Source organism: uncultured Microbulbifer sp. (assembly GCF_947504145.1).
GTDB lineage: Bacteria > Pseudomonadota > Gammaproteobacteria > Pseudomonadales > Cellvibrionaceae > Microbulbifer.
This window is the reverse complement of the sequence record NZ_CANNGQ010000007.1, coordinates 1-57671: the sequence shown is the minus strand read 5'-3', so window position 1 is coordinate 57671 and position 57671 is coordinate 1. Positions and strand designations below refer to the sequence as shown.

General features: G+C 55.6%; 48 protein-coding genes, 1 pseudogene and 1 riboswitch (1 of these 50 running past the window's edge). Of the genes and pseudogenes, 34 read left to right on the top strand and 15 right to left on the bottom strand.

Translation table 11 applies throughout. From position 1 onward, the window contains the following. The 19 genes from Q1A74_RS17900 to Q1A74_RS17810 all read left to right on the top strand — a co-directional run. Positions 1-2382: the 3' portion of an efflux RND transporter permease subunit gene (locus Q1A74_RS17900; RefSeq protein WP_299599550.1), read on the top strand. Its footprint begins 798 nt before the window's first position; 2382 of the gene's 3180 nt are visible here — the last part of the coding sequence; the start codon falls outside the window, past its left edge; its stop codon occupies positions 2380-2382. A 98-nt stretch (positions 2383-2480) separates the two neighbouring features. Next, the gene (locus Q1A74_RS17895) at positions 2481-3092 is read left to right on the top strand and encodes a CoA pyrophosphatase (RefSeq protein ID WP_299599548.1); all 612 of its coding nucleotides are present in this window, start codon (positions 2481-2483) and stop codon (positions 3090-3092) included. 97 nt (positions 3093-3189) lie between these two features. Then, positions 3190-5040 (top strand): ABC transporter ATP-binding protein/permease, encoded by a 1851-nt coding sequence (locus Q1A74_RS17890; RefSeq protein ID WP_299599546.1) that lies wholly within the window; start codon positions 3190-3192, stop codon positions 5038-5040. A gap of 192 nt (positions 5041-5232) precedes the next feature. Continuing rightward, positions 5233-6975 (top strand): Zn-dependent hydrolase, encoded by a 1743-nt coding sequence (locus tag Q1A74_RS17885; protein ID WP_299599545.1) that lies wholly within the window; start codon positions 5233-5235, stop codon positions 6973-6975. A gap of 150 nt (positions 6976-7125) precedes the next feature. After that, complete coding sequence (locus Q1A74_RS17880; RefSeq protein WP_299599543.1) at positions 7126-8652, top strand: DNA-3-methyladenine glycosylase 2; 1527 nt, start codon at positions 7126-7128, stop codon at positions 8650-8652. Beyond that, complete coding sequence (locus Q1A74_RS17875; RefSeq protein WP_299599541.1) at positions 8649-9131, top strand: methylated-DNA--[protein]-cysteine S-methyltransferase; 483 nt, start codon at positions 8649-8651, stop codon at positions 9129-9131. Before Q1A74_RS17880 ends, Q1A74_RS17875 begins: the two co-directional genes overlap by 4 nt. Positions 9132-9245: 114 nt before the next feature. Further along, on the top strand, positions 9246-9800 hold the full coding sequence (locus tag Q1A74_RS17870) for a gamma carbonic anhydrase family protein (RefSeq protein ID WP_299599539.1): 555 nt from the start codon (positions 9246-9248) through the stop codon (positions 9798-9800). Then, positions 9787-10029: a DUF1289 domain-containing protein gene (locus Q1A74_RS17865; RefSeq protein WP_299599536.1), complete on the top strand. Its 243-nt coding sequence runs from the start codon at positions 9787-9789 to the stop codon at positions 10027-10029. Before Q1A74_RS17870 ends, Q1A74_RS17865 begins: the two co-directional genes overlap by 14 nt. A gap of 141 nt (positions 10030-10170) precedes the next feature. Further along, positions 10171-13689 carry a DNA polymerase III subunit alpha gene (gene dnaE, locus Q1A74_RS17860; protein WP_299599534.1) on the top strand — a complete coding sequence of 1173 codons (3519 nt, stop codon included), beginning with the start codon at positions 10171-10173 and terminating at the stop codon, positions 13687-13689. 307 nt (positions 13690-13996) lie between these two features. Further along, positions 13997-14953: an acetyl-CoA carboxylase carboxyltransferase subunit alpha gene (locus tag Q1A74_RS17855; protein ID WP_299599533.1), complete on the top strand. Its 957-nt coding sequence runs from the start codon at positions 13997-13999 to the stop codon at positions 14951-14953. Positions 14954-15184: 231 nt separating this feature from the next. Then, positions 15185-15916 (top strand): sulfite exporter TauE/SafE family protein, encoded by a 732-nt coding sequence (locus Q1A74_RS17850; RefSeq protein WP_299599531.1) that lies wholly within the window; start codon positions 15185-15187, stop codon positions 15914-15916. Positions 15917-15953: 37 nt separating this feature from the next. Then, entirely contained in the window at positions 15954-17321 is a 1368-nt protein-coding gene (locus Q1A74_RS17845) for an aldehyde dehydrogenase family protein (RefSeq protein WP_299599529.1), read from the top strand. A gap of 275 nt (positions 17322-17596) precedes the next feature. Continuing rightward, positions 17597-17695, top strand: a riboswitch (TPP riboswitch). 114 nt (positions 17696-17809) lie between these two features. Continuing rightward, the gene (gene thiC / locus Q1A74_RS17840) at positions 17810-19720 is read left to right on the top strand and encodes a phosphomethylpyrimidine synthase ThiC (RefSeq protein WP_299599527.1); all 1911 of its coding nucleotides are present in this window, start codon (positions 17810-17812) and stop codon (positions 19718-19720) included. A 186-nt stretch (positions 19721-19906) separates the two neighbouring features. Further along, positions 19907-20986, top strand: a complete 1080-nt coding sequence (thiO, locus tag Q1A74_RS17835) for a glycine oxidase ThiO (RefSeq protein WP_299599525.1) — start codon at positions 19907-19909, stop codon at positions 20984-20986. After that, positions 20986-21186 (top strand): sulfur carrier protein ThiS, encoded by a 201-nt coding sequence (gene thiS / locus Q1A74_RS17830; RefSeq protein ID WP_299599524.1) that lies wholly within the window; start codon positions 20986-20988, stop codon positions 21184-21186. The genes thiO and thiS overlap by 1 nt, the downstream gene beginning before the upstream one ends. 5 nt (positions 21187-21191) lie before the next feature. Further along, positions 21192-22007 carry a thiazole synthase gene (locus Q1A74_RS17825; RefSeq protein ID WP_299599522.1) on the top strand — a complete coding sequence of 272 codons (816 nt, stop codon included), beginning with the start codon at positions 21192-21194 and terminating at the stop codon, positions 22005-22007. Next, positions 22004-23554 carry a thiamine phosphate synthase gene (gene thiE / locus Q1A74_RS17820; protein ID WP_299599520.1) on the top strand — a complete coding sequence of 517 codons (1551 nt, stop codon included), beginning with the start codon at positions 22004-22006 and terminating at the stop codon, positions 23552-23554. The genes Q1A74_RS17825 and thiE overlap by 4 nt, the downstream gene beginning before the upstream one ends. A 41-nt stretch (positions 23555-23595) precedes the next feature. Next, on the top strand, positions 23596-24360 hold the full coding sequence (locus Q1A74_RS17815) for a HesA/MoeB/ThiF family protein (protein ID WP_299599518.1): 765 nt from the start codon (positions 23596-23598) through the stop codon (positions 24358-24360). A 53-nt stretch (positions 24361-24413) separates the two neighbouring features. Continuing rightward, positions 24414-24839 carry a c-type cytochrome gene (locus Q1A74_RS17810; protein ID WP_299599516.1) on the top strand — a complete coding sequence of 142 codons (426 nt, stop codon included), beginning with the start codon at positions 24414-24416 and terminating at the stop codon, positions 24837-24839. Between the two features lie 30 nt (positions 24840-24869). On the opposite strand, the gene Q1A74_RS17805 is transcribed toward Q1A74_RS17810, so the two are convergent. The 9 genes from Q1A74_RS17805 to purM form a co-directional block, all read right to left on the bottom strand. Next, entirely contained in the window at positions 24870-25106 is a 237-nt protein-coding gene (locus Q1A74_RS17805; protein WP_299599514.1) for a hypothetical protein, read from the bottom strand. 371 nt (positions 25107-25477) lie between these two features. After that, the gene (locus tag Q1A74_RS17800) at positions 25478-26701 is read right to left on the bottom strand and encodes an alginate export family protein (RefSeq protein ID WP_299599512.1); all 1224 of its coding nucleotides are present in this window, start codon (positions 26699-26701) and stop codon (positions 25478-25480) included. A 147-nt stretch (positions 26702-26848) separates the two neighbouring features. Beyond that, a complete protein-coding gene (locus Q1A74_RS17795; RefSeq protein ID WP_299599510.1) occupies positions 26849-27739 on the bottom strand; it encodes an ABC transporter ATP-binding protein in 891 nt (296 codons plus the stop codon). Positions 27740-27807: 68 nt separating this feature from the next. Further along, positions 27808-28812 carry an ABC transporter permease gene (locus tag Q1A74_RS17790; RefSeq protein ID WP_299599508.1) on the bottom strand — a complete coding sequence of 335 codons (1005 nt, stop codon included), beginning with the start codon at positions 28810-28812 and terminating at the stop codon, positions 27808-27810. A 101-nt stretch (positions 28813-28913) separates the two neighbouring features. Continuing rightward, the gene (locus Q1A74_RS17785) at positions 28914-30317 is read right to left on the bottom strand and encodes a CmpA/NrtA family ABC transporter substrate-binding protein (RefSeq protein WP_299599506.1); all 1404 of its coding nucleotides are present in this window, start codon (positions 30315-30317) and stop codon (positions 28914-28916) included. A gap of 710 nt (positions 30318-31027) precedes the next feature. Then, positions 31028-32431 carry an OmpP1/FadL family transporter gene (locus Q1A74_RS17780; RefSeq protein WP_299599504.1) on the bottom strand — a complete coding sequence of 468 codons (1404 nt, stop codon included), beginning with the start codon at positions 32429-32431 and terminating at the stop codon, positions 31028-31030. A 228-nt stretch (positions 32432-32659) separates the two neighbouring features. Beyond that, on the bottom strand, positions 32660-33445 hold the full coding sequence (locus Q1A74_RS17775) for a DUF3108 domain-containing protein (protein ID WP_299599502.1): 786 nt from the start codon (positions 33443-33445) through the stop codon (positions 32660-32662). Positions 33446-33506: 61 nt separating this feature from the next. Next, a complete protein-coding gene (gene purN, locus Q1A74_RS17770) occupies positions 33507-34181 on the bottom strand; it encodes a phosphoribosylglycinamide formyltransferase (RefSeq protein WP_299599500.1) in 675 nt (224 codons plus the stop codon). Positions 34182-34188: 7 nt separating this feature from the next. Next, positions 34189-35253: a phosphoribosylformylglycinamidine cyclo-ligase gene (gene purM, locus Q1A74_RS17765; protein ID WP_299599498.1), complete on the bottom strand. Its 1065-nt coding sequence runs from the start codon at positions 35251-35253 to the stop codon at positions 34189-34191. Positions 35254-35499: 246 nt separating this feature from the next. On the opposite strand from purM, the gene Q1A74_RS17760 reads away from it, so the two are divergent. The 3 genes from Q1A74_RS17760 to sodC all read left to right on the top strand — a co-directional run bounded on the left by Q1A74_RS17760 (position 35500) and on the right by sodC (position 38013). Further along, positions 35500-36597: a DUF2066 domain-containing protein gene (locus tag Q1A74_RS17760; protein ID WP_299599496.1), complete on the top strand. Its 1098-nt coding sequence runs from the start codon at positions 35500-35502 to the stop codon at positions 36595-36597. 3 nt (positions 36598-36600) lie between these two features. After that, entirely contained in the window at positions 36601-37335 is a 735-nt protein-coding gene (gene hda / locus Q1A74_RS17755) for a DnaA regulatory inactivator Hda (RefSeq protein WP_299599494.1), read from the top strand. Positions 37336-37473: 138 nt separating this feature from the next. After that, positions 37474-38013 carry a superoxide dismutase [Cu-Zn] SodC gene (gene sodC, locus Q1A74_RS17750; protein WP_299599493.1) on the top strand — a complete coding sequence of 180 codons (540 nt, stop codon included), beginning with the start codon at positions 37474-37476 and terminating at the stop codon, positions 38011-38013. Here the strand turns inward: sodC and Q1A74_RS17745 are convergent. From Q1A74_RS17745 to Q1A74_RS17720, 6 genes and pseudogenes are all read right to left on the bottom strand, one after another. Then, positions 38007-39344 carry a catalase family protein gene (locus Q1A74_RS17745; RefSeq protein WP_299599491.1) on the bottom strand — a complete coding sequence of 446 codons (1338 nt, stop codon included), beginning with the start codon at positions 39342-39344 and terminating at the stop codon, positions 38007-38009. The two genes, sodC and Q1A74_RS17745, sit on opposite strands and share 7 nt — an antisense overlap. Next, the gene (locus Q1A74_RS17740) at positions 39341-41371 is read right to left on the bottom strand and encodes a di-heme-cytochrome C peroxidase (protein WP_299599489.1); all 2031 of its coding nucleotides are present in this window, start codon (positions 41369-41371) and stop codon (positions 39341-39343) included. The genes Q1A74_RS17745 and Q1A74_RS17740 overlap by 4 nt, the downstream gene beginning before the upstream one ends. Positions 41372-41516: 145 nt before the next feature. After that, a complete protein-coding gene (locus Q1A74_RS17735; protein ID WP_299599487.1) occupies positions 41517-43133 on the bottom strand; it encodes a YadA-like family protein in 1617 nt (538 codons plus the stop codon). A 21-nt stretch (positions 43134-43154) separates the two neighbouring features. Next, positions 43155-43454: pseudogene (locus tag Q1A74_RS18460) on the bottom strand (hypothetical protein); the annotation flags it as partial. A 622-nt stretch (positions 43455-44076) separates the two neighbouring features. Next, on the bottom strand, positions 44077-45978 hold the full coding sequence (locus Q1A74_RS17725; RefSeq protein WP_299599484.1) for a DUF885 family protein: 1902 nt from the start codon (positions 45976-45978) through the stop codon (positions 44077-44079). A 197-nt stretch (positions 45979-46175) separates the two neighbouring features. Further along, positions 46176-46757 carry a Fe-Mn family superoxide dismutase gene (locus Q1A74_RS17720; protein WP_299599482.1) on the bottom strand — a complete coding sequence of 194 codons (582 nt, stop codon included), beginning with the start codon at positions 46755-46757 and terminating at the stop codon, positions 46176-46178. A 321-nt stretch (positions 46758-47078) separates the two neighbouring features. Here Q1A74_RS17720 and Q1A74_RS17715 point away from each other — a divergent pair, with 321 nt between their 5' ends. The 12 genes from Q1A74_RS17715 (at position 47079) to Q1A74_RS17665 (ending at position 57460) form a co-directional block, all read left to right on the top strand. Continuing rightward, positions 47079-47837, top strand: a complete 759-nt coding sequence (locus Q1A74_RS17715; protein WP_299599480.1) for a hypothetical protein — start codon at positions 47079-47081, stop codon at positions 47835-47837. A gap of 198 nt (positions 47838-48035) precedes the next feature. Beyond that, on the top strand, positions 48036-49544 hold the full coding sequence (locus tag Q1A74_RS17710; RefSeq protein ID WP_299599478.1) for a fumarate hydratase: 1509 nt from the start codon (positions 48036-48038) through the stop codon (positions 49542-49544). A gap of 420 nt (positions 49545-49964) precedes the next feature. Beyond that, entirely contained in the window at positions 49965-50585 is a 621-nt protein-coding gene (locus tag Q1A74_RS17705) for a LysE family translocator (protein ID WP_299599476.1), read from the top strand. Between the two features lie 121 nt (positions 50586-50706). Continuing rightward, on the top strand, positions 50707-50946 hold the full coding sequence (locus Q1A74_RS17700) for a hypothetical protein (RefSeq protein WP_299599474.1): 240 nt from the start codon (positions 50707-50709) through the stop codon (positions 50944-50946). Between the two features lie 180 nt (positions 50947-51126). After that, complete coding sequence (locus tag Q1A74_RS17695) at positions 51127-51573, top strand: hypothetical protein (RefSeq protein WP_299599472.1); 447 nt, start codon at positions 51127-51129, stop codon at positions 51571-51573. A 699-nt stretch (positions 51574-52272) separates the two neighbouring features. After that, a complete protein-coding gene (locus Q1A74_RS17690) occupies positions 52273-52800 on the top strand; it encodes a hypothetical protein (RefSeq protein WP_299599468.1) in 528 nt (175 codons plus the stop codon). Between the two features lie 142 nt (positions 52801-52942). Next, positions 52943-53284: a hypothetical protein gene (locus tag Q1A74_RS17685; protein WP_299599467.1), complete on the top strand. Its 342-nt coding sequence runs from the start codon at positions 52943-52945 to the stop codon at positions 53282-53284. A 1083-nt stretch (positions 53285-54367) separates the two neighbouring features. Beyond that, a complete protein-coding gene (locus tag Q1A74_RS17680) occupies positions 54368-54802 on the top strand; it encodes a hypothetical protein (RefSeq protein ID WP_299599465.1) in 435 nt (144 codons plus the stop codon). A gap of 475 nt (positions 54803-55277) precedes the next feature. Then, positions 55278-55775 carry a GFA family protein gene (locus Q1A74_RS18455; RefSeq protein ID WP_367275428.1) on the top strand — a complete coding sequence of 166 codons (498 nt, stop codon included), beginning with the start codon at positions 55278-55280 and terminating at the stop codon, positions 55773-55775. A 134-nt stretch (positions 55776-55909) separates the two neighbouring features. Continuing rightward, positions 55910-56341: a hypothetical protein gene (locus Q1A74_RS17675; RefSeq protein WP_299599463.1), complete on the top strand. Its 432-nt coding sequence runs from the start codon at positions 55910-55912 to the stop codon at positions 56339-56341. A 120-nt stretch (positions 56342-56461) separates the two neighbouring features. After that, positions 56462-56815, top strand: a complete 354-nt coding sequence (locus Q1A74_RS17670; RefSeq protein WP_299599462.1) for a hypothetical protein — start codon at positions 56462-56464, stop codon at positions 56813-56815. A gap of 135 nt (positions 56816-56950) precedes the next feature. Then, complete coding sequence (locus Q1A74_RS17665; RefSeq protein ID WP_299599460.1) at positions 56951-57460, top strand: hypothetical protein; 510 nt, start codon at positions 56951-56953, stop codon at positions 57458-57460. Positions 57461-57671: the final 211 nt, after the last annotated feature.

Here is a 57671-nt window from a genome sequence, read left to right as displayed (position 1 = left end):
GTTTCGCGGGTTGAGCTGGGCAGTGCCAGCTACAGTGCTTACGGCGAGCTCGACGGATCGCCCACGGCTGTGATAGCGATTTATCAGCTTCCCGATGCCAACGCCATGGACATGGCAAAAAATATCCGCGCAAAAATGGATACGCTGTCCACACGTTTCCCCGAAGGACTAGAATCAGAAATCATTTACGACACCACTACGTTTGTCAGTGCCTCAATCAGAGAAGTGGTGGTGACACTGGTAGTAGCTTTATTACTTGTCATCGCTGTGGTGTTCGCGTTTTTACAGGACTGGCGGGCGACATTGATTCCCGCAATCGCCATTCCCGTATCGTTGATTGGTACTTTTGCGTTGATGCTCGCGTTGGGAATGAGCATCAATACCGTCACCCTGTTTGCGTTGATTCTGGCCATTGGTATTGTGGTGGACGACGCCATTATCGTGGTCGAAAACACCCAGCGATTACTGGGGAGTGGGTTGCCGGCAAAAGAGGCGGCGATGGAGTCCATGCGTGAAGTGACTGGGCCAGTAATCGCCACCACCGCTGTACTGTTTTCCGTCTTTGTTCCTGTGATGCTGATGCCCGGACTTACCGGGAAGATGTACCAGCAGTTTGCGATCACTATCTCGATCGCCGTGTTCATCTCGAGTGTTAACGCGCTGACATTGAGCCCTGCGCTCAGTGCGTTACTGTTGCGGCCGGCTACAGGGGAAGGGGAGCAAGGGGAGAAACTTACCGGTATTTATGGGTTTTTCAATCGGTTTTTGCTCAGGGCCACCAACCTGTATATGGGTATCGTGCGCTTCTTTGTACGTCGTTCACTCCTGGGGATCCTCTCCATTGCAGGGATTGCCGCACTGTGCGCCTGGTTATTCAGCGTGGTGCCCACCGGCTTTATTCCCGATGAGGATCAGGGTTTTTTCATGATGAATGTGCAGCTCCCTGATGGCGCCTCGCTGAAGCGGACGGCACCCGTCGTGGAGAGCCTGAGTGAAAATATTCGAAAATTGGATGGCGTGGCTCATGTAATGGCCGTCCCCGGGTATAGCCTTCTATCCAACAGTCTCGCTTCCAATACTGCATTTATGATCGTAATTCTGCATCCCTGGGAGGAGCGGACAACGCCGGAGCTCAATCAGTTCGCCATTCTGGATAAAGTACAGAAGCTCGGTGCGGGGATACCTGAGGCGCAGGTGCAGGCCTTCCCTGTGCCCGCGCTGCCGGGGCTTGGCACTATCGGTGGCTTCGAGTATGTACTGGAAGATTTGCAGGGGCGGGAGATTCAGGAGCTTGCTGGAGTGCTCTACGAGTTGTTGGGCGCGGCGAATCAACGGCCAGAAATTGCCCAGGCCTTTACTACATATCAGGCGGCATCACCGCAACTGGAACTGCATGTAGATAAGGATAAGGCCCATATTCTCGGGTTGAGGCTGTCAGACGTATACCTCACCTTGCAAACCTATCTGGGCAGTTATTACGTGAATGACTTTAACCGGTTTGGCAAGGTATTTCAGGTGCTGGCCCAAGCGGACGCACAATTCCGGGACACGGAAGAAGACCTTACCGGCTTTTTTGTTCGAGCGAATAGCGGGGGGCTGGTGCCGGTCAGTTCAGTGGCGGAAGTGGAGCCCATCGTTGCGCCACAAACCGTGCAGCGCTATAACCTTTACAACAGTATCACCATAAATGGTGCCGCGGCACCGGGCTATTCCAGTGGTGAATCCATGCGAGCGATGGAAGAACTGGGTGCACAATTACCCCAGGGATACAGCTACGAATGGACCGGCGCGAGCCTGGAAGAGATCAGTGCCGGTAACCTGGCCCCCATCCTGTTTTCCCTCGCAATTCTGTTTGCCTACCTGTTCCTGGTGGCTCAGTACGAAAGCTGGAGCATTCCCATCGCGGTGCTTCTCGCCATTCCTATCGCAATAGGTGGCGGCCTGCTGGCCTGTTTTATTACCGGCCACGACAGCGACCTCTACACTCAGATTGGGCTGGTGTTGTTAATCGCCATGTCCGCAAAGACCGCAATCCTGATGGTGGAGTTCGCGGTACTGCAGCGGGATACCGGGCTGTCTATTGAAGAGTCAGCATTACAGGCTACACGTTTGCGTTTTCGTGCAGTGCTGATGACCGCCATGTCTTTTATCCTGGGCATTTTCCCGCTGGTGATTGCCACCGGCGCCGGCGCTGCCAGTCGTGTCTCCCTCGGCCTTGCAGTGTTTGGTGGCATGCTTGCTGCAAGTATTTTCTCCACGTTTCTGGTGCCTATCTACTACGCCCTGGTGCAGTCTCTTCGGGAGAAGGTAAAGGGCGGGCATACACCAATGGATAGGCGTGGTGATAGCGGCTCAACAGCACAAAGTAAAACCGCGACTTGATTCTTAAGTTGGGTGGGGGAATCCCAGGTTCAGAAATAATCGGAAATACAGGGTATAGTGGTGTCAGTACGGTAGCTGGAGGCCGGACGCAAACAAGCATGTTGGAAATTATCGAAAACAAGTTTGCCGCAGTTGAAAATGACCTGCAGGCGCAAGTACCGCGAGGCCCCGATTTACATGGCCATGCGGCAGTGTTACTCGCGCTGACCGATGAGCCAGACCCGCAAGTCATACTTACGTTGCGCTCTCAGCAGCTTTCCAGTCATTCCGGTGAAGTCTCCATGCCCGGTGGCCGCTGGGACAACACCGACCCCTCCCTCGAATACACCGCGCTGCGCGAAACCCACGAAGAAATCGGTTTGCCCGCAGATCAAGTGCGCGTACTCGGCCCCCTGTGGACGCGCACCACCCGCTGGCAGGTTCAGGTAACCCCCTGGCTCGGCATCGTGCCCGCGGACGCACCACTCACCCCAAACCCCGGCGAGCTGGATGCCATCTTTCGAGTGCCCCTGGCGTGGTTCTTCGATGATCCACGTATCCGCACCGACCGTATCACTATCGACCAGCGCCGTATTTACCTGCCAGCCTACGAGTACCAAGGCTATGAAATCTGGGGTTTTACCGCCGGCGTGTTGACCGAATTTATGGTGCGGGTTTTGGATGTGCCCATTGGCCGGCGAGATGACGTGCCAGTCAGAGCTTTGAGCTGACCTTCCCCTCGTAGGAGCCTGCCCTGCAGGCGAATCGTCAACACAAACGGCGCATCTCGGTCAGGTATACTGCGCGCCTGCTTCACCGAGATTGATCATGCCTAGACCCAAGTCCGCCGTCGCTCTGGAAGATGTCCACTGGAGCGCCCTCAAAACCCTGTTTCCCTACTTGCTGGAATTCAAACGTCCGGTGATGCTGGCTCTGCTGTGTCTGGTGGGCGCCAAGGTTGCCAGCGTCGGCCTGCCGTTTCTGCTCAAACATATTGTCGACGACCTGGATCAGGCCGGCGGTGTGGCATCGGCTGTCGCCTTGCCGTTGGGACTGTTGCTGGCCTACGGTTTTGTGCGCTTTTCTTCGGTGATATTCGGCGAGCTAAGAGACACTATTTTCGGCCGCGTGACAGAGCGCGCCCAGCGCAGGGTTGGTCTTGCAGTATTTCAGCACCTGCACCGGCTGGACCTGGATTACCACCTCAATCGCCGCACCGGGGGGCTGTCTCGGGACATCGAGCGGGGCAACGCGGGCATCGGGTTCCTGATGCGCTTTATGGTATTCAACATCGTGCCCACCCTAGTGGAGATCCTGATGGTGGTGGGGTTGCTCTGGTGGAATTACAGCGCCGGCTTTGCACTGCTGGTGTTGGGTGCCGTGGTGGCTTACATCGGCTTCTCAGTAGTGGCGACGGAGTGGCGCACCCGCTTTGTGCGCGACCTCAACCAGGCGGAATCCCAGAGCAGTAGCCGCGCCGTAGACAGCCTGCTGAATTACGAAACGGTGAAATATTTCGGCAATGAAAAACACGAAGCGCAACATTACGACCGCGAGCTGGCCAGCTGGGAACAGGCGCGGCGCAACAACCGGCTGTCGCTATTTGGTCTGAACGCCGGCCAGGCAGTGATTATTGCGGCGGCAATGTGTGGTGCCATGGTGATGGCCGCCGTTAACGTCACCAAAGGCACCATGACCATTGGTGATTTTGTGCTGATCAATGCGGTGATGATGCAGATATTCATTCCGCTGAATTTTCTGGGTTTTGTGTACCGGGAGATGAAAGGGGCTCTGGCGAACATTGAAAAAATGTTTTCCATCCTGGACGTGAAACCGGCCATCGAAGATGCCGACGAGGCTGGCGAGCTGGTCGTGCCCAGCGGTGGCATCGAATTCCGTGACGTTCAGTTCGGCTACAGTGCTGAGCGCGCGATCCTCAAGGGTGTAAGCTTTACCGTGGCACCCCGCCAGAAAGTGGCCATTGTGGGTGCCAGCGGCGCGGGCAAGTCCACCCTGTTCAAGCTACTGTTCCGTTTCTACGACGTCGATGGCGGTAGCATCCGTGTGGATGGCCAGGATATTCGAGAAGTCAGCCAGGATTCCCTGCGCAGCGCCATTGGTGTGGTGCCCCAAGATACGGTGCTGTTCAATCAGTCCATTCTGGAAAACATACGCTATGGCCGCGTGGACGCTACCGATAGCGAGGTCCTGGAGGCCATCCGTCATGCTCAGCTGGATGGCTTTATTGCGCAGCTACCGGAAGGGGTGGATACCACCGTCGGTGAGCGTGGCCTGAAACTGTCTGGGGGTGAAAAACAGCGCGTGGCCATCGCCCGGGCACTGCTGAAACACCCGCCTATTATGGTGTTTGACGAAGCAACTTCCAGTCTCGACAGCCATTCGGAGCAGGGTATCTTGCGGGCGTTGCAGGAAATCTCCCGCGAGCAGACCACACTGGTGATTGCGCATCGATTGTCCACGGTCGTGGATGCGGATCAGATTCTGGTGATGGATCAGGGGCGCATTGTAGAGCAGGGCAGCCATCGCGCGTTGACTGCCGCCGGTGGTCACTACGCGGGCTTGTGGCAAATGCAGCAACAGGAACGCGCACGAGAAGCCCAGAATGAGGGTGAAATGGGAAATGAGGCAGGAGAAAAACGGACTCCGCTCACATTTTGACGGTGGACACATTCGCTGTTTGGCGTGAATTATTTTTTCCTGCCCAATTCATGCCACGCAATTTTCTTTATTTGCCCATAATGTCAGTCGAATATCCGGCACCTGGTGAGCAACCCTTGGTGTCTGGACATCTTCCGAGGCCACAATTACTGTGACCCGCACCCCCTAATAAAACAACAGGCAGGAACCTGAATGAAAACTGCATTTTTTGCCGCATCCGCACTGGCGCTTGCTATTGTGGCCGGCTGCTCTTCTGACGAAAAATCCACCAGCAAAACAGACACTGTGGCACCTGCCGAGAATACCGCGCAACAGGCGGCGGACCCCGTACAGGCGAGCGCCAAACCCGCCACAGGCCCGCAAGCGGGCGGTGTTGCCAAAGGTGTGGATCAATCCCGGTTCGATATTTACGCCCCGGTAGAGCTGAACGCAGACCTTTCTTCCCTTTCCGACAACCAGCGTCAGATGATCGGCAAACTGATTGACGCCAGCAAGATCATGGATCAGCTGTTCTGGCTGCAATCCTATGGTCCGGCGCAGGAATTGCTGAGCGGCATCGACGACAGCGCTGCGCGCAAATTTGCCGACATCAATTACGGCCCCTGGGATCGCCTGAACGACAACAAGCCGTTTATCGAAGGCTATGGCGACAAGCCCCTGGGTGCCGAGTTCTACCCGGAAGACATGACCAAGCAGGAATTTGAAGCCTGGAACCAGCCGGGTAAAGAGGGGCTCTACTCCCTGGTACGCCGGGATACCGACGGCAAGCTGAAGCTGCTGCCGTACCACGAAGCCTATAAAGCCGAGTTGGAGAAAGCGTCCGCACTGCTGCAGGAAGCGGCCGAACTCGCCGAAGACCAGGACTTTGCCGGCTACCTGAAACTTCGTGCCGATGCCCTGCTGGATGATCAGTTCCGCGACAGCGACATGGCGTGGATGGATATGAAAAACAATCGCATCGACGTGGTGATCGGCCCCATCGAAAACTACGAAGATCAGCTGTTCGCCTATCGCACCGCGTATGAATCCTACGTACTGTTGAAAGATATGGTGTGGAGTGAAAAACTCAGCAAGTTCGCCGCCTTCCTGCCGGAACTGCAGCGCGGGCTACCGGTTGACGACACGTACAAGGCGGAAACCCCGGGAACCGATTCCGATCTGAACGCCTACGATGTGCTGTATTACGCGGGCCACAGTAATGCCGGCTCCAAAACCATCGCCATCAATCTGCCGAATGATGAAGAAGTGCAGCTGAAAAAAGGCACCCGCCGCCTGCAGCTGAAAAATGCCATGCGCGCGAAGTTCGACCAGATCCTGGTTCCCATCAGCGGCGTACTGATCGCGGAAGATCAGCGCAAGCACATCACCTTCGATGCCTTTTTCGGCAACACCATGTTCCACGAAGTGGCCCACGGCCTCGGCATCAAGAAGACCGTTACTGACGGCAGCAATGTCCGCCAGGCCCTCAAGGAAACGTCTTCCGCGCTGGAAGAAGGCAAAGCCGATATCCTCGGCCTGTACATGATCACCAAGCTGCACGAGAAGGGTGAGATTGAAGAGGGCGAACTGATGGACAACTACGTCACCTTCCTCGCAGGCATCTTCCGCAGCGTCCGCTTTGGCGCGGCCAGTGCGCACGGCAAAGCCAATATGATGCGCTTCAACTTCTTCAAGCAGGAAGGCGCTTTCTCTCGCGATGAAGCCAACGGCCAGTACAGTGTGGACTTCGAGAAAATGCAGGCGGCCATGACCAAACTGTCAAACCTGATTCTCACCATTCAGGGCGACGGCGACTACAAAAAGTCCAAAGACCTGCTGGACAATATGGGTGTCGTGGGCAGTGAACTGCAGGCCGACCTGGACCGTCTCTCGGAAGCCAGTATTCCCGTGGACGTGACGTTTATCCAGGGCAAGGAAGTTCTTGGTATCAAGTAATCTGATACGGGTTGACCCTTATGGAGCGGGCCTATAGGCCCGCTTTTTCGTTACCGAACCGTTTGTGAAACCGTCAGTTCCGAATCTGACTAGTTTCGTCTCCGCCCACCCCATACACTGGTATCCAAGCAAACAACCAGTGACTATTCCGTGCGACCCGATCCTGAACTTTGCCACAGCGCCCGACTCGCCCGCGATAAACGGTTCGACGGCCGTTTTTATACCGCGGTAAAGACTACCGGCATTTTTTGCCGCCCTATCTGCCCTGCGCGCCCACCACTTGAGAAAAACGTCGAATACTTCTCCACGGCTGCGGAGGCGGCGGCTGCCGGCTACCGTCCGTGTCTGCGATGTCGCCCCGATGCCGCCCCCGGTAGCCCGGCGTGGGGACTGGTTTCTACCACCGTTCAGCGCGCCCTCAAGCTGATGCGCGCAGAGCGCGAAGCGCAGTCCGTGGAGCAGCTGGCGGAGCGACTTGGCATTACCGGCCGTTACCTGCGCAAGCTGTTCGCCGAGCATATTGGCCTGAGCCCGCTGCAGGTTTGGCAGACGGAGCGCGCGCTGTTTGCGTTCGGTCTGTTGCGGGATACGCAAATGCCGGTGGGCGAAATTGCATTTGCGGCCGGGTTTAATAGCGTGCGCCGGTTCAACGGTGTGTTTAAGGATATTTACCAGCGTACCCCCAGCGCCATACGCCAGGACTCAAAGGTGCGCCGTGAGGTTTCGGAGTCCACATCGAGTGGAGAGGACGCAAAACCTATCCGTATCTACCTGAGCTATCGCCCGCCGTTCCACTGGGCGGCGCTGTTGGATTTTTTTGCCGTGCGCACCCTGCCGGGTGTCGAACAAGTGATCGCAGCGGAAGATCCAGAGCGGGGTGAGTATCTGCGCAGCTTTCAGCTGTCGGGCCAGCGCGGAGTACTACGCGTGGCACACGAGCCGGATAAAGGGCGTTTGCGGGTCAGCATCTTTGGCGAGGGCTGTGGTGCGGTGGTGTACCCGCTGCGCGAGAAATTACGTCGCCTGTTTGACCTGGACGCCGATAGTGAAGAAATCACCGGGCACTTGAACGCAGACCCTTTGCTGAAAAAGGTGCTGCGGGCGAGCCCCGGTGTGCGTTTGCCAGGTGCCTGGGATCCTTTTGAGTACACGCTGCGCGCGATTCTCGGCCAGCAGATCTCCGTAGCCGCGGCCACTACCATCGCTGGGCGGGTGGCGAGTGGGTTTGGGGAAACCTTTTCCGGGCCGGAAGGCGAGCTGTTTCTGCTTTTCCCGACTGCAGAGCAGCTGCGCGATGCGGATTTCTCGGATATTGGTGTGACCCGCACACGCGCGCAAACACTGCGAACTTTTGTCGCGGCGACCCTGGACGGCGAGATCGATTTTGACGAGCCAGACCTGGAAACCTTCTGCGCGCAGATGGTGGCGTTGCCCGGCATCGGAGACTGGACCGCTCACTACACCGCCATGCGCGGTCTCTCTATGCCGGATGCCTTTCCCGCGTCGGACCTGGGCATCTTGATTGCTCTTGGCAAAGAACAGGGCGCAGGTGAGCACAAGGCGACGCCCAGGCAGGCCCTGGTGCGCGCTGAGTCCTGGCGCCCGTGGCGGGCCTATGCCGCGCTGTTGTTGTGGCAGTCGCTGAAGTTGAACCCCAAGAAAAGGCCGAGCAAATGATCCGCTATGAAATCTACCCCAGCCAATTCGGCGAAATCGGCATTGCCGCCTGTGAGGACGGGTTGGTGGGCGTCGACTTACAGACGGGCAAGCGACCGCTGCCGGTGAAAGCCGGCTGGCAGCGGGGAAGCACGGACCTGACGGATGCAGCCTTCGAGCAGTTGGCGGCCTATTTTTCTGGTGACTTGCAGGCCTTCGATCTCCCGCTGAGTGCTGCGGGCACACCGTTTCAGCAATCCGTGTGGCGGGCGCTGTGCGCCATTCCTTTTGGTGAGACCCGCAGTTACCGGGAGCTGGCAGGGGCGATCGGCAACCCCAAGGCAGTGCGGGCGGTGGCGGGGGCCAATGGGGCGAATCCGCTGTCTATCGTGGTGCCCTGCCACCGGGTGATCGGCGCCGACGGCACGCTGACTGGCTATGCGGGTGGGCTGGAGATGAAGGCGCGGTTACTGGCTTTGGAGGGGGTGTTGATTGGTTGAAATGTCTCGATTGTGTCCCGTTGGTCAGGCCCGGTTAAGGGTGGCAATTGGGGGCCCCGGGCGGGATAATGCCGGGCTGATTTTCACTGTCTGAATCCCCTGAGCGGAGGTCGAATGCTGTACAGATTGGGCGACAAACAGCCGCAGCTGGAAGGCGAGGGCCACTACGTGGCGCCGGGCGCCCGGGTGATCGGCAATGTGCGGATGGAGCCCCACAGTTCGGTATGGTTCAACGTGGTGATCCGCGGGGACAACGATCTGATCACTATTGGTGAGCGGGCGAATATTCAGGATGGCTCTGTGTTGCATACGGACCCGGGGATGCCGCTGGTTGTGGGCACCGGGGTGACGGTGGGGCACAAGGTGACGTTACACGGCTGTGAGATTGGTGAGTATTCGCTGATCGGGATGAATGCGGTGGTGTTGAACGGGGCCAAAATCGGCAAGTGCTGCATTATCGGGGCGAATGCGCTGGTGACGGAGAATGCGGAGATTCCGGATTACTCTTTGGTGCTGGGCAGCCCGGGTAAGGTGGTGAAGACGCTGGATGAGTCGACGTATGAGTTGCTGAAGGCGAGCAGTGAGATTTATGTGGCCAACGGTCAGCGTTTTGCGGATGAGTTGGTTGAGGTGGACATGCCTCAGGCGGTAAGCAATGACAGAGAGTGACTGGAGCAAGCTGAAGGACAATGAACCAGAGGCTGCGTTTGAGTTTCCGGTAAAGTCGCCTTGTGTTTCCGTTTGTGCGTTGAATCGCGACGATATCTGTGAGGGGTGTTTTCGTTCCGGGACTGAGATCAGCCAGTGGGGGCGGATGTCTAACGCTCAGAAAAAGCAGGTGTTGAGTTTGTGCCATGAGCGAGCTGTTGCGCTGAAGAGGGTGTGGTGGACCGATTAGGTCTCGTTTTGTGGCGGTGGAGCACCGGGTGAAGGTTTTCAGGACCGAGCTAGGCGCCCCCCTGGGAATCCATCCCTCGGCGCGTACCCGGATCAGAGCTCAAAACAAAAGAGCCCCGGAACCAAATTAAATAGAAAAAATATGACCCAACCCTTCGTACATTTAAGAGTCCACACTGAATATTCCCTTGTCGACGGCTTGGTGCGTATCAAACCGCTGGTGGCCCGTGTTGCCGAGCTGGAGATGCCGGCGGTGGCGATTACGGATCAGACGAATTTCTACGGCCAGGTGAAGTTTTACAAAAGCTGTATGGGGGGTGGGGTTAAACCGATCACCGGGGCTGACTTCTGGTTGAAGGAAGGTGGTGAGGAGCAGCCGACGCAGCTGACGCTGTACGCGATGAATACCACCGGCTATCGCAATATTACCGAGCTGATTTCCCGCGCCTGGATGGAAGGCCAATATCACGGACACGCGTTTGTGGAACGGGAGTGGATCGAGCAGGCGTCGGAAGGGGTGTTGATGCTCTCCGGGGCCAAGTATGGCGATGTGGGGCGAGCGCTGGTTGCGAATCGTCAGTCCCAGGCGGAGTCGCTGGCGCAGGAGTGGGAGCGGATTTTCCCCGGACGTTATTACCTGGAGTTGCAGCGCACTGGACGGCCGGGGGATGAGGAATATCTGCACGGGGCGGTCGCACTGGCAGGGAAACTGAATCTGCCGGTGGTGGCGACGAACGATGTACGCTTTATTGAAGACAGTGAGTTCGAGGCGCATGAGGTGCGGGTGTGTATCCGCGAAGGGCGTGCGCTGGATGATCCGCGTCGTGAGCGCCGTTATTCTTCTGAGCAGTATCTGCGCACGCCGGAAGAAATGCTGGAATTGTTCAAGGATATTCCGGAAGCGTTGGAAAATACGGTGGAAATTGCGCGCCGTTGCTCCTCGCCGATTCAGTTGGGTAAATACTTCCTGCCCCAGTTCCCGATCCCTGAGGGGATGACCGAGAACGAATTCTTCGAAAAGATTTCTTTTGACGGCCTCTACGAGCGCCTGGAATTTATTCTGGACAAGTCCGCGCCGGATTACGAAGCGCGCAAAAAAGAATACGAAGACCGTCTGCGCTTCGAGCTGGATATCGTTATCCAGATGGGGTTCCCAGGCTACTTCCTGATTGTGATGGACTTTATCCAGTGGGCCAAGGATCACGATATTCCGGTGGGCCCGGGGCGGGGTTCTGGTGCGGGCTCGCTGATTGCCTACTCGCAGAAAATTACCGACTTGGACCCGCTGCAATACGACCTGCTGTTCGAGCGATTCCTGAACCCGGAGCGGGTTTCCATGCCCGACTTCGACGTCGATTTCTGTATGGAGAAGCGCGACCAGGTGATCAGCTACGTGGCCGATCATTACGGCCGCAACGCGGTGAGCCAGATCATCACCTTCGGTACCATGGCTGCAAAGGCGGTGGTGCGGGATGTGGCGCGGGTGCAGGGCAAGTCCTACGGGCTTGCCGATAAGCTCTCGAAAATGATTCCGCCAGATCCGGGTATGACCCTGGCCAAAGCGTTCGAGCAGGAAGAAGTGCTGCGGGAATTCCTCGAGAACGACGAGGAGGGCCAGGAAATCTGGGAGATGGCGCTGCAGCTGGAAGGCGTGGCGCGGAACGTGGGTAAGCACGCCGGTGGTGTGGTTATCGCTCCGACAAAGCTCACCGACTTCGCCCCGCTTTACTGCGACGAAACCGGTGCCGGTCTGGTAACCCAGTTCGATAAGAACGACGTGGAAGATGCGGGCCTGGTGAAGTTCGACTTCCTGGGTCTGCGGACCCTGACCATCATCGACTGGGCCAAGGCGATGGTGGACGAGCAGCGCGCGCGGGAGGGCAAAGAACCGCTCGTGATCGAAGCGCTGCCGCTGGACGATGCCGAAACCTTCAAAATGATCAAGCGCGCCGAGACCACCGCAGTATTCCAGCTGGAATCCCGCGGTATGAAGGACCTGATCAAACGCCTGCAGCCGGACAACCTCGAAGACATGATCGCCCTGGTGGCCCTGTTCCGCCCGGGCCCGCTGCAGTCGGGCATGGTAGACGACTTCATCAACCGGAAACACGGCCGCGCCCAGGTCGCCTACCCGGATGCTAAATACCAGCACGAAAAGCTCAAACCCATCCTGGAACCCACCTACGGGGTCATTGTTTACCAGGAACAGGTGATGCAGATTGCCCAGGAACTGGCGGGCTATACCCTGGGCGGTGCCGACATGCTGCGCCGGGCTATGGGTAAGAAAAAGCCCGAGGAGATGGCCAAGCAGCGGGCTACGTTTGAAGACGGCGCCAAAGAGCAGGGGGTTGATCCAACCCTGGCGATCAAGATCTTCGACCTGGTGGAAAAGTTTGCTGGTTACGGCTTCAACAAATCCCACTCCGCGGCCTACGCACTGGTCTCCTACCAGACCGCCTGGCTGAAGGCCCATTACCCGGCGCAGTTTATGGCCGCCACCATGTCCTCGGACATGGATAAGACCGATAAGGTGGTGACCTTCATCGAAGAGTGCCGGGCCATGAAACTGGTGCTGGTGCCGCCGGATGTGAACCTGGGTACCTACCAGTTCTCTGTGGATGTGGACAACCGCATCATCTACGGCCTGGGTGCGATCAAAGGTCTGGGGGAAGGCCCCATCGACAACATTATTGCCGAGCGCGAACAGAATGGTCCGTTTACGGATCTGTTCGACTTCTGTTCCCGTATCGACCCGCGCAAAGTGAACAAGCGCGCTCTGGAAGCGCTGGTGCGTTCCGGTGCCCTGGACAGTATCGGCCCGGATACCAACAGTGCCGACGGTCTGGATTACTCCCGCGCGGTACTGTTTAACGCACTGGACGAAGCGGTGAAGTCCGCGGAGCAGCAGAGTAAGAACGACAGTGCCGGCATGATGGACCTGTTTGGTGAGGTGGTGCGCTCGGCCTCCGACGGCGATGTGTACGAGGATTTCCGCAACGCGCGCCCGTGGGGTATCCGCGAGCGGCTTGAGGGTGAGAAAAATACGCTCGGCCTGTACCTCACCGGCCACCCGATCGACGAGTACGAGGACGAGCTGAAGCACCTGGTGAAGGCGCGCATCGCCGATCTGAAGCCGGGCCGAGAGAACCAGAAGGTGGCCGGCCTGTGCGTGGGGATGCGGGTGATGAAGACCAAGCGCGGCGATTCCATGGCCATTGTGACCCTGGATGACCGCAGTGCGCGGATCGAGGCGGCGGTGTTCAGTGAGGCGTTTGGTGAGCACCGGGAGAAGCTGGTGAAGGACGCGCTGCTGGTGTTGGAGGGGTCCATCTCTCACGACGATTACAGCGGCGGCCTGAAGATGAGTGTGAACAGTGTGTCTACTCTGGATGATCTGCGCAGTGGCAGTGTGATCGGTGTGACCCTGAAAATCGATAGTGCCCAGGCGTTGCCGAAAATGGGACAGCGTTTGAGTGCCTGCCTGCGGCCCTATGTGGGCGGTAGCTGCCCGGTGATGGTGGAAGTGGAGCGCAGCGACGCCCGCGGTACCTTCCGCCTGGCGGATGCGTGGAAAGTGGAGCCAAATGACCAGCTGATCCAGTCTCTGCGGGAAGTGGTCGGCCGTGAGCGGGTGCAGCTCAACTACAATCAACGGCAATAATTTGGGGGCAGCGGGCTGGCGGTGATGTGGTTTTTGTTCTTTATACTGGCGCCACTACCTTCTCGAGTATCCTCGCCAGCGCCCTCGCAGCGCCCTCGCCAGCGCCCTCGCCAGCGCCCTCGCCAGTAGATACGGCAATTTGGACACGAGCTAGGGGCGTTCGTGCGGTGTGCACTCGACTGGCTGGTCCTGGCCCGGTAAGCTAGCCGCCATTTTCAGTAGACGAGGCCTGTTTGCGACCATTTGGGGTAATTTGGTCGCATTTTCCAACATTTGGCAGGCCCAGAATTATCAAGGCGCGAAATAAATGAACTTCAGTTTTCTCGAGTTTGAACAGCCGATTGCGGAACTGGAAAGCAAGATCAAGGAGCTTCAGCACGTTGGGGACGACAACGACCTGAACATCGCTGAAGAGATCACCCGCTTGCGGGAAAAGAGCGAGAAGCTCACCGAGTCTCTGTATTCCGACCTGTCCCCCTGGCAGATTGTGCAGGTGGCCCGTCACCCGCAACGCCCTTATGCAAAAGATTATATTGAACGCATGTTCACCGATTGGGACGAGCTGCACGGCGACCGTCACTTCGGCGACGATCAGGCGATTATCGCCGGTATCGGCCGTCTGGAAGGCCGTCCGGTGGCGGTGATCGGTGAGGAGAAGGGGCGCACGGTCAACGAGAAGGTGAAGCGCAACTTCGGTATGCCGAAACCGGAAGGGTATCGCAAGGCTCAGCGCATTATGGAGATGGCTGAACGCTTTAAGATGCCGGTGCTGACACTGATCGACACCCCGGGGGCCTACCCGGGTATCGATAGTGAGGAGCGCGGTATTTCCGAGGCGATTGCCAAGAATCTGGCGGTGATGTCCCGCCTGCGTACGCCGATTATCTGTACCGTGATTGGTGAGGGCTCCTCCGGTGGCGCCTTGGCGATTGGTGTGGGTGACCAGCTGAACATGCTGCAGTACTCCACCTACTTTGTGATTTCGCCGGAAGGCTGCGCGAACATCATCTGGAAAACCGTGGATAAGGCACCGCTGGCGGCGGAGGCCATGGGGGTGACTTCCAGTGTGCTGGAGGAGCTGGGTATTGTCGATGAGACACTGCCGGAGCCCCTGGGCGGCGCGCACCGCGATCCAGACCTGATGGCGGCCCGCCTGCGCGATCGTCTGTCTGAGCAGCTGGACAAGCTGACCGCCGTGCCACTCGATGAGTTGCTCGAGAAGCGTTACCAGCGACTGATGAGCTACGGCAAAGTCGTCAGTTAACGTCGCGCGCTCACGCAGCTCCGACCAACGAAAAACCGGCATCAGGCCGGTTTTTTTGTTCCTGCTCACCCTGACGCGTCCCTAAATGACCAGTGACAGGCCCATGACTACTGGGTTTGAGACTGTCCTCGGGGATAGACTGGCCATCACTGAGAAATCCGGGTATCTCACCCGGAATACCACAAATAGCTCTAGAGGTCTGTCTTGGCGGAATTGGGAGAACTGTCTAGTTTGACGCCGAGTCTGACGCTGGGGGTGCTATTACTGGCCTGCGTGATTAGTGCGTTCATTTCAGCGGTGACCGGCGGTGCCGGGGGCATTTTGATGTTTGCTGCGCTCAACCTGGCCATCCCGCTGCGCATGCTGGTACCGATTCATGGCGCGGTGCAGTTGCTGAATAACCTGGCGCGTATTGTGTACGTGCGTGAACACATCCGCTGGGATCAGTGCATCCCGTTTTTTATCGGTTGTACGCTGGGCTCTGTAGCAATGACGCTGGGGCTGGCAAACATGGAGTGGCAGCAGCTGCCGCTGATCTTGCTGGCGGTGCTGATTTTTTACACGGTGTTCAAGCCGAAGAAGCTGCCGGAGATTCGCCTGAAACCCCGCAACTTTTTCTGGGTAGGTATTGCAACCGGCACTCTGGGCATTGTGGCGGGTGCGGTTGATCCCCTGTTGGCCGCATTTTTCGTGCGCAAGGACATGACGCCGAAAGAAATCGTGGCGAACAAATCCGTGATGCAGGCCTGGTGCCACGCGCTCAAGGTGCCGGCGTTCATCTATCTCGGTTTTGCATTTTCCGATCACCTGGGTCTGATCTTGCTGCTCACCGTCGCGGCCGTGATTGGAACCCGTATCGGCATCACGCTGCTGAACAGGATCAACGGCGAGGTCTTTTTTAATTTAATGCGCGCGGCACTATTGGTTGCCGGGGCGCGAATCGTTTACCAGTTGCTTGCATAACCTGCTGTTTGCAGAGCAAAGAAATCAGGTGTTAACCATGGCCGATTATAAGATTATCAATCCGTACAACGGCGAACAGATTGAAGCCTACGATTTTCACACCCAGGAACAGGTCGAGGAAGCCATCGGCACGCTGGTCGTCGGCCGAAAAGTTCAGCAATCCACGCCGGCGTTCGAGCGCTCGAATATCCTGATGAAACTCGCCCAGCTGATGCTGGAGCGCAAAGAAGACCTGGCCCGGCTGATTACCGAAGAAACCGGAAAAACCATCAGTGACAGCCGCGTGGAGATCGACCGCGCCTACAACACCGCGCTATCCAGTGCCATGGAAGCCCGCAACATCAACGGCGAAGCTCTGGATTCCGACGCCTTCCCACCCATGCGTGAAAAAATCGGCGTCGTGCTGTGGAAACCGCTGGGCACCGTGTTGTGCATCACCCCGTTCAACTTCCCCATTAACATCGCCGTGCATAAAATTGGCCCGGCATTCGCTGCTGGTAATACCATCCTCTTTAAGCCCGGCCCGCAAAACAAACGCTCCGCCGAGTTGTTGGTCGAACTCTGCTATCAGGCCGGTATGGACAAATCCGTTCTGCAAATGTTGATCCCGAGTATCGAAGCCACCAGCTACGCCGTATCCCACCGGGAAGTTCAGGCCATCAACTTCACCGGCGGCACCGCCGCCGCCAATGCTATCGCCGCCAGCGCCGGCTACAAAAAAATGCTGTTTGAACTCGGCGGTAATGATCCCCTGATCGTCATGCCCGACGCCGATTTGGATGCCGCCGTGGCCGCCACCATTAATCAACGCTTCGCCACCGCCGGCCAACGCTGCACCGCCGCCAAACGCCTGTTTGTACACAGCGAAGTGTTCGATGCCTTTGCCGAAAAACTTGCCACCGCCACCGCCAACCTCAGCGTCGGTGACCCGGCTTTGGATGAAACCTTCGTAGGCCCCCTTATTCACACCGGCGCCGCCGACGAGGTGGAAGGGCGCATCGAATCTGCCGTACAGGGCGGAGCAAGCGTCCTTTACGGTCACAAACGTGAGGGCAATATTCTCTGGCCAACCATTCTCGATAACGTCGCCGACGACGCCGAACTGGTTGCTGAAGAAACCTTCGGCCCGGTAGTACCACTGCGTAAATTTGACGATGAAGCCGAGCTGGTTTCGCTAATCAACAATTCGCCTTTCGGTCTGCAAGCCGGCGTATTCACCCAAAACCTCGCCCTGGCCAAACGTCTTTACAACCAACTGGACGTAGGTCTGCTCGCTGTCAATGACGGCCCTGGCTTCCGCGCCGAACACTTCCCGTTCGGCGGCGTAAAAGAAAGCGGTGTGGGAAGAGAAGGCGTGAGCTACGCCATCCGGGAAATGAGTTACCAGAAGACGCTGGTTATCTGACTGCTACGCAGTAGTGATTCCTGAATCGACGGTGTCGGCGCAGGAAACAGGTTCGCAAGACTTTCGGCGAGAGGGACCTCGCGGAAGAGCCCCCATGGATGGGTTCACGGCGTGTCTTGCGAACCGTTTTCCGGTGGCGGCACCGCCACAAAACTAGCTACGAAGCGCCAAATACCACAAGATCTCCCACACGCCAAAATACGATTCGGGGCGCAAAACCAAACCTCAATCCCCCAATGACTTGTCCTTTCGGTCAAACTACCACTATACTCGGCCCCAACTTGTCGGAGCGCCTTAGGGCTGAGATCGCAGATGCGAGATCCGTTGAACCTGATCGGGGTAACCCCCGCGTAGGGAACAAGATCTGAATTCGCACCTCAAATTTTGAGTGGCTGTATTTTTCATGCACGCGCTCAAAATCTGCTCACCACTGCAATTCCGGCAAGCAATCCAAGGATCATAACGCCAGGAAACCGCAAGGGGTCAGCATGTCTCAAGTCGCCGAACCGCAACAGAAAGCCAATAAAAAAAGCCGCGCCGAGCAGCAGGAAAGCGCCAAAGAATTTCTCGACAACCTCACCGCACAACAATTCCCCAACTCCCGCAAAGTCTATTTGCAAGGAGAGCGCGAAGACGTAAAAGTCGGCGTTCGTGAAATTTGCCTCGGCCAAAGTCTTGTCGGCGGCGACGAAGAAAACCCCGTTTTTGAGCCCAATGAACCCCTGCAGGTTTACGACACCGCCGGCCCATACTCCGACCCCGACTACAAACCGAACGTCCGCGACGGCCTCCCCAAGCTGCGCCAGGGCTGGATCCAAGCCCGCGGCGATACCGAAGTCCTCGACACCCGCCAGGCCGCCTACAGCCAGAAACGCATGGCAGACCAGGGTCTCGACCATATCCGTTTCGACAACCTGCCGTACCCGCGCAAAGCCAAGCCCGGTAAAAACGTCTCCCAGATGCACTACGCCCGGCAGGGCATCATCACCCCCGAGATGGAATTTATCGCCATCCGCGAAAATATGGGCCGCGCACAACTGGCCGAGCAGCTTTCGGATACTGATTATCAAAAAGCCCGCGAAGGCATCTACATTCCAGAACAGATCACGCCAGAATTCGTGCGCCGCGAAGTCGCCGAAGGCCGCGCGATTATTCCCGCAAACATCAACCACACAGAGCTGGAACCGATGATCATCGGCCGCAATTTCCTGTGTAAAGTGAACGCCAATATCGGCAACTCTGCCATTACTTCTTCCATCGAAGAAGAAGTGGAAAAACTGGTATGGTCCATCAAATGGGGCGGCGACACCGTCATGGACCTCTCTACCGGCCAGAACATCCATGAAACCCGCGAATGGATTCTGCGCAATAGCCCGGTCCCCATCGGCACCGTACCGATTTACCAGGCTCTGGAAAAAGTGAATGGCGTCGCCGAAGACCTTAACTGGGAAGTCTTCCGCGATACCCTGATAGAACAGGCCGAGCAGGGCGTTGACTACTTCACCATTCACGCCGGCGTACTGCTGCGCTATGTCCCCATGACCGCCAAACGCGTCACCGGCATCGTCTCCCGCGGTGGCTCCATCATGGCCAAATGGTGCCTCGCTCATCACAAAGAAAACTTCCTCTACACCCACTTTGAGGACATTTGTGAAATCCTTAAAGCCTACGATGTCAGCTTCTCACTGGGTGACGGCTTGCGCCCCGGCTGTATCGCCGACGCCAACGACGAAGCCCAGTTCGGCGAACTGCACACCCTCGGCGAACTCACCGAAATCGCCTGGAAGCACGACGTCCAGACCATGATCGAAGGCCCTGGCCACGTTCCCATGCACAAAATCAAAGAAAACATGGACGAGCAACTGGAGCACTGTCACGGCGCTCCCTTCTATACCCTTGGCCCACTGACTACTGATATTGCCCCGGGTTACGACCACATCACCTCCGGCATCGGCGCCGCCATGATCGGCAGCATGGGCTGTGCCATGCTCTGCTACGTAACCCCCAAAGAACATTTGGGCCTGCCCAACAAAGAAGACGTAAAAGAAGGCCTCATGGCCTACAAGATCGCCGCCCACGCCGCCGACCTCGCCAAAGGCCACCCCCGCGCCTATAAACGCGACGACGCCCTCTCCAAGGCCCGTTTCGAGTTCCGCTGGGAAGACCAATTCAACCTCGGCCTCGACCCGGAACGCGCGCGCGTCTACCACGACGAAACCCTGCCCAAAGAATCCGGCAAAGTTGCGCACTTCTGCTCCATGTGTGGCCCAAAATTCTGCTCGATGAAAATCACCCAGGACGTACGCGAGTACGCTGCGAAGCAGGAAGCAGAAAAAGGGATGGAAGAAATGTCGATCAAGTTCAAAGATCTTGGCGCCGAGATTTATCACAAGGGATAACTCCGACGAGTTAGAAAGCACAAAGTTAGAAGCGAAGGCTGCGATGCGGGTAAGCCTTTGCCAGACCTTCTGCGAGAGGGACCTCGCAGAAGAGCCCCCATGGATGGGTTCACGGCGTGTCTGGCAAAGGCTTACCCGTAGCGCTGCCGCCCCGAGTTGCCCGAGCACGAACCCCGGAATTAAAACGTGGCACAAGCCAAATTAAAGATTGGAATTGCAGGAGCTGGCCTAATGGGCCGCCTACTAGCCTGGCGTTTGTCTGAAAAAGGCCACCAAGTAACCCTGTTCGATTCCGGCGGTCTGGAAAAACCTGCGGGCGCCTGCCACACCGCCGCCGGTATGATCTCGCCACTGTCCGAACTGTTCCACTGCCCACTCCCCATCTACCAACTGGGCATGCAAAGCCTGCAACACTGGCCGGAATGGGTAAGCCAACTGGAACAAGCGACTGGTACTCGCGTCGATTACCGACAAAAGGGCAGCATCCTCATCGCCCACCCACAAGACCGCAACGAACTCCTGCAATTCCAACAGGAACTCAACGCAAAACTGGGCTCAGATAAGCACGACCAACTGCAATGGCTCGACAACAAGCACCTGCGAGACCTGGAACCCGAACTCGACCGCTTCGATCAAGGCCTTTACCTCGCCACCGAAGCCGACATAGACAACCGCAAACTACTGCCTGTATTGCTCAAAGTACTGAAGCAAAACGAAATCGAAATTCGAGAAAATACCTCGGTAGATTGCGCCCCGAAAGCAATTCACACCAAAAACGGCAGCGAAGTTTTTGACCTTGTCATTGATGCCCGCGGTCTCGGCGCTAAACAGCAGATCAGCGGCCTGCGCGGCGTCCGCGGCGAAGTCATGGTGGTAGAAACCCCGGAAGTGCAACTAAACCGCCCCGTGCGCCTGCTGCACCCCAGGTATCAACTCTACGCCGTACCCAGAGCCAACAACCAGACCATCATCGGAGCGACCGAGATCGAAAGTGAAGATAGGAGCCCTATCTCCCTGCGCTCCACCATGGAACTCTCCAGCGCACTCTATTCGATTCACCCTGCGTTCGCCGAAGCCCGGGTCATCGAAACCCGCGTCAATTGCCGTCCAGCCACCATGGACAATTTGCCGGTCGTGGAGCGCGAGCCGGGCCTGATCCGAATCAACGGGCTGTTTCGCCACGGCTACCTGCTGGCGCCCGCGCTGGTAATCCAGGCCGAAACTGAAATTTCCCAATTAACCCAAGCGACAGAACAGGTGAGCTGATGCAACTACTGGTCAACGGTGAAACCATCACCGCCAATGAAAGCGACACCGTCGCCGAAATTCTGCAGAAACTGGGGTATACCGGAGAAACCTTTGCGGTCGCCTGCAACGGCTACTTTGTGCCACGCGGCACTTATGGGGATACGCCACTCAAGGCTGGCGATAATCTCGATATCGTCGCCCCAGTGGTAGGAGGATAAACACAATGGACAAGCTGAAACTTTACGGCAAAGAATTCGATAGCCGTTTACTGGTGGGCACCGCGCTCTATCCGTCGCCGGCAATTATGCGCGAATCCGTTGCCGCCTCGGGTTCCGAAATTATCACCCTGTCCCTCCGGCGCCAGAGTCCTGAACAGCAGCAGGGCAAGATGATCTGGGACTATATCCAGGAATCCGGCTGCCAGTTATTGCCCAATACCGCCGGTTGCAAAACCCCGAAAGAAGCCATCGCGCTGGCAGAGATGAGCCGGGAAATATTCGGCACTGACTGGCTCAAGCTGGAAGTGATCGGCGACGACTACAACCTGCAGCCTGACCCGTTCGGATTGATCGAAGCGGCGCGGGAGCTGGTCAAACGCGGTTTCAAAGTATTGCCTTACACCACCGACGACCTGGTGGTGTGCCGCAAATTACTGGACGTGGGGTGCGAAGTACTCATGCCCTGGGGTTCGCCGATTGGCACCGGCCGCGGCCTGATGAATAAATACAACCTGCAGACCCTGCGCGAGCGCCTGCCAGACACCCCGCTGATTATCGATGCCGGGATCGGCGCGCCGTCGCAAGCCTGTGAAGCCATGGAAATGGGCTTTGATGCGGTATTGCTGAACACCGCCATCGCCAAGGCACAGGCCCCGGTATTGATGGCCGAGTCCTTCAAGCTCGCCATACAGTCCGGTCGCGCCGCGCGAAACTCGGGTCTGATGCTGAAACGCCAGACCGCCAGCCCCAGCACGCCCACACTGGATATGCCGTTCTGGCAGCAGACTGTGAGCGCAGGCAAAGAAGGTGAGAGTGTATGAACGATACCGAACAGCAGCGGTCGACTGTCTGGGCCATCGCCGGCAGTGATTCCGGTGGTGGTGCGGGTATTCAGGCAGATCTACTGACCATGCATGATCTGGGCGTACACGGTTGCAGCGCCATTACCGCCAATACCGCTCAGAACACCCTCGGCGTACCCGCCATCAATGCAGTATCCGATGAGGTACTGCAATCGCAGCTGGAGGCGCTGCTCGCCGATCTCAAGCCGGCGGCTATCAAGATTGGCCTTCTGGCAAACGCGGGGCAGGTTCGTCTGGTAGCGCAATTCCTGCGCGAGCTGAAGTCCAGCGGCGAGACCACCCCCGTGATCTACGATCCGGTCGCCGTCGCCACCAGCGGCGCGCAGTTGACCGAAGATAGCACCGGCGCTGCCGTATTGACCGAGCTGCTGCCACTGTGCGATCTGATCACGCCCAACAGCATCGAGCTGGAATGGTTGGCGGGGGCAGGCGCTGAGAACGCAGAAGCGATTCTCAAGGCTGCCCACAAGGTGCGGGGCGACCATGTTGCGGCACTGTTGGTGACCGGTGGCCATTTTGAAATAGAACCGGGCACCACGGCAGATCTGCTGTGCACGGGCTCCAGTGAGGCCCCAAGCAACGATTGGCTTATCGGTAAAAAAATCGACACCCGCAACGCCCACGGCACCGGCTGCACCCTGTCGTCGGCCATCGCCGCATTGCTGGCGCTCGGTTATCCACTCAAAGACGCCTGCGTGGTGGCCAATGCCTACGTGCGCCGCGGACTGCGTTTGGGTAACAGTGATCATATTGGTGCCGGCCCGGGCCCGGTGGGGCACTGCGGCTGGCCCACAGAATTGCAGGACTTTCCCGAGGTGCTGGTCGCCGGTAGCGAGCGAGCAAAATCATTCGCTATCTTCGATGAAAAAGCGGCGGCTTGTTTTGCGGCTGAATTTGCCCAACCGGATTCCCACCAGCTAGGACTGTACCCGGTTGTGGAAACCGTGGAGTGGATCGAGAAACTGGCGGAAGAGGGCGTGCGTACCCTGCAATTGCGTATCAAGCATCCGGGCAGTGATCTGAGCGCACAGATTGAGCGCGCCGTCGCCATCGGTCGCCGCTACGACCTGCGCTTGTTTATCAACGACTACTGGCAGCTCGCTATCGAGTGCGGGGCTTATGGGGTACACCTGGGGCAGGAAGACCTGCAAACTGCCGATCTTAGGGCTATCCAGCAGGCGGGGCTGAAGCTCGGCATCAGCACCCACGGTTTTTTCGAACTGCTGTATGCCCATCAACACCGGCCCAGCTACCTGGCCATCGGTGCCATCTACGCTACCAATACCAAGGATATGAGCGGCCAACTGCAAGGGCCCCGCAAGCTCGCGCGCATGGCGGCACTACTGCCCGACTATCCGCTGGTGGCCATTGGCGGTATCAATCTCGAGCGGGCACCGGCGGTGGCCGAAAGCGGCGTGGGCAGTATCGCTGTGGTGACCGCAGTAACCCAGGCCCCCGACTACCGCGTCGCTGTGGCACAATTGCGTGCAGTGATCGATCAATAGTCGTTGAATTGTTGAAACATACTGTCGAGAGAAGCCGAGCCGTGTTGAGTCGTAAACAGCTACAGCGTTACAGCCGCCAGATCATGTTGCCGCAGATTGGAGAGGCGGGGCAGGAAAAACTGGGTACTGCGCGGGTGCTGATTGTCGGCCTCGGCGGTCTCGGCAGCCCAGCGGCACTCTATCTTGCCGCGGCGGGCATCGGCGAGCTGCATCTGGTGGACGGCGACAAGGTGGAGATCTCCAATCTGCAGCGCCAGGTACTCTACAAAACCAATCACCGGGACAAGGACAAGGCCCAGGTGGCGGCGCAGCAGTTGACCGCTGCCAACCCGGAAATCCGCCTTCACTCGCACTGCCGTATGGCCGACGAAGGTTGGCTCACCAGCTTGCTATCCAATCAGCCATTCGACCTGGTGCTGGACTGCACCGACAATCTCAACATCCGCCATACCATCAATCGTGTGTGCCGGGCACAGACAGTGCCGGTGGTAATGGCCTCGGTGCGGGGCTTTTCCGGACAGCTGGTAAGCTTTGATTTTCGTGCAGAAGAAAGCCCCTGCTACGCCTGCCTGTTCCCACCGGCGGCTGAGCAAAGCGATCTGCCGGAAGCCGAAAACTGCTCCACGGTAGGTGTGATTGGCCCGGCGCTAGGGATGATTGGCAGCGCGCAGGCGCTGGAGGCGATCAAGCTGATCGTGGGCATGCCGGTAACCAGTTTGAGTAAATTGCAGCTGTTCGAGGCTGCCAGTCTGGAGTGGCGCGCACTGACCCTGCCAAAAAACAGCACTTGCCCCGTTTGCGGATAACCAGTACAACTGGACGATACGAATAAACAAGCAAACAAAAAAGAGGGCGTACCTTGTCTGCACACACGTTTCCCCGCGCGTTCGCCGCGATGGCCTTTAGCGCGCTACTTTTCGGCTGTACCGAAAAATCTTCAGAAATGGTGACGCCTGAAAAAGCGTCTCAGGAAGCCGCAGTTCAGGAAATGACTGATCAGGAAGTGGAGACACAACCGGTCACTGAAGTGGATGCCGCGCATATTTCGCCGAAGCTGCTGGAGACCTACCAGCAGACCTGCGGCAGTTGTCACGAGAAAGGGCTGGTGGGTGCGCCCATCACTGGCGATGCGGAAGCCTGGAAGCCGCGCTTGGCGAAGGGGATGGATACCATGGTCAAGCACGCCCGGGACGGCTTTAATACGATGCCGCCCGCCGGGCTTTGCTTCCACTGCTCCGATGAAGACTACGCAGCGCTGATCACCTATATGTCCACCGCCAAGTAGCCTCGCCAAGAGTGTATTGCGAACTCGCGATCAGCGAGCTGCAATTTGTACCGCGTTCAGTAACTGCGCATACTGACCGGTAATCACATTCATATTCCGCAGCATGATGTCGGTGGTGCCGGTGATCACATGGATCTGCCGGGCCTCCGACATCTGCATCTCTCCATCAAAGCCGCGGCTGGCGTAACTCAAGTGACCCTGGGTTTTCAGCAGGTTGCGGGTGATATCCGGTGTGTTCAGTGGGCTTTCCAGCAGGAAGGTCAGCATCTGTTCAAACTCCGCCAGGTCCTCATACAGTAAGCGCGTTCCGTCGCTCCCCCCCCCGAATACTGGGCCACATAATTTTTTGCAGTACGTTGGGACAGCATGCGTTGTCGCTCGGCGATATTAATGGCATCGCCCATACTGAACCCGACGGTAGTTAAGTCATCTGTCGTTGCAGGTTTGGCGGCGAAGACCTGTCCAGTGCCGAGTATGAGCAGCAGGATCAGGGGCAAAGCGTATTGCATACTCACTTTCCTGAATGAGAATTGGATGAGTAAAGGAAGCGGTGGGGAGGGGGAAAAAGTCCCGGCCTTGCGGCCGGGTAAATACTCAACGAGTGATGCAAATTAAACCCTGTGAGTGGCTTCTTCCCGTTAGAATTTGGCTGCGGCAGTGAGCCAGAGTTTGTCGGTGTCTACGCTGAAATCGTCAGCGCTGAAACTGCTGTACTTCATACTCAGATTCACACCAGACAGATTCCCCGCAACCAGAAGGCCCGCTTCACTGCCCAGTTTATCCATACCGGATACGCCGCTGTCGTCGGAGCTCAGCTGGTGGTAATTAAATGCAAACTTGACGCCCCCAACGCTGGTGCCCACAGACAGGTACACATCTTCAATACCGCCGGCGATATTACCCGTACCGCCACCGAGGAATTTGTCAGTCCAGCCCTGGAATTTGTGCAGGGTGGCCAGCGGAGTAATGAACTGTCCGTCTGCGCCGTCGGCACCCAGCAATTCATAGCCGCCGGAGATAGTGATGGCGCCCAACTTGTAGCTGCCTTCTGCCAATACGTAGTCTGCGTCGTAGTCAGCAGGGTTGTTGGCTGCGGAGGACTGTGTGGCATATTCCAGCGCGTAGGAGAGGTCGCCCTGGCCACCGGCAAAGCGCACGCCGTAGGTGTCGGTAGAGAAGGCCGCGGCGTCTTCGTTGTCGATCAGATAAGCGTAACCGCTGAGTGTACCCGCAGACAGGCCTGCGTATTTACCGTTCAGCAGGTAGGTATCGTTGGTGTGATCGCCCACCGGGCTGTCTTCACCAAAAATCCGATTGACGTTGCTGACCCGCGCCAGGAACAGGGTGGTATCGGCGAGACTGGTGTTGGTCACACTGAAGGCGTCGTAGGTCTGTTCATTCTGACGGAAGCCGACACCACCCACGAAACGTTGGTTGTCCAGCAGGATACGCTGACGTCCGTATTTAAAGGTGGTCGCGCCATTGGCGTAGGCAAGGTAGGCCTGGTTCACTTCGGTACCTTCCGGATCGCCCACGCCGCCTTCAAATTCGGTGATGTGCGTAACATCGTCCATTTCGATCAAGGTACTGAAACCTTCGTAGGCGGCTGAAGAGAAGGTCAGCCGTGTTTGCAGGCTGGTCAGATCCACATCGCTACCGTCTACATCTACAAATTCTGAGCGAGCGCGGAAGCCCAGGGTCACATCCCCCTGAGATAGCGCATCGGCGATGCTGGTGACTTCCGGGGCCTGCTGGTCGGACATTTCCTGGGCGAATACAGGCGCTGCGGCCATGGTACCAATGGTCAGTGCCAGCAGATTTTTACACAGTGAAGATTGGGAAAATTGTTTTTGGTTTTTCATATTGTTTTCCTGTTAAGGCGTTTAAAAACAAGTCAGAAGTTGTTTCCCTTGTTGAAACTTTCGGAATTCAGGCAAGGGGGGAGCCTACCGTCACCGAATCTGGTATCGGAAGGTACTGCGATGTTCGAAAATTTGGACGTTAAGTTTTCAGGCTGCGTCTTCCACCGCTTCTTTCTGCGCGTTGCGTGCCTTGGCGTTTGCCGCTGCCTGCTGAGAACTGGATTTGGGCTGTGCAGATTTTTTGATTGGCACGTCGGGTTTGCTATGGCGTTCATGCAGGAACTTAAGCACCTTGGACCGGTACTGGTTGTACAGTGGATTGTCCGCCAGTTCCAAGCGGTGCCGCGGGCGCTCAAGATCGACTTCCAGAATCTCGCCAATCGTAGCAGCAGGGCCGTTGGTCATCATCACGATACGGTCCGACAGCAATACTGCTTCGTCTACATCGTGGGTGATCATGATGACGGTGTTGTTCAGTTCCGCCTGAATCTCCATGAGTGAATCTTGCATGTGCGCGCGGGTGAGTGCATCCAGCGCACCAAACGGTTCATCCATTAGCAGTACCTTGGGCTGCATGGCCAGGGCGCGGGCGATACCCACACGCTGCTTCATACCGCCGGAGATTTCCCCCGGGCGCTTGTGCATGGCGTGGCTCATGTGCACCAGATCCAGGTTGTATTCGATCCACTGGCGCATTTCCGCTTTGGATTTACTGCTGCCAAATACCTGCTTCACTGCCAGTTCTACGTTTTCGTACGCACTCAGCCAGGGCAGTAGTGAGTGATTTTGAAAAACCACCGCCCGTTCTGGACCGGGCTCCGTTACTTCTTTGCCATTCAGAATGACGCCGCCCCGGGTAGCCTGGTACAGGCCGGCTACCACATTCAAAACGGTGGATTTTCCACAGCCGGAGTGACCGATCAGTGATACAAACTCACCTTGGGAAATTTTCAGGTCCACATCCCGCAGGGCGGTAAACGGGCCCTTGGGGGTCGGAAACTCCATATCAATATGGCTGATGTCGAGAAGTACGCTCATTGTTCTACTCTCCGTAATATGTCTGCAATTATCCGTAAAAATGTTGTCTGTCGGCCAGGGCGCCGCAGCTACTGGCTGGCAGAATCGTCCCACGACACCAGTTTTTGCAGGACCAGCATACCGCGGTCCAACAGGAAGCCGATTACGCCGATGACCAGTACCGCAGCCATAATACGGGCGAGAGAGTTGGAACTGCCGTTTTGAAACTCATCCCACACGAATTTTCCGAGACCGGGGTTTTGCGCCAGCATTTCCGCAGCGATCAGCACCATCCAGGCCACACCCAGAGACAAACGCATACCAGTAAAAATCATGGGTACGGAGGCAGGCAGTACAATTTTCTGTACATGGCGGAGGGCCGGCAGGCGCAGTACCTTACTTACATTGATCAGGTCTTTATCGATGCCGGCAACGCCGACTGCGGTATTGATCACCATCGGCCAGAGACAACACAGTGTGACGGTGATCAGCGATACCAGAAACGATTTGGCAACGATAGGATCCGGGGTAGCGTAGAGCGCCGAGACTACCATGGTTACCAGTGGCAGCCAGGCCAGTGGCGAAACCGGTTTGAATACCTGAATAATTGGGTTGATGGCGCTGTTTAGGGTTTTACTGAGGCCGATGGCGATACCAAGTGGAATGGCTATCACAACCGCCAGTAGAAAACCGCTCATGACCGTGATCAGGCTCGTAATAATCTGATCGAGAAAGGTTTCCTTGCCGGTGTAGGCGCGGACCTTCGGCTCATAGTTCGGGTCTTTCGCCACACGCTCCGCGTTGCGTTTTTCCTGACGCTCGTAAAACGCCTGTTCTTTATTCCGCGAACGTTGATGTTCGTCGTACAGGGAGTTGAACTGCTCCATTACAGCGGCCGGCCCGGGAAATTTACCCAGGGAAGTATCAATATTCTGCGCGGTGATGGACCACAGCAGCAGGAAAGCGAGAATGCCGGCCAGCGGCAGGGCGACCAGTCGAATGGCGCCACTGACAAGCGTTCCGTTAAAGACTTCGCTCAGTTGCGGCAGTTTGAAGCCTGCTAATTTTGTGGCATTCACAGTGGTGGTATTCATTCCTGTTACCTCTGCACACGGGTTGAGTATTTTGTGTGAGCTTTATTCTTTTCTGGGAAGCGCTGACTGTGAGAGCCGGTCAGCGCTTTGCTCTGTTCGCGTTAAAGCTTCTGTCCGGACTTCAGGCCAATGGCGAATTTTTCGATGTATTCATTGGGCTTTTGGCCGTTGTAGACGATGCCGTCGATAAAGTGGGTCTGGGGGTTGCGGTAGCCGTCTTCGGTAGTGAAGTCCGGGAACTGTTCAGCAGCGGCCAGTTTCTCTTCGATCAGGGATTTGGCGGCTGCGGCATAGATGTCCGGGCGGTAAACCTTGGCTGCGAGCTCCTTGTACCAAGCATCGGGCTTGTCTTCAGAGATCTGGCCCCAGCGACGCATTTGGGTGAGGTACCAGATGGCGTCGGAGTAGTAGGGATAGGTGGCGTTGTATCGGAAGAACACGTTGAAGTCCGGTACTTCGCGCTTATCACCTTTCTCGTATTCGAAAGTACCGGTCATGCTGTTGGCAATCACCTCGTAATCGGCACCTACATAATTGGATTGCGACAGGATTTTCACCGCTTCCGGGCGGTTCGCGTTGTTGTTTTCATCCAGCCACATGGCGGCACGGATCAATGCACGGGTGACACGTACGGTGGTGTTCGGGTATTTTTCGGCAAATTCTTTGGTGATTCCGAAGACTTTTTCCGGGTTGTCTTTCCAGATTTCATAATCGGTTACTACCGGCACACCGATACCCTTGAATACGGCCTGCTGATTCCAGGGTTCCCCTACGCAATAGCCATAGATGGTGCCGGCCTCGAGGGTAGCGGGCATTTGCGGCGGCGGGGTCACTGATAGCAGTGCGTCGGCGTCAATTTGCCCTGAGGTATCCCCTTTGTGCGGAGCGTAAAATCCAGGGTGAATACCGCCGGCGGCGAGCCAGTAACGCAGCTCATAGTTATGGGTGGATACAGGGAATACCATGCCCATATTGAACGGCTTGCCTTCCTCTTTGTACTTCTCGACCACTGGTTTCAGGGCATCCGCTTTGATCGGGTGTACCGGGCGACCATCATCCATTTTGGGGATGTTTGGTTTCATTTCGTCCCAGATGGCGTTGGAAACGGTAATCCCGTTGCCGTTCAGGTCCATGGAAAATGGGGTGATAATGTCGGCTTTGGTTCCAAACCCCATGGTGGCGGCAATAGGCTGGCCGGCCAGCATGTGGGCGCCATCGAGGCGTCCGTCGATCACACCGTCCAGCAGTACTTTCCAGTTGGCCTGGGCTTCAATAGTGACGTAAAGACCTTCATCTTCAAAAAAGCCTTTTTCATAGGCCACGGCGATGGGCGCCATATCAGTAAGTTTGATAAAGCCAAAGGTGAGCTCTTCTTTTTCCGGGTAGCCGAGTTCTTCCGCATTGACGGAAGCAACACCGCCGGAGACTCCCACGGCTAGCGCCAGTGAAGCGGTGATTTTTTTTAAGGGCTTTTTCCACTGCATGGTAATTGTGCTCCTGATCATTTCTAAAGGTTCAGTTTTGTATCTTCGAAAAATCGTGGCCAAAAAAAAGCGCCCACCGATAACCTATCTCCAGGGATAGGATCGGTGAGCGCCTCTGCTCAAGGGCATTCGCGGAGCGATGCCAGACTGATTGTTATCCGGGCGACAGTTTGCCCGGCAGGTCAACGGAATTGGCTAGTTGAAATTGTTCGTGGAAATCAATGGGCTCGAAGAGCGGGTTGATTTCGGTGCGGAATTTAAATTCCGCGTTTGCCAGAGGTATTGCAGGCTCTGTGCCAACTTTTCGCGGGAGATGAGGATGGACTGGATATTGATGACCAGCAGGTGATGGAAGTGCGCGTAGGATGTGGAGGCGGAAGTGGATCTCAAGCCCTTGTATTTAAACAAGAAATAATAGATTTGTGTGTGGTGCCAGGGCCCAGTTTAAGGCCTGAAAAATTGATACGGAAAGGATTGTGTTAAGGATAAATATGACGCCAACTCGTTTTTCCCTGACGAACTTCCTCGCATCCCGTCTACTTTTTCGGAGTCTAGCGGGGTGCGGCGCGCGCTGTAGTGGAAAAAATTTGGTGCATGAATAAAGTCGGTCAGTGCGCTTTCGGTGCGGCACATGGACTCGATTTGGTGCGTACGCGTTCAAAACGCGCACAATCCAAAAAAAAGGCCGGGCATATCGCCCGGCCTGCAAGCAAGTTCTGACGAAAATTGCTTCAGAAGCTGTAGTTCAGGGATGCACCAAGGAGCCACGCTTCCAGGTTGGTGGTACCGCCATCGAAGTAGGTGGGCAGTGGGTTGCTGGTAAATTCCTGAATGGGTTCATCATCACCCCACAGGTAGGCCAGACCACCATCAATGCTCATTTTGTTGTTGAACTCGTAGGTGCCGCCAAAAGTTACCCAGTTTCGGCTTGCGTCAGGGATAGACAGTGTTCTCCAGGTAACATCAAAACCGGTGGCCAGAGTCTCATCTTCATTGAGGCCATCACGCGCGGCACCGTTGTCGTAGGCGTAACCTACGCGCCAGGTGACTTCTTCACAGGGGTAGTACTCCACGCCCAGGCTATAACGCCATCCGCTTTTGAAATTCTCTTCTTTGATCAGCAGCGGGTTGTAGTCGACCGGTACGGTTCCATTCGGTGGCTGATCTGGGAAGTAGGCTTCCAGGCGTTCGAAGTCATCCCAGTCCGTCCACATGGCTCCGAAGGCTACGCCCCATTCGTTGTTGAAGCGGTGATAAATGCCAAGCTCGAAGGTGTCGGGGAGGTCCAGGGTCAGATTTGCCGGCTCATTGTGTAATGTGTTTGGCAAATTGTTAAAGTCCGGAAGGAAGTCGGAATCGACATCGGCGTCAATTTCCGGATCCAGTTCGGACTGATACGAAATGCCGATGTGGGTGCGACCATCCACACTGCGCCACAGGCCGCCGATACTCCATCCATAGTCCCAATCATCGCCTTCCGCATCCAGCAATTTGTTGTTGGACAGGTTGGGGGCGAGGGCGAAATCAGCTGGAACCTTGCTGTTCAGTGTGGCGTCGGCATACAGGAAGTTCACGGAAACACCGATGCTGAACTGGTTATTCCAGTCAAACGCCACCGATGGAGCGATATTGACGCTGAGCAGTTCTGTCTGGTCGGCAATGTGGGTTACTGGCCAGGCGCCAGCGAAATCTGTTTCCAGGCCGTAATCGGTGTTGAGCGCGAGACCAAACGACCAGCAGTCATCAAAGGGCACTGCCAGGTAGGCGTTGGGTACAAACGCGCTGCTGGCATAGTCGTCGGCTTCGTCATAAACCGAAAATTGTGCCGGCTGGCCAGTTGCCGGGTCCTGGAAGAAGTAGGTTGTTGTACCCGCCGCGTCAATTTCCGGGTTTACGTAGGTTCCGCCCACGGAGAACGCCATTTCGTTGAACAGCGCTGAGCCGGCCGGGTTGCGGGCGAGAATTGCGGCGTTGTCTCCAATGGCATTTTCCGCGGCAAACGCGCGGCCGAGGCCAGAGGTGCTGGATTCTTGAAGGGCAAAGCCCGCGGCTAGGGCACCGCTGGAAAAAGCACCGCCGCATACGGAGCAGATCGCCGTGGCTAATGCGGCTTTACGCAAATTTTTGATAGTCATGAGGTCCCACTCTATTGCTGAAAAATATGCCAGCGGGAAAATGGCCCAATACTGGCGAAGAAGCTTTTCCAGAAAGTTTTTGCTTCGAGCAAACAAATTCCCAGTAGCTTGATTCTAGCAGTGCGATTTTTACGCACGGGGAGAATGCGACGACTTTATAGTGGCCTGTAGCGGAAAAATCTACGGGTTGTCGTAAATTTTTTGGAGGATGTGAAAAATTTTTTCTAATTAATTCTTCGCGATGATTTCTTCGCCATCAATGGAGAGTTTTGTCAGGGTGATTTGGTAGCTTTTGCCATTATCTTCCTGCTGAATAAGCTTTACCAGGGCGTAATTCCACTCAGGAGCAAACCAGATATTGGTGACGCGCTCTGCATCCCCTTCACGCACGCGCTCCACCTTGACGGTTTCGATCATGCCCATTGGCGTTTTGATATTTTCGGTTCCGGCGATGCGGAATTTATATTCACGAATTTTTTTGCCGTCGGCCACTTTGTAGTGAAGCGGCGTTTTTTTGTTGGCGACATCCATGGCCAATTGCAGCTGGTAACTGATCTTGTCCTGAATATTCACGGGGGCTTTCTCGATACTGCGGGCCTTGTCGTAAATATTGACCACACGACGGGCGTTGTCTTCAAAGCTCAGTGCGGTATGGCGATCTTTGCCTAGGCCGGATTTCTGGTAGTCGTAGTGCTGGGGTACCAGTTGTTCGCCCCGTTGGGCGAAGCGCGAGTACTCTTCGATTTTGGCGAACATGGAGTGGGCGGAAAAATCCAGCCGCCAGCTGGCAGGGGTGCCGCTTAGTTTGCGCTCTGCAGTTACACCGAAGCCACTGAATTCGGCTTCGTAAGTTGCGGAGAAGGGAAGCAGAACCTTGGCGGAGCTCGATGTGGTTTCGGCAACTGGTTCAGCGTGGGCGGGTGGTGCCACTGTCATAACGAAAAGGAGAGAGAAGAGGGCGCAGCTAATTACTGATTTGGTGCGTGCGTGCTTGATCTGTATGTAGTTGGACAAGGTGCCACCTCCGGCCTGAAATTCTGATTCCATGATTCAGGCCGAAAGTGTAGTCGGCCCGTCAGTCGAGACGTTTGCCGCTGCGGGGCAGCAGTTCGCCATCCAGCTCGGCGCGATCGCCGGCCATCTTCAGCCGCCCCTGGGCAAACCAACTGGCGGCCAGTGGGTACATCTTATGTTCCAGTACCTGAACACGTTGTGAAAGTGTTGCTTCGGTGTCGTCGGCCTCAACCGGAACTGCTGCCTGTAGTACTGGTGGGCCGCCATCCAGCTCTTCTGTGACAAAGTGTACTGTTGCCCCGTGCTCGCTGTCACCGGCATCCAGCGCGCGCTGGTGGGTGTGCAGGCCCTGGTACTTGGGCAACAGAGACGGGTGAATGTTCAACATGCGGCCACTGTAGTGGCGCACGAAGTCGGGAGTGAGGATACGCATGAAGCCCGCCAGTATCACCAGATCGGGCTGGTGGGCGTCGATGCGCTTTACCATGGCCTGGTCGAAACTGTCGCGATCGGGGAAATCACGGTGGCTCAGAACGTCGGTGGGGACACCGGCGTTCTGAGCGCGTGTGAGGCCGTAGGCATCCGCTTTATTGCTGATGACGGCTTCAACGGTGTAGTCGCAGTCGCTGGTAGCGGCGGCGTCGAGAAACGCTTGCAGGTTGGTGCCGCTGCCGGAAATCAGCACAACAACACGACATTTGGGGGAAGCTGCCCCCAATGGAGATTGAGTGGACATCGTCGGCTTAGAGTCCCTGCAGCTCGACCGCTTCAGCGCTGGAATCTGTCGCTGTTTCAATACTGCCCACAATAAAGGCTTCTTCGCCGAGCGCTTTGAGTTTGGCGACAGCCTTGTCCGCTTCAGAGGCGGGCACACAGATCACCATGCCCACACCGCAGTTGAAGGTGCGGTACATCTCGCGGCCTTCGATATTACCGGCCTCTTGCAGCCAGCGGAAAACTGGCGGCAGTGCCCAGCTGTTGGTGTCGATTACCGCACGGGCGTTTTCAGGCAGTACCCGCGGCAGATTTTCCAGCAAGCCGCCACCAGTGATGTGGCTCAGGGCATTGACCTGAACTTCTTTCATCAGCGACAGCAGGCTTTTCACATAGATGCGTGTGGGTGCCATCAGGGACTCGGCGAGGGTTTTGCCGTCCAGGTCTTTCTGCAGGTCGGCACCGCTGATTTCGAGCACCTTGCGGATCAGGGAGTAGCCGTTGGAGTGGGGGCCGGAGGCGCCGAGGGCGATCAGCTTGTCGCCGGCCTGGACTTTGGAGCCGTCGATAATCTCGGACTTCTCCACCACGCCGACACAGAAGCCGGCCAGATCGTAGTCGTCACCTTCGTACATGCCTGGCATTTCGGCGGTCTCACCACCGACCAGAGCAGCGCCGGCCAGCTCGCAGCCTTTGCCGATACCAGCCACAACATCGGCCGCGATATCCACATTCAGCTTGCCGGTGGCATAGTAATCGAGGAAGAACAGTGGCTCGGCACCGGCTACCACCAGATCATTGACACACATGGCCACCAGGTCGATACCGATGGTGTCGTGGATTCCCAGATCCATCGCAAGGCGCAACTTGGTGCCGACACCATCGGTGCCAGAGACCAGAACTGGCTGTTTGTAGCCGCTCGGCAGCTCGCACAGGGCGCCAAAGCCGCCCAGGCCACCCATCACTTCCGGGCGCGCTGTGCGCTTGGCCACATGCTTGATGCGCTCAACGAGAGCGTTGCCTGCGTCGATATCGACACCGGCGTCTTTGTAGCTGAGGGAGGGGCTGGAGGAGTTCGGCTTAGAGTCGCTCATGGTTCAACCTGTAAAGGGCCTGTTTGGAAGGGCGCGTATTCTAGTGGAAAATTGCATGAATGTGCGAACTGAAGGCTGGGAGAAACAGCCGACACTGATACAATAGCCGGTAATTGACCGCCGGGGCCCGTCTTCGGCGCTTGAGCACACCATTTCCGGCGGCTTCCAAGCCCCAACTCCGGTGTGAATCGGCGCAGGGATGTGCATCTGTCTACATATATAAGAGGTAAAGGGGACTACGAGCCAATGCCATTGACCATGAACCCCCGGGTGCTGCTCTGTTTCTCGTTGTTGTTTGCGGCCCTGCTTCTGGCGCTGCCCACATCGGCGCGGGTGATGCCGGATCTGTACGAAGTGAACGAAGCGGTGCCCAGCCGCGGTACCACAGACCGCGCGGCGGCCACCAGCCGCGGCCTGGAGCGGGTATTTGTGCGGGTAACCGGCAATCAGAACGTGGGCAGCGACCCCAAGCTGGCGCCAGTACTGAAGCAGGCGCAGAAGTACGTGCAGGGCTATCGCTATGATACGCAGGACAATCAGCTCTACCTGCAACTGACCTTTGACCCCCAGGCGGTCAACGATCTGGTACACCAGTTGCAGCTGCCCCTGTGGCCCAACAACCGCCCGGGAACACTGGTGTGGATGGCCGTGGATACCCTGCAGGGGGGCCGCGATAGCCTGCGCCAGGAAGACTACCCTGAACTGTTCGGTCTGCTGGACGGACTGGCGATGGAGCGTGGCCTGCCGCTGGACTTCCCGGTAATGGATCTCAACGACCAGCGCAATATGCCTCTTGGTGCCCTCTGGGCCCAGGACGAGGGGGCGGCCCAGCGCGCCGGTGTGCGCTACCGCCCGGATGCCACCCTGATGGGGCGTCTGTTGCAGACCTCTGGTCAGCGCTGGCAAGCCAACTGGCTGCTCATACACGGTGGCCGCAGCTATGCGTTCGATGCCAGTGGCGCTTCCCTGGAAGAAGTCGCTCTGCGCGGGGTCAACGAAGCGGCCAATCAGCTCGCGGAGCGCTATGCGGTGCGCACCGACGACACCGGCGTGGCGAGCGCGGTGCTGGTGGAAATTTCCGGTATTCGCAGCTTTGCAGACTATTCCAAAGCCACCAGCTACCTGCAAGGGCTTGCACAAGTGAGCAGTTCAGACGTGCTGGCGGTGAACGGTGACCGCCTGACCCTGGCACTGACCACCAGCACCCAGCTGGAGTCCCTGCGCGATGTGCTGGCGCTGAACCGCAATCTGCAGCTGGCCAAGGACGATGGGCTGGTGGACCTGACTGGTTACCGCGCCCCCCTTGGCAGCGCCCAGAACCCGTTGCGTTACAGCTGGCAGTAATCCGTGTCTGATAGCAGTCAATCTGGTGGTGTGCCACAGCAGCTCTCGCTGGGGGTCTCCCTGCGTGACGACGCCACCTTCGCGAATTTTTTCCAGTCTCCCGACGACGGCAATCGCCAGGTAGTCGGCCTGCTGCAGGCGTTCGCCAGTGGCGACAACGCGGAGCAAGCGGTCTACCTGTGGGGCGAGCCCGGCGGCGGCGTCACACATCTGTTACAGGCGGTTTGCCAGGTGGCGGAGAATGCCGGGCGCAGCTTTCAGTATCTGCCGATGTCAGAACTGATTGAAGCCGAGCCGGAGGTGATCCTCGAAGGGTTGGAGTATCTCGACCTGGTGTGTATTGACGATCTGGAGCTGATCGAGGGGCGGCCGCACTGGCAGACAGCCCTGTTTCATCTCTACAACCGTCTGCGAGACAGTGGCCGCCAGTTGATTCTGGGAGCGCGAAAGTCGCCCAGGGGCCTTGAGCTGGATTTGGCCGATCTGCATTCCCGCTTGCAGTGGGGGCTTACCTTCCAGCTGCATCCCCTGAGCGATGCCGACAAGGTCTCTGCCCTGCGTCAGCGCAGCCGCCTGCGGGGCTTCGACCTGCCGGAAGACGTGGCCCAGTACATCCTGCACCGGGCGCCGCGTGATACTCGCGCATTGTTCGCCTGCCTGGAACAGCTGGACCGCGCGTCGCTACAGGCCCAGCGTAAGATCACCATTCCCTTTGTCAAACAGGTTCTCAACATCTGAGTCTGTTTGGCCGCAAGGCCGTGCGTCCGCCCGGCCTTGCGGTCATTTATTTCTACCAAATACTTCTACACTGTATTCGTTGACGTGAATTTATCCGCCGGCAGGCTCGCGGCCGTCGGCGTGTAGTGGAGGAGTTCTATGTCCCGAATTATCCGAAATTGTTGGTTGCGCTGTGGTTTTGCCGCGGCCCTGATGGGGTTGGCGGTGTCCGCCAGCGCTGAAACCGTGGTCAGTGTGCTGAAGCTGGACAGCAGGGGGGTGGGCTCCATGCTGGGCACGGTTACCATCTCCGAAAGCCCGTATGGCCTGGTATTTACGCCCAATCTGAAGGGGCTGCCAAACGGTGTACACGGCTTCCACCTGCACGAAAACGGCAGCTGCGAAGCAGCGGAAAAAGAGGGAAATATGGTGGCGGGGCTGGCGGCCGGTAGCCATTACGACCCAAACAAGACCGGCAAGCACGGCTTCCCCTGGGGCGATGGCCACCTGGGTGACCTGCCTCCGCTGTACGTGGATAACGATGGCAACGCGATGACCCCGGTACTCGCGCCGAGGCTCAAAGCCTCAGACCTGAAAGGCCGCGCGCTGATGGTCCACGCCCATGGCGACAACTATTCCGATCAGCCGAAACCCCTGGGCGGCGGCGGTGCGCGCATTGCCTGTGGGGTGATTCAGTAGCTGGCCTCAGCGGTGTCATTTCTCGCTTGGTGGTAATCACCGCAATCACTGCTGGTTGCACTGCCATCTGCGGGGCGGTACTGCCCGTCGAAACAGCGCGGCAGCGGCCAGCGGGGTTTGCGGATTCTGAGGCCCTGGGTTTCGGAGCAGGGCACCTCGCTGCCCGGTAGACACCAGTCGCCGGGTTCCTGCTGCGGTGCATGGTTTTTCTGGTGGCGGTATTCTGAAACCGCGTGATACACCAGCCGTCGCGCGCGGTTCAGACTGCCCAGTGGTTCCCATTCGCCCACGCCCCGCCAGGGGTTCATCGACAGGTTCTCGCAGAATGTCTGTTGGGTCTCGTCGGTAATTTCCTGTGGTGGAATATGGATGCGTGCCACTGGGATAAACGGCGATTGGGATTCCTCCCAGATCACCGTGCCGTCATCCAATGGCATGTCCGATTCGCTGGCGTCCGCCAGGCGCGGTTGCACCAGAAAATCGAAACAGGCACTGCCAGTCGTCAGTGTCTCCACCATTTTTTCCGTAAGAAAATTCTCACCCTTCTCCGAGTGCTCGGCGCTACTCGGGTAGTCGCTGCCGGCACAGGGGCGGGTGGAATACTTGATCGGGTTTTCTCCAAGCCGGTACGGCAGCATGGAAAAGTATTGCTCGCCCAGGGGCGTGTCGATAGTGGAGGAAACCGTCTGGTAGGCTCGCCACAGTTCTTTTAAGTGCAGGCGCGGTGGCCATGCACTGATAAACCAACCGCGGCGATCCAGCTTGGCCAGGTGCTGCATATTCTCGGCGTAATCGTAGATATTGCGATTAAAAAACGCCGGGGTATTGGTCATGATGAAGTCCTGGTTCGCCAAACCTGACTCGCCAAGCTCCGGTGCAATCGGTGTACCGCCGGTGTTCATCACTTTTACCGCCATGCCCCGGGCATCGCCTTTGCTATCCGGTTGCACCTGCATATCGCCATTGGAAAAGCGAATCCAGGCCTGGTAGCTGCGCCCGGGGTTGGAAAAGATCGAGTGCCGAAACTCGCCCGGGATATCGCCATTAATCTCAAATTCCGCCCGCACGCAGCCGGTGGCCTTGGCGTGGGCGTCCCGCCGATAGTGATTGCCATAGCGCGGGCTGTTGAGTTTGTGGGCCGCCGCAGAAATCTCCCAGGCTGATTGAATAGCGGAGACGATTGCCGCCTGCTCAGCCTCGGAAATATCCATGCCGAGGGTATTCAGTTTCAAAGCCTGCGATTCCGAATGCATTTTCGCAGGTTGCTCACTCGCCATCAGTGGCTGTACACAAAAAGTAATCGCACTGAGCAGTAAGAGTTTCCATTTCACTGGTCGGCCTCCTGGCTTGCCAGCTGCGGTGCACCGTGGCGGTAGGGGGGGCGGTAAGGTTGGCAGGCCTGTTCGCCGATGGCGCTCGCCGGAGGCTCGGGGTACTGGTCCCAATTTTGCGGGTCACCGCCCAAGCGTTCGGCGAAATCCGGGTTGCCCATGACCTTGAGGTATTCAATCAGTGCCAGGCGCTCGTGCTCCTTGAAGCGCCGGCCGATGCGCCCGGGTACATCGGCATCGGTAAACTGGTGGCCACTGTTGCTGTTGCCAGTTTCGCGGGTATCAAACTCGAAATTCCCCGGGCGCAAATCCGTCACGTAACCCAGTTTCTGCGGGTTGTATTCCCGGTGCCCAACGCCGAAGCGCACCGGGCGCGCCTCGCGGGGGGAAAGCAGGTCGTAAATCGTGGGGATGGCGCCATTGTGCAGGAAGGGCGGGGTGGCCCAGACACCGTGTAGCGGGCGCGCTTTGTACGCGGCTCTGTTGACGATGCGGAAGGGCACGTTCAATCCGTCGTAGTCCGCAATCCCGTTGCCATCGCTGGAAATACCGCGGTTTTTATACAGTACTGGCACCAGCTGGTTCATCAGCAATTGCAGACCGTCGCCGGCGTTGACGCGGCGATTGATCGCGTCATCCGGGTCTGCGGGGTTTGCAGCAACCAAGGGGCCTGGATCATAGGTGTGATTGACAAAGTTCTCTGCGGCGGTCGGGTCGGTGCCAATGACCTCCACATCAATCCACGGAACCGCCCAGATGGACTCCCGCCAATCTTCCCGCACCGGACGATTGTATTCGTCATAGCTGACCTGGCCGGACATATCCCACTGCCAGTTGACGTCCCGTTGCCGGGCTGGGTTTTCGCCATCACCGGCGGCCAGTGTCCATTGGTAGGGATTGGTGGGGTGTGGGCCGTGGCAGTGGGCACATTGATCGGCGAACAACTCCTTACCCGCACGGGCGCGGGCGGTGTTGATCTCGCCCAGTACGTCTTCCGGCCACTTGGGTGGACGCAGTTTGCGCAAGGTAGTTTCGATGCACTGCATGCCTTCCACATCGATGGTGGACTGACCGAATTCGCCGTCCGGCAGTAGCGCGCCGTTGTCGTCGATCAGTTTGACCGGCGCCATCACACCGAGGCTTTCGCCCACATTGCGGGCCATGGCCTGGTTGGTAAAGCCGGTGTACTGCACCCAGTCGAATCGCCAGATGTCCCACAGAAACGGGTAACTCACCGGCGCATCCGCTTCCTTGTAGTTCTCTTCGATCCCGAGGTTATAGCCAAACACCACATTGCCAATACGGCCCACCGCATCGGTGCGGCCGCGGCCCTCTGTGGTGGGGAAGTTGTCACCCCTGCCCGGGCCCTGGGCGAAGTCGAAAAAGCGCTGGCGGAACGCGGAAAAATCCTGCTTCAGTTGTGCGCGTGCCTCGCGGTCCTCGCCGGCGATCGCATCGGCAAAGCGGTTCCACTTCAACAGGTTCACCTGCATTTCGGCGGTAGTGGCACCGAGGGAGTGGATAAATTCACCGAAGTCACTGGTGGACATCCCGTGAATCGCCTGGCCGCCATCGACCCGCAACGCGGTGCCTTTGTAATGCAGCTCACCGGTATGGCACAGGGCGCAGCCAAGGTCCAGGCGCTCGGAGTTATCTTCGGGGTTGGTATGGCTACCCATACCCACGGGGTATACGGCGCCGGCGTTAGATTTGGGGCTGTAGGTGGGGTCGATGATAAAGCCCCAGCCACGCATGTTTTCGGTGCTGGCGAGCTTTTCTTTGGAGAAGGGCAGCTCCAGCGCCTGCAACCACTCGAAATGCAGCCCCTGTAGCTCGGTGCCCTGGGGTGTGTTGTAAAACAGCTGGCGGTCTTCTTCGGTCCACCCCTGATCGAGGTAGCGCACTTCGGTAATGTTTTCGCGGGTGATGTTGGGTTCGAAGAATTTGTGCGCGAGGGTGCAGCCGGTCAGTACCAGCCCTGTACCGGCGAGCAACCACAGGGGAAGCTTGAGAAGGCGAAAGTCCATTTGCGTATCGTCCCGGGAAATCGATTATTGTTCTGGGGTGAGCGAAAGCTCAAAGTGACGCCCATTGTAAATGGGCGTGGCACAAAAGAAAAAGCCGGGACAGTAGTGTCCCGGCTTTTAGTACTTGATATGCAGAATGGTGTAATTACAGGTCGAAGCCAAAGCCGATACCGCCGCCGGCATCGTTACCGCTGAAGGCACCACCGAAGCTGATGCGGCCGTTTTCACCCAGCGGACGACCGTAACCGACGGATACGGCACTCTCACCATTCAGCCAACCGGCACCCACCGCAATACGTCCACGGCACTCTTTCCAGTCGCGCCAGTTTTTACATTCCGCACCGCCGGCATTGATTGCGGATTGCTGCATTGCGATGCCCATGGCACCGATGCGATCCACACGGTCGTCCATGCGATCCAGGCGGCGATCAAAGCCATTCATTCGTCCATTCAGTTCCTGCAGGTTCTGGAAGTTGAAACCGGCAATCTCGTTGATGCGATTGTCGGTGTAGCGGTGCGCTTCCGTCACCGCATTGCGGGTACCGTTGGCTACCTGCTGATTAGTGTATGTATTGGCCTGTTGCAGTGTCTGCTGGCTCACCTGATTGGCGTGGTTGCGGGCACTTTGCAATGCACTGGCAGCACGCTGAGCGGCATTTTGATTGGCTTTCTGCAAGGTATCGGTGGTTTTCCTATCGGTATACTGCTGAGACATCAATCCTTGCTGGTCGGTTAGTTGCTTTGCTTTTTGGTTGGCTTGGTTAACCGCGCTATTGACCGAGTTGTCGGTATAGGTATTCGCCTGTTGCAGAGTATTCTTGTCGCCATCGCTAATCTTCTGCATCAGACTGTTGTTGAGAGTGTTTACCGAATTATCGGTGTACTGATTTGCCTGATTGAGGGTATCCGTCAAACCGCTGTTCAGTTGATTTACATTGACGCCGTCAGTACCGTTTTGTCCTTCGGCGAGGTTGGTGATACGGCGCTCGGAGCCCGCGCTCCCGACGGATACTGTATTGGCCGTATCCGCCACAGAGCCTGCGCCAAGTGCGACGGAATTGTTTGCGGTAGCAGATGCGCCGCTACCTAGTGTGGTGGCACCTGCTGCCTGTGCGCTAGCGCTCTGACCAATGGCAATACTGTTTTCGCCGTTGGCGCTACTACTGTTGCCAAATGCCGATGATCCCGTTCCGTTGGCATTTGCATTGGCACCAACAAGGGTCGCTCTTTCACCTTGTGCCGTCGAGTTGTGACCAACGGCCACGGAGTTGACGCCTGAGGCGAGCGATCCGCGCCCGAATGCCGCAGCATTGTTACCGGAGCCTGTAGCCCCAGCGCCCACAGCAACAGATGATTCCCCGGATGCCGTGGCCGTCTCGCCCACAGCGGTTGAGGCTGTTCCCGAGGCTTCTGAGAGCGCACCCAATGCGGTTGCGGCACTACCAGACGCAGTAGCGCCCTGACCGGTTGCCGTGGTATTGGGCGCGGTAGCGGAAGCATTGCTACCCAGCGTTGTAGCACCGTCTGCCTGAGCGCTGGCGCTCTGACCAATGGCGATACTGTTTTCACCGTTGGCACTGCTGTTGTTGCCAAATGCCGATGCCCCATCACCGTTGGCATTTGCATTGGCGCCAACAAGGGTCGCTCTATCACCTTGCGCGGTCGAACTGTTACCTACAGCAACCGAGCTTTGCCCGGAAGCTTCTGCGTCTGTGCCAAAAGCGGCGGCATTGTTGCCGGAGCCTGTTGCCCCAGAACCCACAGCTGTGGATGAATCCCCAGATGCGGTGGCCGTCTCGCCCACAGCGGTAGAGGCTGTTCCCGAGGCTTCTGAGAGCGCGCCCAATGCGGTCGCGGCACTGCCAGATGCAACAGCGGCTTGGCCGTTTGCCGTGGAATTGTCTGCGGTAGCCTGGCTGCTACCACCGAGTGCGGTTGCATTCGTGGCCGTTGCCCGGCTGTGAGCACCCAAGGCTGTTGCTTCTGTTTGTGCGGCTATTGAATCCGTGCCCACAGCAACTGAATCTTCTCCGGATGCATGAGTTTCAGTGCCAAAGGCACTGGCGTTTGCTCCAGTGGCCATTGAGCTGTTTCCCACAGCGGTGGATCCAATGGCGGAAGAGTTCGCGGCTGCACCTACCGCGGTGGAGCTCTCTCCGGCTGAATTAGCAGTGAAGCCAATAGCTACTGACGAACTGCCACCTGCATTTGAATTGGTCCCACAGGCGACGGAGTTTGACCCGCCAGCGCTGCCCCCGCCATTTTGAGATGGGTCCTGATCATCGCCACAGACAAATTGCGCCTGTGCTGAGCTGGCAGCGAGTATCTGCAGGACAGCCACGGCGAAACAGGCGGAAATGGCTTTAGCGAGTTTGTTGTGGGAACAGTGATCCGCTTTCTGCGCGGCCGCCTGTGGTCTGATATCGCCCATCGTCGAGCTCCCTGGCTTGAAAAAGAAAATGCAATGAAATCATGGTTGGTTGTTTTTCAGTCAAGCGTATGAGGGGAGTGCCGGCAATGGTTTGGCAGCAGAGTTTCTGCAATGGCGTGCAAAGGAAGGATTTAGGCTGGAATCGAGGTGCTAGTCCAGCAGAGAAGCAAACTTGTCAATTGAATGGGGATAATTGGTCCGAGCCATTTTGACAAAGCCGCCACTCATGTGAGTGGCGGCTTTGGCTTGTTTTTGGGATGGGTTACGTCAGAAATCAGTTGGCGGCTTTTTTCTGCTCAACCCACTGGTCGACCAGCTCTTCCAGCACATCCAGTGGTACCGCGCCATTGGCCAGCACCACATCGTGGAATTCACGAATGTCGAACTTGTCGCCCAGTGCCTGTTTGGCATTTTCGCGTAGCTCGACAATTTTCATCATGCCGATCTTGTACGCGGTGGCCTGGCCGGGCATCACGATGTAACGCTCGATGGCCTTAACCACATCTCCCTGGGGATTGGGGCTGTTTTTTGCCAGCCAGTCGATGGTTTCTTCGCGGGTCCATTTTTTACTGTGCATGCCGGTATCGACCACCAGGCGACAGGCGCGCCACAGCTCCATGGCCAGGCGGCCAAAGTCGGAGTAGGGGTCTTTGTAGAAACCGATTTCCTTCGGTACCAGTTCCGAGTAGAGGCCCCAGCCTTCGGTATAGGCGGTGTAGCCGCCGAACTTGCGGAAGCTGGGAACGTTCTCCAGTTCCTGCATGATGGAGAGCTGCATATGGTGGCCGGGGATACCTTCGTGGTAGGCGAGGGCCTCCATCTGGTACACGGGCATACTGCTCATTTTGTACAGGTTGGCGTAATAAATCCCGGGGCGGGAGCCGTCCGGTGCCGGGCGCTGGTAGAAGGCTTTACCGGCGGATTTCTCGCGGAAAGGCTCGACCGCTTTCACCACTAGGTCGGCTTTGGGCTTGGTGATGAACAGCTCGTCCAGTCGACCCTTCATTGTGTCGATCAGGGCGGTGGCTTCTTTCAGGTAGCGTTGTTTGCCCTCTTCGGTTTCCGGGTAGTAGAACTGTTTGTCGGTGCGCATGAATTCGAAGAATGCCTGCAGGTCACCGTCAAATTCCACCTGCTTCATGATCTCGCGCATTTCGTTGTGAATGCGATCCACTTCTTCGAGACCTTTCTGGTGGATCTCGTCTGCGGACATATCGGTGGTGGTGTAGACGTTCAGCCGGTGCTGATAAAACTTGTCGCCGTCCGGCAGCTTCCAGGCACCGTCGTCGGTGGTGGCTTTTTTCTCCAGCTCGCCGAGGTAACCAATCAGCTTTTCGTAGGCGGGTTTGACGCTGTCGAGCATCGCGGTTTTGGCTTTTTCGATCAGCGCGGATTTCTCTTCGTCGCCGATTTCCAGCTTGTCGACCTTGCCCTTAAAGTCGGCAAACAGGGTACTGTCTTTACCGTCGTCGTAGGGCGCGCCGGTAATCAGATTCTGACCGTCGCTGATCACGTAGGGGAAGACAAACTTGGGCACGATCACGCCTTTATCGGCGCGTTCTTTCAGGTTGGCAATCAGCTGGTCGAAATGCGCGGGCAGGCCGTTCAGGCGAGAGATATAGGCTTCCGCATCGGAGATGTCGGTTACCCGGTGCTGGTTGATCAGCAGGGAGGCGACACTGGTGTGGCCTGCGTACATCTGGTTGACCGGATAGGTGTGCAGGCGCCACTTGTAACCTTCGATATCCTGTTCAAGATTTCGAATGGCGAGATTCAGGGAAAGCAGGGTAGCGCCGTCGAGTTTATCCGCATCGATTTTCTTCAGGGTTTCGAGCTGGCGCTTGTTGATCTCGTGGGTTTCTTTCTGGAAACGGGGGGAGATGTCGTCCCACTTGCCGTAGTCCTCTTTCATACCCAGAAAGGTTTTGAACTCAGGGCTGCGGCTGACGTGAGTTTGGAACTGATCTTCGAATAGCGCGTTGGTCTTGGCGATGACATCCGCGTCGCCGTTGGTGGATGTCCCGTTGTCGGCAGCGGTACTGCTCTCGTCACCCTGACTTTGTACGCTCTCTGTAGCAGGCGTTTGTGCTTCGCCTGCGTCTTTCTGTTCCCGGTCGCATCCGGTCATGGCCAGGGTGCTTATGGCGGCGGCCAGCAACGTCATCTTCAGCTTCATGTTGTGCTCTCAGCGTCTGTTATTGAGGAATGTTTGCTCTGTGTAAGCGAATGGTGTTGTAACCATAACCCCGGCAAGATGCAAATTCCGTGCGAGAATACAGACTGGCGCAATAAAGCAGTTGTGTGGCGGAGAGGTATAAAAAAAGCGGGCCAGTGGCCCGCTTTCGCGTCTGCTAACGCTTACCCGATTTGATATCAGGCGAAGTTCTTGTTCACGAACTCCCAGTTGAGCAGTGCCCAGAAGGCTTCCATGTACTTCGGACGCGCATTGCGGTAGTCGATGTAGTAGGCGTGCTCCCAGACGTCGCAGGTCAGCAGCGGGGTAACACTGCTGTCGGTCAGTGGAGTTTCGGCGTTGGAGGTGTTGACGATGGCTACGGAGCCGTCGGCTTTTTTCACCAGCCAGGTCCAGCCGGAACCGAAGTTGTTCACGGCGCTTGCAGTGAACTCTTCTTTGAATTTCTCGAAGGAACCGAACGCGGTGTTGATTGCTTCGGCAACGGCGCCAGTGGCTTCGCCACCGCCATTGGGGCTCAGGCAGTTCCAGTAGAAGGTGTGGTTCCAGATCTGCGCGGCGTTATTGAACACGCCACCGGAGGAGGACTTGATCACCTCTTCCAGAGATTTTTCAGCGTCCGGAGTACCTTCCAGCAGGCCGTTCAGCTTGTCGACGTAGGTTTTGTGGTGCTTGCCGTAGTGGAATTCCAGGGTCTCTTTAGAGATGTGCGGCTGCAGCGCGTCCATAGCATAGGGAAGTTCGGGGAGAACATGTGCCATGTGATATTCCTTCCTTTGTCCGGGACCTGTACCGACCCAAGTACGGTAGCAGGTCAGTTATTGGTGGCCCGCATTCTACACCCGCTTGATGTCATTATTAAGCCACCGGGCAGGCCAAAAAGGTTCCAATTTCAACAAAACGTGGTGCTATTTGTGGATAATTTTCGCGAATGATTATCAATGACGAATCGGTCGGGATTTTCTGTTGTCCTATTCTGATAACTGGACCCGCTTACTTTTTCGTCAATTTTTGGTATAACTGCCGCAGATTTCTACCGATCGCTGGCCCACTGGGCCACATCTTCAACGCAGGACAACAACATGCAACGCAGAGAGCCCACATTCGATGGCAGCAGCGCATCCTCTATGGACCCTCAGATCCCCAATGGCCCGGCTGGTGGCCGGCAGCGCTATAGCGCGCCGCCGCCTTCCGCAGCAGCCCCGGCTGCCGAGTCAGCTTCTGGTGGTGGATCCTCCTTCCTCGCTATCGTAGCGCTATTGCTGGCGCTTGCGGGTCTTGGCGGCGCCGGCTTCCTGTACACACAATGGCAGGACACCCGGGTACAGCTACTGGATGCGGAAGCGCGCATCGTGCAGCTGGAGAAGCGCTTTGAGATGTCTGGCGAGGAGTCCGCGGCATCGGTTGAGGTGCTGGGTGCGAAGGTGAAAGAAAACGCGTCTGAGGTCCGCAAACTGTGGGGTGTGGCTTACGATACCAACCGCAAGAGCATTGCCGCTAACAAGGCCACTGCAGACGCGGCCAAGAAGGAAGTGGCAGCACTTGCCGGCAAGGTGAAAGGTTTCGAGAGCAGCCTGAAAAAAGTGGCGGCCCTTGAGAGTGAGATCACCAAGTTGAAAGAGTCCACAGTGAGCGCATCCCGCGATACCAAAGACAAGGTGGCCAGCCTGGAGCGCCAGCTATCTTCCGTGCGTGCCGACCTGACCGCCCGAGTGGGGGCCAATGAGGAAGCGGTGCAGTCCATCGACAGCTACCGCCGCACCGTGAACAAGGATCTGGTACAGCTGCGCGATGCCATTCGCAGCCTGCAGTCCAGTTCGACCACGGCCTCTGCTCCCTGATGTTTACGCCCTAAAACAGGGCAAAACGTAGGGGTGTTCCAGTGAGCGGCGACTTCGGTCGCCGCGAATCATTCTCATTCCCTGTTTTGTCGCTTTCGCGGGTCATTTCTCGTATTCCTTCTTTTCGCCTAGTCCAACACCTTCAGCCAATTCGTGTAAAATCGCCGCCTTCGAGACGAGAGACAACCGGAGCCGGCAATGACGACAATCCGCCAGGACGACCTGATCGACAGCGTGGCCGACGCGCTGCAGTTCATTTCCTACTATCACCCACAGGACTTTATCCAGGCCCTTAATCAGGCCTATGAAAAAGAGGCCAATCCCGCGGCGAAAGACGCCATGGCCCAGATCCTGATCAATTCCCGTATGTGCGCCCAGGGCCACCGCCCAATCTGTCAGGACACCGGCATTGTGACCGTGAAACTGAAAGTGGGCATGAATGTACAGTGGGATGCGGAAATGAGCGTGACCGACATGGTCAACGAAGGCGTACGCCGCGCTTACAACCATCCGGATAACGTACTGCGAGCCTCCATCCTGGCAGACCCGGACGGTGCCCGTAAAAATACCGGCGACAACACACCGGCCGTAATCCACTACGAAATCGTCCCTGGCGATACCGTAGATGTTTACGTGGCGGCCAAGGGCGGCGGCAGTGAAGCCAAGAGCAAGTTCGCCATGTTGAACCCGTCCGACTCCGTAGTGGATTGGGTACTGGATATGGTGCCTAAAATGGGTGCCGGCTGGTGTCCGCCCGGTATGCTCGGCATTGGCGTTGGCGGTACCGCGGAGAAGGCCATGCTGCTGGCCAAAGAATCTTTGTTAGACCCCATCGATATTCAGGACCTGCAGGAGCGCGGTGCTTCCAACCGTGCCGAAGAGTTGCGCCTGGAATTGTTCGACAAGGTCAACAAACTGGGCATCGGTGCCCAGGGCCTGGGTGGCCTCACCACCGTGCTGGATGTGAAGGTAAAAGACTTCCCCACCCACGCGGCCAACAAGGCCGTGGCGATTATTCCCAACTGCGCCGCCACCCGTCATACCCACTTCACCCTCGATGGCTCCGGTGCTGCACGCCAGACCCCACCGAAGCTGGAAGACTGGCCGGAAATCACCCGCGAAGCGGGCGGCAACACCCGTCGAGTCAATCTGAATGAAGTGACCGCGGAAGACGTGCAGAGCTGGCAGCCGGGCGACACTCTGTTACTGAACGGTAAGATGCTCACCGGTCGCGACGCTGCACACAAGAAAATGGTCGACATTCTGGCGAAAGGCGAGAAGCTGCCAGTGGACCTCACCGGCCGCTTTATCTACTACGTGGGACCGGTAGATCCGGTTCGCGAAGAAGTGGTTGGCCCGGCCGGCCCTACTACTGCCACCCGTATGGATAAATTCACCCGTACCATGCTGGAAGAAACCGGCTTGCAAGGCATGATCGGCAAGGCCGAGCGCGGCCCTATGGCCATCGATGCCATCCGCGATAACAAAGCCGTGTATCTGATGGCCGTAGGCGGCGCTGCTTACCTGGTAGCCCAGGCGATCAAAAACTCCAAAGTCATCGCCTTCCCGGAACTGGGGATGGAAGCCATCTACGAGTTCGATGTGGAAGATATGCCGGTGACCGTAGCGGTGGATAGTAGTGGTGAATCGGTGCACAACACCGGTCCTGTGATCTGGAAAGCCAAGATCGAAGAGGGCACCGTGTAAACGTCGCTCGCTATATTCCATGCCATAGTAAAAAGCCGGTTCCAGTTTTGGAGCCGGCTTTTTTTTGCCTGAACGGATGTGCGCTGCCATCACCCTACACAAGCGTAATGACACCCGCTAAAGGAACGTTTTAACAGTATCAATGCCAGATTCAGCAGCCTATGGCTTGTGTGCAAAGTGTGAGATAAGCTAACTTATTGAATTTAATACGGTTAGGGCTGAACAATTGAGCCATTTTAATTTATGAAACATAAGCCTCAGGCTTCTTTTGCTTAGGATCAGGCCCGCGTGGTTGTCCCTAAAGTATTGATTTTAAATGGCTTGTTTTATATCGGATATCTTACGCGCCGGTGAACACATGCCAGAACAACAAAAGCCCTAGGCGTATGAATAAAACTGTTAGGCTATTTAGAGAAATTAATGAACATCGAAGCTTGGCTAGCATTTACTGCAATTGCATCCGTAGCAACCATCGTGCCTGGACCGGCGATGCTACTGGTCGCCACGCATAGTTTGAGATTCGGGATTCTTCAATCTCTAAAAACTATCTTGGGTAACATTACAGGTCTAGCAATTCTATCGAGCATATCTGTTGCGGGCTTAAGTGCACTAATTCTATATTCTTCAAGCGCTTTTCTGGCAGTTAAAATTATAGGAGCGCTCTACCTCACATACCTTGGAATCAAAATTTGGCGAAACGGTGTCTCGCCTATTGATCTTGAAGAGTCTGGTTCAAATCAGCGTGGTCGCTTCTTGTATCTGCAAGGTATAGCTGTTTCTCTTTCAAATCCTAAAGCTATAGCGTTTACAACTGCGCTATTCCCTCAATTTATTGATCTGAGCGAGGGCGTACTTTTCCAGTTTTCTATATTATTGGGGACTTTTATGGCTTTATCATTTATCTGCTTAAGCGCATGCTCAATAATTGCACACAAAGCATCGCGTAAAGTTTCAAAGAATTTATCACTTAATTTGGGTAAAGTATTCGGTGGCAGTTTAATTGGCGCTGGCGGTTTGCTGCTAGTTTCCAAGCACCAGTAGCCTAACAAACAGCGGCAGAGCGACAGCCAACGCTACGCACCTTTTGTGTTACTCGCTGGCGCTCAAACATTAACACAAAAGGCGCTCCGCGCTGGCTGCGCCTGCGCTGGGCGTTAGGCAAGTGGCCAAAGTCATGGAGAGATATAAATACAATATTTTTGGCAGGGAAGTTCTGATTGAGAGAAGCCAAAATCGCTGGGCAACTTTCTATCAAGGTTCAGAAGGTAAGCGCCGAAATGCTGGAATATTTGTTCCACCAGAAATTACGGAAGCTGAGTTAACTCAGTATCTGTCAGATCTTTGTCATGAGTGGGCAACTGAAAGGCATCCATCAGTGGTACGCCTGGGTGAAAATAAGTAAATTGGCATTCGTAGGGCATCCTGCCTAACAATTACGGGCAGTGAAGCTACGGCCCTTCGGGCCTCCGCGGGACGGCTTACCTTATGCACGTTTTGCGCGGTCGCTTCGCTCCCATTTTTGCGCAAAACGTGCATAAGGTAATCCGCCCCTGCCGTGGGCGTTAGGCAAAGGAATCTGCCAATGAAAGAGAATGGAAATAATTTTTTAGTTTTGGGCGCTATTTTTTGTGGATTAGTTGCAGCGGTCCATATTGGTTGCGCAATTTTTGGCGGAGATTGGTATCGAGTGCTCGGAGCTGGTGAGCAATTGGCAGAAATGTCAGAGCAAGGCCATTGGTATCCTCCAGTCATAACGCTAGTTATTGCATCAATTTTTATTATTTGGTCACTTTATGCATTGTCTGGCGCGAGGAAAATATTACGGCTACCGTTCTTACGGACAGTATTGTGTATAATTTCCGCAGTTTTTATATTCAGAGCGTTAGCTTTTCTTATAATAATGCCTTTATTTCCGGGGAATAGCCTAGCTTTCTGGATTGTAAGTTCCGGTATCTGCTTCGGCATCGGAGCGCTTTACACAATAGGTTTAGTCCGTGCCTGGCCGCAACTCAGTGCCAAGAGTGCCTAACAAACAGCGGCAGAGCGACAGCCAACGCTACGCACCTTTTGTGTTACTCGCTGGCGCTCAAACATTAACACAAAATGCGCTCCGCGCTGGCTGCGCCTGCGCTGGGCGTTACAAGGCAAAATGAAGCACATACTAATTCCAATAATTGGCTTTCTTGTGGCGCCACCTGTAGGAGCTTTGGCTTGGGTACTACTGGAAGGTGGTGCTAGCGAAATTTTCTCGGGGATATCCGCGTGGGCTGTAGTTATTAGCATTATCCTTGGCGTTGTTCTGGGTGTGCCCATCTATTGGTTTCTTCGAACAAAAAAATTGATCACGTTATTCTACCTTTCTGTAGGTGGTGCGTTAATTTCAATGTTTCCTTGGGTGTTACTTAGCTTTCCTGGTAGTACTACAAGAAGCGTTGTGGGCCAAACTGTCATCATAGAAAATGGGGAATACACAATAGAGGGCATTGTCTACCAAATTAAATTCATAGCTCAATTTGGATTTTGTGGTGCAATATCCGGGGTTGTGTTCTGGCTCATCGTCAGAAGCCTTGTAACAATGCCAGGCAGTAAAGCTCCGGGCCTTCGGCCCTCCGCGGGACGTCCTACTTTGTGCACTTTGTTGCGCGGGTCGCTGCGCTCCCATAATCGCGCAACAAAGCGCACAAAGTAGGCCGCCCCTGCTGGCGGCGTTTAACCCTCAAGGAGAATCATGAAGCATCTAAGCATATTTTTAATTCTTGCATTTACTGCTTTTTGTAAATCTGCTTTCGCTTGTTCCTTTGGAGGTTCTGATCTTTTTAAACCTACCTTGGAACGCTGGGAAGAGCATCCAGGACCAGCTCAGAAAGGTGAGAAAGGAGATTACTGGGAAAAAGTTCCAGCACCGGTAGTAAAGGTTTCAAGCATCACGAGGGGTTCTGCTAAACCGGGAAGTTCGTGCGACGATGCAGGAGTTATCCTTTTAGATATTTCGTTGCCGAACGAATCGACCTATTCAATTGAGGAATTTGCTGTCTATTTCCGTGTTAAAGAGGGGCAGCTACCGGATGCTATATTTCCTGACGTTCCGCTAGTCGGTGAGTATAAAGAAGGGAAAATGACGCTGTTACTTGCGTGGCTGGATGGGCATCCATCGCGTCAAATACCTCTTGATTTAGAGGTAGAAGCATTTTTTGTTACCAACAGCCTTAACATTGGTGAGTCTACCATATTCAATATTGTGGCAAGCAAGGGTTAACAAGGTGCTGCAGCCGACGTCTTACTTTGCGCATTTTTTGCGCGGTCGCTGCGCTCCCAGTTTCGCACAAAAAATACACAAACTAAGCCGCTGCTGAGCACGGCGTTATGCGTCTGAGTTACTGCTAGATCGAGAGTAAAAATTGAAATTATGGAAATGGGAAAAAGGTAGGCAAGAGAGCGGGTACGAGAAATTTTTCGTGCTTGGGTCTAAATGGCCAATTCCTTTTGATTTCTACATTCTTCGGTTCAAAGAGGGCGCTGAAATTCCGCCCCATACGGATAAAGTTGCTGCGGGTAGTCACTACCGTTTGAATGTCGTTGTAAAGAATGCAAGATCTGGTGGAAAATTTGTGTGCAAATCACCGATCTATGAAAATTCTAGGGTTAAGTATTTTCGACCTGATCTTTCAGAGCATTCCGTTTCAAAGGTAGTCTCTGGTACGCGCTACGTACTTAGCTTTGGCTGGGTGCGTCACGCATAACAATCACGGGCAGTGATGCTCCGGCCCTTCGGGCCTCCGCGGGACGGCTTACCTTATGCACGTTTTACGCGGGTCGCTTCGCTCCCATTTTCGCGTAAATCGCGCATAAGGTAAGCCGCCCCTGCCGTGGGCGTTATGTGTTGTCTATGAATGACTTTCGAGTATGAAATTGAAGTATTTAGGATGGTTATTTCTGCTTCCTGCACTAGCTGCAGCTACCTATGAATACTTCAGCCTAAATCGGGCCATTGAGTCTGAGACAACACAATTTGTAAGTGGAAAAGTTTCAGCTCTTCGGACCTACAACGGGTATTCATCCTTTGAGGTGGAGGGCGTGAAATTTCGAATGCAGTCTTTGATTCCCTGCATTGATCAGAGAGATAAGATTCAGGATGGCCTAGAAGTGAGTATTAAGTTCAAGTCAATACTAAGGTGGCCGGGAACCCTTGAGAGCTATGGGTGCATTATAGAAATCGAGTATATTGGTGAATTAAAGAGCAAGCCGACTGGTCAGATGTCCCGAGGCACATAACAAACAGCGGCAGAGCGACAGCCAACGCTACGCACCTTTTGTGTTACTCGCTGGCGCTCAAACATTAACACAAAATGCGCTCCGCGCTGGCTGCGCCTGCGCTGGGCGTTATGCGTATGAACGAGAAATGTCGTACTTAGCAAAAGTTGAATTTCTGAAAGTAAGTGACCCAAATTGTAAGGTTAAGTACATGACCGGAATGAGGCCTGCTCTCAGTTATCAAAATAAAGAGTTGTGGGGATGTCATATACGCTTGTTGTCATGTGATGAGGCTGAACCGGGAGCATTCGTTGATGCTGAGGTGCACTTTTTAACTCCAGGTGCTCATGTGGATAAAATTGAGAATGGCCTAGAGTTCAATTTATATGCGGGCCCCTGGTACATCGCGCGAGGTAAATTCGTAGACCGGAGCTAGGCACGCATAACAATGCAATGCAGCCGACGTCTTACTTTGTGCACTTTTTGCACGGTCGCTGCGCTCCCATTTTCGTGCAAAAAGTACACAAAGTAAGCCGCGGCTGATCGCGGCGTTATAAGTTGTCGAGGAAATTTTGAATTACATAAAAAAACTGATTTTTATATTTCTTGTGTTTTTCTGTTCAGCGTTAGTAGCAGCCGATGACCAGAAAAATCTTGATGATTTTGTAAGTCGGTTTAAGTCTGCGGTGCAGTCTAAAGACCAGGAATCTCTTATGAAAATGAATTACTGGTCTGGATTATCTTCAGGGCAAAGGGAATCTATCGAAAATAGCTTTGTTGATCTTGCTCAGAAAGGAATTAAGAATTTAAATGTCCGGAAAATTGAAAATGGCTCTACTATAGAGTTTAAAAGAGGTGATTTGATTTTCGCGCCTAGTTTACCGCCAGTCGCTCAACTATTTGTAGAAGTCAACACAGACCAAGAGTTTAGAGGTGGTTATTCCTTCTACGTTGGCAGGCGAAATGGCGCAATGAAATTCTGTCATATCGTGCCAAAGAACTTATAACAAACAGCGGCAGAGCGACAGCCAACGCTACGCACCTTTTGTGTTACTCGCTGTCGCTCAAACATTAACACAAAAGGCGCTCCGCGCTGGCTGCGCCTGCGCTGGGCGTTAAGTGCTCTTTCGAGTCTGGTAGTTAATATTGAAGGTAGAATCAAAGATTGTTGAGGCTGTGGCTACTTTGCCGGCAATCGTTGTGATTGTTTTGTCTCTAAGTGCATTTTTGGAAGCTTCAGCAATTGTGTACTTGGTCATCGTCTTCCTGGTTTTCGGAATCATGGGCACTGCGTACCAAAAATTTGTTGTAATTCGCTATCTAAACGGCGGTGTAGCAGGAATCCTTCTACTTCAGTGGCTACTAGGGCAAGTCGTAGTTGGCTCTCTATTGTTTGTCTCGTTATGGTACTTTGGAGCTGGCACTTAACAAGGCCGGGCAATTCGCTCCGGGCCTTCGGCCCTCCGCGGGACAGCTTACCTTGTGCGCGTTTTGCGCGGGTCGCTGCGCTCCCATTTTCGCGCAAAACGCGCACAAGGTAAGCTGCCCCTGCCGGCGGCGTTAGGCAATGGAGTAAATTCAGTGAATAAAGGCAGCTGCCATTGTGGAAGTGTCTCGTTTCAAGTCGATAAACCGCTCGCCAAAGTTTATAAATGCTACTGCGAAACGTGTAGAAAATTGAGCGGCAGCGCATTTTCTGTTGTTACTAAAGTTCGTAAATCCGACTTCAATATAATTCGTGGGCAAGATTTACTTCATGTCTATGAATCAAAGCCTGGCAAGAATCGGTACTATTGCAAGAAGTGCTGCTCCCCAATTTTTGTAACAGTCGAAGATCAGCCAGAATATCTCAGAGTTCGCTTAGGTGTACTTGATGGGGAGCCAAAAGTGGAAATTGCAGGTCATATCTGGCTTAGTGAGAAGCCGGAGTGGCAAGAAATTAGTGACTCCCTACCAAAGTTCAGTGGGTGGAGTGCCTAACAATCAGCGGCAGAGCGACAGCCAACGCTACGCACCTTTTGTGTTACTTGCTGGCGCTCAAACATTAACACAAAAGGCGCTCCGCGCTGGCTGCGCCTGCGCTGGGCGTTATGCTCTACACGCGGAACAAGCCAATGAATGACCGATCGGATATAGTGATTGAATCAATTTCAGGGCTACTTGTTTCTCATGCATGGCGTGGTCACGGATCGGCAATTTTTATTGAAGTAGGTCAGCTAGTTAAGACTAAGAGCCAGAATAACCCGCAGGGCCAATTCTCAATAATGCTTGATTGTGGATGGAGAATTGAAGATTTAAATAAAATTCTTTGTGGTAGTAGTAATACTAGTGCAGAAATAGAAATATCTATTTCTAGTCTGGTAGGAGAAAAGGTTCTGTCTATAGAGTCGGTGGGGGCCTTGCCAGAAATTGTTATAACATTTGCATCGGGTAAAAGGGTTCTCTCATTTACATCTATTGTGGGGCAGCCAGAATGGGCTATCTGTACCCCGAATGAAGGTTGGATATCGAGTGATCACGGGGCCATTGTAAGAAATCAAGCATAACAATCAGCGGCAGAGCGACAGCCAACACTACGCGCCTTTTGTGTTACTCGCTGTCGCTCAAACATTAACACAAAAGGCGCTCCGCGTTGGCTGCGCCTGCGCAGGGCGTTATGCATCGAAATGAAGTACGTATTCGACAAAATAGAGATTGAAGTAATCCGCCATGGCGTCGTAAAGGTATATTTCCTAGGACGTAGTAAAGGTGATGAATTCTCCCTTTCATTCCAGAGGAAAAATAAATGGGGGAGATTTCTCTCTAGGTGTGAAGTCGCTCAGGATCTTCCAAACATCGTTATGAGAAGAGGTTGGCGCGGGCTAAAAATTAGCTTTGATAAGAAAGAGGGAAAATTCTATCAATTTACTCTAGTGAGCTGGCTGCGCCCGATTTTGTATAAAACTCAACCAATGCAGTACGTTAGCGTGGAGACTACTAATCAATTCATGGTGGCCGCGAGCGCTGCGCAAAATGCATAACAAACAGCGGCAGAGCGACAGCCAACGCTACGCACCTTTTGTGTTACTCGCTGGCGCTCAAACATTAACACAAAATGTGCTCCGCGCTGGCTGCGCCTGCGCTGGGCGTTAGAAGCCCGTACAACTGGATTTACTATGAGCAACATAATTTCTATAGCAGAAAGAAAAGTACAGAATGAAATGGATCGTCTGCTAGAGGAAATGGCTGGGGAACTTGAGGCAATGCTTAGGAAGCATTCGGCGGAAGGAATACTCCGTTCAGGTAACACCATCAGGCAGGCAATGAATTTGGTTGGAAAGAAATCAGAAGTTCTTCGGGACGTGGTCATTAAACACTCACAATGGGTTGTTACCGAGTCGATTTATGTGCCCATCATAATTGCGGAAGAATTAGTTTCTATAAGCGATAGTATTTTCAATATTCTTATGGATGAGTCCAGGCCAGTAATGAAAAGAGCTACTGAAGTTTCCGGTCAACCAAACTTGTTCGCTAGAGTCTATCCGGACGTTGAAGAATCAATTAATAGAAGCTCTGGTGAGGCTAGGCTAGAGATCGAAGCGATTGTCGCATCAAACCGAAGTCGAGGCGTAAAAGGTGCGGCGAAATTTGTTTTCTCTGGCCTTTCGAAGTTATGGGGCGCATAGCTTCTAACAATCGCAGGCAGTTTGCTCCGGCCCTTCGGGCCTCCGCGGGACGCCCAACGCTATGCACATTTTGTGCGGGTCGCTGCACTCCCAGTTTCGCACAAAATATGCATAGCATTGGTCGCCCCTGCTGCGGGCGTTATGCATCAGAAAGTTCACGAACATGACAGAGTCAGATTGGGAAATATTTAAAGAGATTCGAGAGAAGGCA

Bases quoted from the DNA above. Each gene is read 5' to 3' on its own strand.
- Q1A74_RS17895 (WP_299599548.1), top strand. From the start codon at position 2,481: ATGTTGGAAATTATCGAAAACAAGTTTGCCGCAGTTGAAAATGACCTG.
- Q1A74_RS17890 (WP_299599546.1), top strand. From the start codon at position 3,190: ATGCCTAGACCCAAGTCCGCCGTCGCTCTGGAAGATGTCCACTGGAGC.
- Q1A74_RS17885 (WP_299599545.1), top strand. From the start codon at position 5,233: ATGAAAACTGCATTTTTTGCCGCATCCGCACTGGCGCTTGCTATTGTG.
- Q1A74_RS17875 (WP_299599541.1), top strand. From the start codon at position 8,649: ATGATCCGCTATGAAATCTACCCCAGCCAATTCGGCGAAATCGGCATT.
- Q1A74_RS17870 (WP_299599539.1), top strand. From the start codon at position 9,246: ATGCTGTACAGATTGGGCGACAAACAGCCGCAGCTGGAAGGCGAGGGC.
- Q1A74_RS17865 (WP_299599536.1), top strand. From the start codon at position 9,787: ATGACAGAGAGTGACTGGAGCAAGCTGAAGGACAATGAACCAGAGGCT.
- dnaE (WP_299599534.1), top strand. From the start codon at position 10,171: ATGACCCAACCCTTCGTACATTTAAGAGTCCACACTGAATATTCCCTT.
- Q1A74_RS17855 (WP_299599533.1), top strand. From the start codon at position 13,997: ATGAACTTCAGTTTTCTCGAGTTTGAACAGCCGATTGCGGAACTGGAA.
- Q1A74_RS17845 (WP_299599529.1), top strand. From the start codon at position 15,954: ATGGCCGATTATAAGATTATCAATCCGTACAACGGCGAACAGATTGAA.
- thiC (WP_299599527.1), top strand. From the start codon at position 17,810: ATGTCTCAAGTCGCCGAACCGCAACAGAAAGCCAATAAAAAAAGCCGC.
- thiS (WP_299599524.1), top strand. From the start codon at position 20,986: ATGCAACTACTGGTCAACGGTGAAACCATCACCGCCAATGAAAGCGAC.
- Q1A74_RS17825 (WP_299599522.1), top strand. From the start codon at position 21,192: ATGGACAAGCTGAAACTTTACGGCAAAGAATTCGATAGCCGTTTACTG.
- thiE (WP_299599520.1), top strand. From the start codon at position 22,004: ATGAACGATACCGAACAGCAGCGGTCGACTGTCTGGGCCATCGCCGGC.
- Q1A74_RS17805 (WP_299599514.1), bottom strand. From the start codon at position 25,106: ATGCTGACCTTCCTGCTGGAAAGCCCACTGAACACACCGGATATCACC.
- Q1A74_RS17800 (WP_299599512.1), bottom strand. From the start codon at position 26,701: ATGAAAAACCAAAAACAATTTTCCCAATCTTCACTGTGTAAAAATCTG.
- Q1A74_RS17795 (WP_299599510.1), bottom strand. From the start codon at position 27,739: ATGAGCGTACTTCTCGACATCAGCCATATTGATATGGAGTTTCCGACC.
- Q1A74_RS17790 (WP_299599508.1), bottom strand. From the start codon at position 28,812: ATGAATACCACCACTGTGAATGCCACAAAATTAGCAGGCTTCAAACTG.
- Q1A74_RS17785 (WP_299599506.1), bottom strand. From the start codon at position 30,317: ATGATCAGGAGCACAATTACCATGCAGTGGAAAAAGCCCTTAAAAAAA.
- Q1A74_RS17780 (WP_299599504.1), bottom strand. From the start codon at position 32,431: ATGACTATCAAAAATTTGCGTAAAGCCGCATTAGCCACGGCGATCTGC.
- purN (WP_299599500.1), bottom strand. From the start codon at position 34,181: ATGTCCACTCAATCTCCATTGGGGGCAGCTTCCCCCAAATGTCGTGTT.
- purM (WP_299599498.1), bottom strand. From the start codon at position 35,253: ATGAGCGACTCTAAGCCGAACTCCTCCAGCCCCTCCCTCAGCTACAAA.
- Q1A74_RS17760 (WP_299599496.1), top strand. From the start codon at position 35,500: ATGCCATTGACCATGAACCCCCGGGTGCTGCTCTGTTTCTCGTTGTTG.
- sodC (WP_299599493.1), top strand. From the start codon at position 37,474: ATGTCCCGAATTATCCGAAATTGTTGGTTGCGCTGTGGTTTTGCCGCG.
- Q1A74_RS17740 (WP_299599489.1), bottom strand. From the start codon at position 41,371: ATGGACTTTCGCCTTCTCAAGCTTCCCCTGTGGTTGCTCGCCGGTACA.
- Q1A74_RS17725 (WP_299599484.1), bottom strand. From the start codon at position 45,978: ATGAAGCTGAAGATGACGTTGCTGGCCGCCGCCATAAGCACCCTGGCC.
- Q1A74_RS17720 (WP_299599482.1), bottom strand. From the start codon at position 46,757: ATGGCACATGTTCTCCCCGAACTTCCCTATGCTATGGACGCGCTGCAG.
- Q1A74_RS17715 (WP_299599480.1), top strand. From the start codon at position 47,079: ATGCAACGCAGAGAGCCCACATTCGATGGCAGCAGCGCATCCTCTATG.
- Q1A74_RS17710 (WP_299599478.1), top strand. From the start codon at position 48,036: ATGACGACAATCCGCCAGGACGACCTGATCGACAGCGTGGCCGACGCG.
- Q1A74_RS17705 (WP_299599476.1), top strand. From the start codon at position 49,965: ATGAACATCGAAGCTTGGCTAGCATTTACTGCAATTGCATCCGTAGCA.
- Q1A74_RS17695 (WP_299599472.1), top strand. From the start codon at position 51,127: ATGAAAGAGAATGGAAATAATTTTTTAGTTTTGGGCGCTATTTTTTGT.
- Q1A74_RS17690 (WP_299599468.1), top strand. From the start codon at position 52,273: ATGAAGCATCTAAGCATATTTTTAATTCTTGCATTTACTGCTTTTTGT.
- Q1A74_RS17675 (WP_299599463.1), top strand. From the start codon at position 55,910: ATGAATGACCGATCGGATATAGTGATTGAATCAATTTCAGGGCTACTT.
- Q1A74_RS17670 (WP_299599462.1), top strand. From the start codon at position 56,462: ATGAAGTACGTATTCGACAAAATAGAGATTGAAGTAATCCGCCATGGC.
- Q1A74_RS17665 (WP_299599460.1), top strand. From the start codon at position 56,951: ATGAGCAACATAATTTCTATAGCAGAAAGAAAAGTACAGAATGAAATG.